The organism is Cyanobium sp. Cruz CV13-4-11 (assembly GCF_024346055.1).
Classification (GTDB): Bacteria; Cyanobacteriota; Cyanobacteriia; order PCC-6307; family Cyanobiaceae; genus Cyanobium.
In genome coordinates this window covers 273031-328475 of record NZ_JAGQCH010000001.1, presented here as the reverse complement: position 1 = coordinate 328475, position 55445 = coordinate 273031, and the positions used below count along the sequence as shown (strand labels likewise).

Here is a 55445-nt window from a genome sequence, read left to right as displayed (position 1 = left end):
TGATGGTCACCGCCGGTGTGCTGGAAGACCCGTTCAGCGGTCAGACCCTCACCCTGCGCATCCCAACGTTGATTCGCCGCTTCGTGCACCGCTTCCGCCGCCGTCGCCGCGGCACCTCCTTCCAGACCCTGGAGCACACCATGACCCTTCACGGCGCACTGCGGCTGCTGCAGCTGCCCACCGACCCCGGCCAGCGGCTCACCCTGGCCCAGATCCGGGAGGCCTATCGGGACATGGCCCAGAGCCACCATCCCGACGCCGGGGGATCCCTCGAAGCGATGCGACGGCTGAATGAGGCTTACCAGCTGCTGAAGGAGCTGTACCGCCAGGGAGCGTCAGCGGACCGCTGACCTCCCCAGCCGTGCGGGCCAGCCACAAGGTTGGCTGTTTCATCAGACTCAACCTAGTCTCGCAGAAGGTCTGATAGCGAGACCAGGGCTAGACTATCGAGATCACACGCTCGCGGCCTGGGCGACCAGGCAATCCCATCGGGCTGAGCTGGGTCTAGCCGTGGGTCTAGTGACGCGACGCAGTCGCTTTCACCGATACAGCGATTTTTCCTCGATTTGACTTGTCACAGGCGAAGTCCTCGCCTCCATCCCCTGGCGAACCGTTGGTCTTCGTGCGATGGGGACTGGCCATGCCGACCAGTCCTTGTCCACGAATTGGACAGCCTCTGTCAAGGCTGTGGCAGGCAGAGTCTTGAAGCTCTGCGTATCTGTTTTCGACACAGATACGCAACTGTGGACGCTGCTGCGATTCGTCCCACGCGCGGCGAAAAACGCTCGAAGGGCCCCCGGGGAGGACCATCCCCGGGATCAGTGGCCCAAGGGGCGGTACGGCGCCAGCGGCGAAAGCCTCTTCTGTCTCGCATGGGAGGTACTTCTAGACCCACTACTAGTCCAACTCAAGAATCATGCGGAGATGCTGGTGGTTCGCCACTGGACCGCCGCGAGCTGGCGACCGCCCTGCCGTACGGCAAAGCAGCAGCCCCATGGAGTCCCTGGGCAGATGGTCGCAGGGAGCATCGCAAGTGGCCAGGACTAGCCTCATTCCTAGACCCAGTACCAGTCCCATCTGCGACAACTGGCGCTGCTCCAGCCACCTCGCCGGGCAGGCTCCTCGGCCGCTCCCGTGCTGCGGGTCGCGATTTGAGATGTGGCCAAAAAAAATCCCCGTCAGGGTCATGACAGGGGGAGCCGGGCGTTTCGCCCAAAGTCTTGTGCTGTTGTCTCAGCCTGGACTTGATCCAAGTCTTGAAAGGAGACCAGCCTGAGACAGATGGTCTTCCTAGGTGGAGGTCTGCAGGCCCTGGATCAGGTAGTCGAAGTAGGGGCCGGCCAAGGTGGCCTCCTCGCCGCCCAGCAGCACCAGGGCCGCCTCCTTGAGGGTGCGCATGGCTTCCACCATGCCGGGCAGGGGGACGCCCAGGCTGTTGTACATCTCGCGGGCGCCCACCACGCCGATCTGCTGGATCAGTTCGGTGCTGCCGGCCAGGATCCCGTAGGTGACCAAGCGCAGGTACCAGCTGTAGTCCCGCAGGCACTGGGCCCGCTGCTTCTGACCGAAGGCGTTGCCGCCGGGGGCCACGTAGTCCGGCTTGCGCAGGAACAGCTGCTTGGAGGCCTCGGCGACGATCTTCTTCTCGTTGTCGGTCAGCACCCGGACGACGCTCAGCCTGCGGGCTCCCCCACTGAGGAACTCCACCATCGCGCGCAGCTCGCCGCCCGTTGGATAGCGGAGCTGATCATCGGCCTGGAGGATCAGATCGCGAACGACGCTCATAGCAGCGACCACAGTCTGGCGAATCCTATCGAGATCAGGGCCCCAGCCCGGGCTTCAGGCGCAAGGTGTAACGCCCCTTTGCACGACCCCCGATAGGGTCGCAGCAGTGGTGCGGATCGCACATGGCCTCGGTGGGCGAAAAGCTGCAGTTGGAGATCACCGATCTCGGCCATGACGGCCAGGGGGTGGGGCGCCATGACGGCCAGGTGGTGTTCGTCAGCGGCGCTCTACCCGGTGACATGGTGCAGGTGCGCCTCCAGGCCGTGGCCCGGCGCCATCTGGTGGGCCAGCTGCAACGGGTGGTCACAGCCTCTCCCCAGCGCCGGCGCGCCCCCTGCATCCTGGCCGACAACTGTGGCGGCTGCAGCCTGCAGCCCCTCGAGGACGCCGCCGAGGCCGAGTGGAAGCAGCGCAGCCTGGAGCAGACCCTGCAGCGCATCGGCGGTCTGAATGCGCCGGTACGGCCCCTGCTGGCGGCCAGCCCCACCCTCGGGTATCGCAACCGGGCCCTGGTTCCCCTGGAGCGCAGTGCCGACGGCACCCTGCGGGCCGGTTACTACCGGCGCGGGTCGCATCGGATCGTCAACATGGCCCGCTGCCCGGTGCTCGACCCCAGGATCGACGCCATGATCGCGCCGCTCAAGGCGGATCTGGAGGCCAGCGACTGGCCGATCGACCGCCACGGCGGCGACCCGGACGCGGATGAGACCCCGGGTCTGCGCCACCTCGGCCTGCGGGTGGGGGTGGCCACCGGCGAGCTGCTCCTCACCCTGATCAGCAGCCATGACGACCTGCCCGGCCTCGAGGACCTGGCCGACGCCTGGCGGCGGCGCTGGCCCGAGCTGGTGGGCGTCTGCCTCAACCTTCAGCCCCTGCCCACCAATCGGCTGATGGGCGACGAGACCCGGGCGATCCGAGGCCGGGACTGGCTGAACGAAACCTTTGCCGGCCTGCGCTTCCGCATCGCCGCTGACACCTTCTTCCAGGTCAATACCCGCCAGGCCGAACGGCTGGTACCGCACCTGATCGAGGCCCTCGGCCCCGGGCCGGGCGATGCCTCCCTGCTGGATGCCTACTGCGGCATCGGCACCTACAGCCTGCCCCTGGCCGCCGCCGGCTGGCATGTCACCGGCCTGGAGCTGCATCCCCGCGCCGTGGCCATGGCCCGGCTCAACGCCGCCGCCAATGACCTGGAGGGTCGGGCGCAGTTTGAGCAGGCCGATGTGCCCCTGGTGCTGGAGGAGCGGCTGCAGGGCATGCAGGCCCTGGTGCTGGATCCGCCCCGCAAGGGGCTGAGCCCTGCCGCCACGGCGGCCATCCTGGCGGCGCCACCCAGCCGCATCGCCTACGTGAGCTGCGATCCGGCGGCCCTGGCCCGCGACCTGGCCCAGCTGTGTGCCTCCGGTGTCTACCGGCTGAACTGGGTGCAGCCGATCGACTTCTTCCCCAACACCAGCCATGTGGAGGCCCTGGCGGCCCTGGAACGCCGCTAGCGGCGCTGCTCGGCCCCGAACTGGCGCTCCAGGGCTTCGCGCACCCGGCCATGGGCCGCCTCCACCTCCTCGTCGGTGAGGGTGCGGGCGCTGTCGCGGTAGCGCAACCGGAAGGCCTGGCTGCAGCGGCCCACTTCCAGCTGGGCGCCTTCGTAGCGGTCCACCAGTTCGGCCTGCTCCAGCAGCGGCTTGCCCGCCTTGCGGATCGCCGCCAGCAGGGAGGCGGCGCTGGTGTCGGTGGGAACGACAAGGGCCAGGTCGCGCTCGGAGGCCGGCACCGTGGCGAAGGAGCGGAAGGCCGGCTGCCAGCGGTTGCGGCGGGTGCCGGCGCTGAGCAACGGCTCCAGCTCCAGCTGGAAGACGTAGGTGGCGGCGGGCAGGTCGAGGGCGTCGGCTTCAGCCGGGTGGAGTTGGCCGAACCAACCCGCGGGCTTGCCTTCCACCACCAGCTTGGCGGCGCGCCCCGGGTGCAGCAGAGGCGCGTCGGTCAGGGGACGATCCTCCAGGGGCAGGCGCAGGGGCTCAAGACCGGCCTGGAGCACGCCGCGGGCCTGGAAGTAGTCCGGGGGGGCAGGCTTGCCGGAGCTGCGCCAGCGTTCGCCGCGCCGCTCCCCGGCGATCACCCCCACCAGCAGGGTGCGTTCCCCATGGCGCTCCTCACCGCTGGCTGCACCGCCGGGGAACACGCGGCCGATTTCGAAGCCCCAGAACCCCGGCAGGGAGGCCTGCAGGTTGCGGCGGGCGGCCTGGAGCAGCTCCTGGTGCAGGTTGTCGCGCAGGTGGCCGTAGTCGGCCAGGAGCGGATTGGCCAGCGGAACCCGCCCCGGTGCCGCCGCCACCAGCGACAACGACACGATTTCCTGCAGGCCGGCGGCGCAGAGGGCGCGGCGCAGGCGTCGCTCCAGCTGCTGGGCCGGCTCCAGGCCCCCGGGGATCAGGGGATCGGGCAGGTGGGCGGCGAAGTGGTCGTAACCCACCAGCCGGGCCACCTCCTCAATCAGGTCCACCTCGCGCTTGAGGTCCATGGCGCGCTCGGGCGGCACCCGCACCTGCCAGCCATCCCCGTCCTCCAGAAGGACGCAGCCGAGGGCCTCGAGGGTGGCGGTGATGCGAGCGTCCTCCAAATCCTGCGCCTCTCCATCCACCACGATGGGGCCCAGCAGGTTATGGAGGGCGTCGCGGCGCAGGGGCAGGGGCGGCTGGGGGGACGGGGGCCGCTGGTGCAGCCAGCGCCCCTCCACCCGGGCTCCGGCCAGCTCCTGCAGCAGGGCCACGGCCCGGTCGGCGGCGGCCAGGGTGATCTCCCGCGGCACCCCCTTCTCGAAACGGCTGCAGGCTTCGCTGCGCAGTCCGACGCTGCGGGCGGAGCGGCGCACGGCCTGGGGGGCGAACACGGCCGCCTCCAGCCAGATGGCGGTGGTGGATTCTGTGACGGCCACGGCGAGGCCCCCCATCACCCCGGCCAGGGCGATGGGGTGGTCACCGCAGGTGACCACCAGGGCCTCTTCGCTCAGGGTGCGCTCCTGGCCGTCGAGGGCCACGAAGACCTCACCGCTGCGGCCCTGGCGCAGGCCGATGCGGGCCGGCTCAGGCGTGCCGCCGGTGAGCGCCCCCAGGCGATCCCGGTCGAAGGCGTGCAGGGGCTGGCCGGTTTCCAGCATCACCAGGTTGGTGATGTCGACCACGTTGTTGATGGGGCGCACACCGGCCCGCTCCAGCCGCTGGCGCAGCCAGTCCGGGGAGGGGCCCACCCGCAGGCCGTCGAGGGCGGTCAGGCTGAACAGCCCCCCCGCCTCGATGGCCTCACGGTCGGCCGCCGCTGCGGCCAGGGGCTCGGCCGCCACCACGGGCGCCGCCGCGGGGAAGGTGGTGCGGCCGCCGCTGAGGGCCGCCACCTCCCGGGCGATGCCCCGCATCGACAGGCCATCGGGCCGGTTAGCGGTGATCGCCAGCTCCAGCACCTGGTCGTCGAGGCCCAGCAGCGGGCCCACCGCGGTGCCGAGGGGGGGCACGCTGGTCAGCAGTCGGTCGAGCTCGGCGATGCCGTCGCTGCCGTCGTCGAGGCCCAGCTCCCGCAGGGAGCAGATCATGCCGCTGCTGGCCACTCCGCGCAGTTCGGCCGGTTTGATCGTCAGCCCCACTGCCGGCAGGGTGCTGCCGACCAGGGCCACGGGCACGTGCAGGCCCTGGCGCACATTCGGGGCGCCGCAGACGATCTGAAGCGGTTCGCCGGCCCCCACATCCACTTTGCAGACGCTGAGCTTGTCGGCGTTGGGGTGGGGATCGCGCTGGAGCACGTGGCCCACCACCACACCGGCCGCCCGGGCCGCGAGATCCTCGATGGCCTCCACCTCGAAACCGGCGATCGAGAGGCGCTCCGCCAGGTGCTCTGGCTCAAGAGCGGCCGGTTCAACGCTGACCAGCTCCCGGAGCCATTGGAGCGAAACCAGCATCGGAGGATTGCACAGCAGCCGTGCAGCTTAGGAAGCGATCAGAGCCTGTCCCATCGGGAGGTAGGGTGCAGGATCGTCTCTCTGCAACGCATCCGCGGCGCAACGTCCTTCCATGGCCAAGAACAAGGGCGTCCGGCTGGTGATCACCCTCGAGTGCACCGAATGCCGGTCCAACCCCGCCAAGCGGTCCCCTGGCGTGTCCCGTTACACGACCCAGAAGAACCGCCGCAACACCACCGAACGGATTGAACTCAAGAAGTTCTGCCCCCACTGCAACGCCCCCACCGTCCACAAGGAGATCAAGTGAGCCTGGATTCCCTGCGGAATCCCATCACCTGATCGTCCCGCGGCCCCTGCAGCGGCAGTTCCCTCTTTTCGTTCCATCACTCCGTTCCCATGTCCAGTTCCTTCTTCAAGAAGCGCCTGTCGCCGATCAAGCCCGGTGATCCGATCGACTACAAGGACGTCGATCTGCTCAAGAAGTTCATCACCGAGCGCGGCAAGATCCTCCCCCGCCGCCTCACCGGCCTGACGGCCAAGCAGCAGCGCGATCTCACCAATGCCGTCAAGCGGGCGCGCATCGTGGCCCTGCTGCCCTTCGTGAATCCCGAAGGCTGAGTTGCCCTCCGTCTCCGCCTCGCGACGGTTCACGGCGGGTGATCTGGTCGGCCTCCACGACGACAGCCGCAGCTTGCTGGCGGTCGTCGTGGCAGAGAAGGGCACGCGCCTCGATCTCAAGGTGGGTTTCGAGGCCAAGGCCGCCCAGAGGGGGGTCCGGCAGCTTGATCTGCTGGCTGCTCTTCCTGGCGATCAATCGCCGCCATCACGCCTGTCCCAGCCCCCCTGGGGGCTGAATGCCCAGACGTTGCAGCAGGCCGCCCCCAGCCCCCGGGAGCTGGGGGCGGCCTGGCTGTTGCTGCTCGACGACCCGGCGTCCCTGGAGCTGGGGGACTTCGTCGACCTGATCGGCGACGGTGGCGACCCCATTCAGAGGGCCGCCTGCTGGCTCTGGCTGCAAGGTCCCCAGACCCTGTTCCGCTGGCGCCAGCAGCAGGTGGAGGCCCGGCCGCTGGTGGATGTGCGCCGGCTACGGCGGGAGGCCCGCCGCCAGCACCTGGCCGAGCAGCGTCGGCGTCAGTGGCAGGACGCCCTGCGCCAGCGCCGCCCGGTCGATCCTCAGCAGCTCGATCCCGAGCAGCGCCAGCACCTGGCCCTGCTGCGGGAATGGGCCAGCGGCGACACCAGCCGCCCCCTCCCCGACGACCTGCACCGCGCCCTGCAGGCGGCCCACTGCGCGATGGAGGCCTCGCCGATCCGGCACCTGCTGGTGGACCTGGGCCAGTGGGAACGGCACCATCTCCCCTCCCTGGAGAGCACCACCTGGCAGGCGGGCTTCTCTGCAGAGCTTGAGGCCGAGGCCCTTCGGCTGGTGGAGCTGGCCGCAACGGAGCTTCCCGGTGACGAGCGCCGCCGCGACCTCACCGGCCTGCACACCGTCACCATCGACGATGCGGACACCCGCGACATTGACGACGGCCTCTGCCTGGAGCACGGGCCCGATGGGGCGGCGCGGCTGTGGATCCACATCGCCGACCCCGGCCGGCTGGTGGCGGCGGACAGCCCCCTCGACACAGAAGCCCGGCGCCGGGCCAGCAGCCTCTACCTGGCCCGGGGGCCGCTGCCGATGTTCCCCGAGGTGCTCAGCACCGGCCCCATGAGCCTGCGCATGGGCCAGCGCAGCGCGGCCCTGAGCCTGTGGGTGGAGCTGGCCGAGGACGGCGCCGTGGCCGGCTACGGGCTCGAGCCCAGCTGGGTGCGGCCCGCCTATCGGCTCACTTATGCGGATGCCGATGAGCTGATCGAGCTGGCCCCGCCCCAGGAGCGCTACCTCAATGAGATCCACGCCCTGATGGAGCGCCGGCGCCGCTGGCGGCTGGCCCGGGGGGGCCTCGATCTGGATCAACCCGAAGGCCGGATCCGCTGCGACGAGCTGGGGGCCCAGCTGGAGATCACCGAGCCGTCGCCCTCGCGCACGCTGGTGGCCGAGGCCATGATCCTGGCCGGTGCCGTGATCGCCCGCCACGGCCAGGAGCAGGGCCTGGCCCTGCCCTACCGCAGCCAGCTGACGGCGGAGCTGCCGCCTGAGGTGGAGCTCGCCAGTCTGCCGGCCGGCCCGGTGCGCCATGCGGCCATCAAGCGCTGCCTCAGCCGGGGACTTCTCGGCACCACTCCCGCTCCCCACTTCTCCCTGGGCCTGCCCTGTTACGTGCAGGCCACCTCACCGATCCGCCGCTACAACGACCTGCTGGTGCAGCGCCAGCTGCTGGCCCACCAGCAGGGGCAGCCGATGCTGGAGGAGGCGGAGCTGGGTGCCCTGCTGGGCGACCTGGAGGGGGCCATCCGCCAGGGCCTGCAGATCGCCCGGGAGGACCAGCGCCACTGGCAGCAGGTGTGGTTTGAGGCCCAGGAACAGCACCAGTGGCCGGGGCTGTTCCTGCGCTGGCTGCGGCCCCAGGACCGGCTCGGCCTGGTGCATCTCCCTGATCTGGCCATGGACCTGGCCGCCGAGTGCCATGGTGATCCCTGCCCCGGCGATACCCTGCTGGTGCGGCTGCAGCAGGTGGATTCCCTGCGGGACCTGCTGCGCTTCACGGCCGCGGGCTAGCTGGTTTACTCCGCCAGTTGCCGGAGGTAGTCGCGATCCACCCCTCGACGCGGGGGGCTGCGGCGCCTGAGCCCCGCGGCAGCACGCCCGCCAGGAACGCGAAGCCGACGGCATAGGCCAGCACTGAGATGGCGATCCGGAGGGTTTCCTTCACCAGCTGATCGGGCTTGATCGCCGCCTGCGCCTCGACCTGCTGCATCAGTTGCCGGGAGGCCTGCTCGGCCCGGGCCAGCAGCATGTTGCGCAGTTCGCTCATGGGGGTTCCCAGTTCGGCGGGCGAAAGGCCGGCGTTAGGGCCGAAGAGCTTCTGCACGCCGGCCTGCAGCTCCTGGTGGCTGGTGGCGGAACGGATGGTCTGGCGCAGATCATCGAGCCTCTGGGTCGACTGGCTGATCTGCTGCTGCCGGCTGCCCGTGACGGTGCTGTAGGCCCTCCAGCCGGCAAGCCCCTGCAGGGGGATCAACAGCAGGAAGCCGATCGCGGCGGCCAGGGCCCAGCGACGGCAGGCGTTGCGGCGCGCCCGCAGGCGCTGGTTGTCGGGGTCGACCCACACCGCCAGCGGAAGCAGCAGGGCACCGATCAGAGCCAGGGAGGCGCTGTTGACCAGAACGGCGATGGCCTGAAGCTGCCACTGGGGATCCAGGAGCCTGGGCGGCATGGAGATGGTGAGCACGGCGGCCAGGAACACCACCAGCAGAACAATGGATAGGGGCGCCAGCAGCCGGGAGAGGGTGGGATTTGGAGCGATGGCTGGGGTGGGGCTGCTGGTTACGGAACTGCAGAGGGAGCAGGTGGGATGGCGCCAGTCTGAAGTCCATGCCCACGCGCCATACAATGTCCCTACATACAGGCAGTCGGATGGGAAGGGACCAGGTGCTGCAGCTGCGAGCGACGGCTGAACAGAGGCAATTGATCGATCAAGCCGCTGCCGCCGAAGGCACCAGCCGCACCGAGTTCATGCTGCGCAGCTGCCAGGAGCGCGCCCGCGAGGTGCTGCTCGATCGCACCCTCTTTTCGCTCACACCACAGCAGAGCGAGGCCCTGCTCAACGACCTGCAGGACCCTGCCCTGGCCGAGCGGGATCAGGCCAACCTCGATTGTCTCCTCGCGGCACCCCGGCCCTGGCATGCGGCCCCCTGAGCCACTGGGGGACCAGCACCAGCTGGATGGATTCGATTGCGGGGAAGAAAGCCTGAACCGGTGGCTGAGGCACCGAGCTCGGCACAACGAACGGCAGGGGGTCTCACGCCCGCTGGTGGTGTGCCCTGAGCCAAGCGATGAGGTGATCGCCTACGTCTGCCTCTCTGCTGGCGCGGTCGTGCTCGCCGAGGTGCCTGGCGGTTTGCGGCGCAACGCGCCGGACCCTTTGCCCGTGGTGGTTCTGGGGCGGCTGGCCGTCGACCGGCGCCATCAGGGTCGGGGTCTCGGCCATGCTTTGGTTGCCGAAGCCATTAGCCGCAGCCTCCAGGCCCGCCAACTGATCGGGGCCAGAGCCCTGCTGGTGCACGCGATTGATGAACAGGCGGCGGCGTTCTACCGCTCCATGGGGTTCCGCCCCTCACCGATCAGCGCCCTGACGCTGCTGCTGCAACTGGGCGAAAAGGTGGAGGCCTGAGTTGATTGTGGATGTTGGAAACCTTGGGCCGCACCACCAGGCAGCTCCCCGATGGCTGCTGCACCGCCAGCAGGGGGGGCCTGCCACGGATCTTGCAGTCGATCGGCTGGACCCTCGGCGATGGTGCTGAACCGGCTCACGGGGCGCTGCTGGCAACGCTGCCGACCATCCACGCCAACCCGAAGGCGGCCGGGGTGCGCAAGGGGTTCCATGACCCCTACAGCAACTACGGGCACGACGAGGGGCTGGCGGGGGATGGGTTGAGCGAATGGCACCCGGCCTTCCTGCAGCTGGCGCCGACGCTGGAGGGATGCGCCAGAAGGTATGCGCACTACTGCCGGCACTACCGGCCACGGGCCAAGCCGGCCCGCAAATCTGGCTGGGGTAGCAGGCTGCTGCAACGGGATGGCGGCAGGGGCGGGAAGGGTGGCAGCAGGAAGGGGATGGCAGCGGGCCAGCTGCTGCTGCCGTGGGGTGGCGGTGGGGTGGATCTGCCGCTGCCGGAGGAATGGCAACGGCTGGCGGAACTGTTCCAAAGGGCCAACGGGGCCAGGGCAAGCAGCTGGGATTAGATCAGCGGGGCCACAAGTGGCTGCAGAGGGAGGAGAAAGAAGGGGGGCTGCGATGGGGAAATCGGTGCTGGTGAGATCCGGAATCAGCAGGAACAAGTTGTTCGAGCAGCCGTGGCGTGGCGCCGGCGTGCCAACCAAACAATGGCCCCCTTGCAGCGCGGCAGAGGGGACCACAGGAGGGCTGAAGGTGCCAGGTATCGCTCAGCCCGCTGGACGAGTGGGCGCAGTGGTTCTGGTAACTTTGATGCGGTTCCTCAGCTTGCGGCTGAAGCCGAAGGCGGCGACAGCACCGAAGAGGGGCAGGGGGCCTTGGAAAGACGACGCTGGTGCTGGCGAAAACGTCACGGGACCGGAAACGCTCGAGGGACAGTCCCTCGGGTCAGAACACACCCCGAAAGCCAATGATGATGGGGCCCCAAGGTCTAGGCGCGACCCACCCGGTGCCGGCCACGCATCCGCCGTGCCGTTCCCCACCCAACTGACTACCACCCCACCGCCCACGAAAAATTGAAATCCGAGCTGCGAAAGGTAGGCGCCGGCGGCAGCGCCGGTCCCTCCGTTGTTAGTCACCTTCACAACGCAAGATGAAGTTGCATCGCAGGTGTTTGGACCCTAAACAAGGTTCTCTATAAGGCCCGACACACCTGCAAAAGAGAAGGTGAAGTCGAGAGCTGATGCTGCCTGTGGAGCCAACAAGGAGGCCGTGGAAACAGCAAGGGCGGCAGCAATACAAGCTCTGAGGGCAGCTTGTTTCACACAAAATTCATTCTTATTCGCCCAATTTACACCAGAAGCCAACTGGCCACTTCGGCGGTATCGATGGGCACATTGGTTGTCCCCCTTATTTGATCCTTGCCATGGCGGTGGAGGCCGTGACGGACGTTGGTGGGGCTGCAACCGATTCCTCCCCGCAGCCTTGACTCGAGGCAAAACACCAGACGGTGTTCAGGGTCAATCCGACTGGACTGGACCAACGCATTGGCGGGCGAGCGCAGCAGGTCAACCGTTTCCATTGGGTTATCTCGACGCGATCCAGCACGGCCTTGAAGCTCTCGCGGGCCTCGAAAACGCTGGCCCCCATCTCAGGGACTGAGGTTGTAATTGCCCAGCGCCTGCTGCTTGCAGATGGCTTCGGCCTGGGGGATCGTCGCCCGGGCATTCACCTGCTCGGCCACGCAGGTGCAGGTGTCCTTCGCCAGGCCGGCCGGCACCGTCTTGCCCGCCTTGGCGAAGTCGGCGTTCACCGCCAGGGTGCAGTAGTGGATGATCAGCTGGTCGCGCATGTTGTTGAGCCCCTGGGCCAGGGCGGGCAGCGACGCCAGCAGCAGCGCCGAACCGGCCAGGGAGAGCAGCAGGGGCCGGCTGGCGGTTCCGGGGGAGTTGACGGCCATGGGCATCGAGGCTGATCCAGCCCATCCTCGCCGAGCTCAGGCCAGCAGGTAGCTGCGACGCCAGATCAATAGCACCACCATCCCCACGCAACCCAGTCCCACCGCCGCAGGGAACAACGCTGTCGTGAGCGTCAGACGCTCCAGGGACAGGAGCACCAGCAGGTTGCGCAGCACGAACAGGCCGAAGAAGCCGATCCGTTCCTGCGCCGGGTGGTGATAGGCCCGCCGCAACGTGGGGCCGAAGCCCAGCAGATCCACCACGGTGAGCACCACTACCGCCCAGAGGGGATCGGCGGTGAGGAACCAGAAGGGCAGGGCCGAGGCTGCGCCGGCCAGGAACAGCCAGTCGGTCGTGGTGATCTCCTGGTCGGCGCCATGGGCGAAGGCCAGCCAGGCGATGTGGAAGGTGATCAGGGCCGACACGGCGGTGGGCCAGGCCCCGACGCCGGCCCCCCCGGCCCTCTGGGCCAGGAACACCAGCAGCGTGGTGACGCCCCAGATCAGCCAGGAGAACCCATGGGGTCGGGTGCGACCTGAGCGGATCGAGACGATGTAAGGGAGGAAGGCCGCAAAGGTGAGGACGATGGCCGCGCCGCTGAACAGCAGCTTCACGGCACGACCCGCGACACCCGCAGCCAGGGGCCCCAGGGGTTGGCACAGCCGATCAGGGCCACAGGGGTGGGGCGATCGAGGCCCAGCAGCCAGTGGTGCAGGGCCGGCTCCAGGGTGATCAGCGGCCAGGACCCCGCCTCGCCGTGGAGCATGTAGCCGCCCTTGCCATCGGGCACCAGCTCGCCCCGCCAGAGGCGCTCGCCGGGCTCGGGGGGAGGGGCCCAGCCCGCCGGCGCCGCCAGCTCCGCGCCCGCCACCAGCTGCCCGTGGCGGTCGATCCGCTCCGGCGCCTCCAGCGCCTGGCGCTGGCGCTCGTGCCACAGGGGGTGGTGCCAGGGGGTGTCCCACAGCGGCACCACAGCAGCCGGGGCCACGGGATCAGCGATCAGGGCCTTCTGCAGCCGGCGCACCGGCAGGGCGGCCGGCTCCACTCCATCGCGCACGCACAGGGCGGCCGCCAGTCCTGCGGCCTGGCCGATGTTGATCACCAGGGGCTGCAGACGGGTGGCCCCGTTGGCCATGTGGCTGACGCCGAAGCCCTTGTCGGCCGCCAGCAGGTTGGACACCGCCCCACTCACCAGGGCGCCGTAGGGGATGGCGAAGGGCGTGCCGCTCCAGCGCCCGCCCCAGCGGCAGCTTTTGGGGGCCAGGGGCCAGTCGCTGCCGGGGTAGTGGTGATCGTTGGCGTAGTTGCCCACCGCAATGCTGCTGAGGCTGCCGTCGGCGGCGCGGCTGGGTGGGGCGATGCAGGCGCCCTGCCCCTGGGGCAGCAGATGCTGCTCCAGCACCAGCTCCCGGGCCACCAGCCGGCGGCCCTCGCGCCAGTAGGGCATCAGGGCCAGCGATCCAGAACCGCTGAGCCTTCCGGCGCTGGCCTCCTCGGCTGTGGGAAACACCGCCGCCGGCCCCAGCCAGCCGCCGCTGGCCTGGCGCAGGGCGGCGGCGAAGGCCTCGCTGTGGGCCCGCATGGACTCAAGCAGATCACACTCGGCCGCTGCGGCATCGGCGGCGCCGCCGGCAACCTGCTCGGCGAAGGCCCGCTCCAGGCCGTCGTGCCAGTCGTTGCCGTGCAGGGGCCAGTTCAGCATCACCAGCCCGCCTGGCAGGCGGCCGTAGGTGAGGGTGCGCTCCAGGCCGAAGGATTCGGTGGCCGCCGCGAACGGCTCAGGCAGGCGGGGGGGGCTGCGGCGCCAGGCCTCGGCCTCGGGGGACTGGGGTCCCTCCCGTTCGTCCAGCTGGCCAAGGCACACCCAGGTGGGCGACTGGATGGGCTGCCGCTGGAAGAAGGGATCACTGCCGAGGCGCTCAGCCGTGGGGGCACTGGGTTCCTGCCACTGCTCCTTGGCTTCCCAGCCGAAGCGGAAGGGGGCCCCGGCCAGGGGATAGAGCTCACCCCGGTCGCTGCCGTCGATCACAACCGTCGGCTGAAGGCGCCGCTGAACGCCCCGGTGCTCCACGGTCACGGCGCCGATGCGGTCACCGTCGCGCTCCACCGCCTCCAGCCGCACGCCGGACCACCAGTCCAGCCGTTCCTCGGCGGCCACCCAGCGGCGCAGGATGCGCTCGGCACTGGCGGGGCGGTAGCCGAAGCAGCTCACCCAGTTCTGATCCAGCCCCTCCGGCTCGATCCATTGCAGGGCCCTCAGCAACGCACCCCACAGGCCGCTCTGCCAGGGGCTGAGCTCATTGCCGTCCGGGGCGCACACCCCCGCGGCGCTCACCATGCCGCCGAGCCAGGGGCCGGGGGTGAGCAGCAGGGTGTCGGCGCCGGAGCGGGCGGCCTGCAGCGCGGCGGCCACACCACCGCTGCCGCCGCCCCAGACGAGCACCTCCGCCCTGCGATCGAAGCCCGTGCGCATCGGGGTGAAGGGGCCGGGGTCAGGGGGCCAGCATCCCATCCCGGGGCCATGGGTAGGATCCGGGCCCCGGGCCTGGGCCCAAGGGCGTCATGGGGGCGTCACGGGACACCCTCCTGCCGCCGGCGGACCCGGCCGACGTCGCCTGCCGATGACCTATACCCTCACCACCCCCCTCTATTACGTCAACGACCGCGCCCACCTGGGCAGCACTTACACCACCCTCGCCTGCGACAGCATCGCCCGCTTCCGGAGGCTGCAGGGCGAGACGGTCACCTTCATCACCGGCTGCGACGAGCACGGACTGAAGATCCAGCGCTCGGCCGAGGCGGCCGGCCTCACCCCCCAGGCCCACTGCGACGCCATCAGCGGCGAGTACCGCGACCTGTGGCGCCGCTGGGGGATCAGCAACGACCGCTTCATCCGCACCACCGACCCTCGCCATCGGGCCATCGTGGAGCAGTTTTTCGCCCGGGTCGAGGCCAGCGGCGATGTGGTGGAGGGCCGTCAGCAGGGGTGGTACTGCGTCGCCTGCGAGGAATTCAAGGAGGAGTCGCCGGCGGCCACCGAGCCCCACTGCTCCATCCACTTGCGCCCCCTGGAGTGGCGTGATGAGCTGAATCTCTTCTTCCGCCTCTCCAGGTACCAGGAGCAAATCGAGCAACTGGTGGCCAGCGACGGCTTCATCGCGCCGCGCTCCCGCCGCCGGGAGGTGGAGAACTTCGTCGCCGGCGGTCTGCGGGACTTCTCGATCTCCCGCCTCGACCTGCCCTGGGGCATCCCCGTGCCCGGCTACGAGGGCCATACCTTTTATGTCTGGTTCGACGCCCTGCTGGGTTACCTCTCGGCCCTGCTGGAGCCCGGTGACCCCGCCGACCTCGGCCTTCTGGCCGAGCGCGGCTGGCCCGCCCAGCTGCACGTGATCGGCAAGGACATCCTGCGTTTCCATGCCGTCTACTGGCCGGCCATGCTGCTCTCGGCCGGCCTACCTCTGCCGGAGAAAGTCTTCGGCCACGGCTTCCTCACCCGGGAGGGCCAGAAGATGGGCAAGTCCCTGGGCAACGTGCTCGATCCCGACGTCCTGCTGGAGCGCTGCGGCGTCGATGCGGTGCGCTGGTACCTGCTGCGGGACATCCCCTTCGGCGATGACGGCGATTTCCAGCAGCAGCGCTTCAGCGATCTGGTCAACAACGATCTGGCCAACACGATCGGCAACCTGCTCAACCGCACCTCCTCAATGGCGCGGCGCTGGTTCGACGGGGCCGTGCCGCCGGCCGGGGCCGCCGCTGGCGGCGACCATCCCCTGGCCCTGCGCTGCCTGGCCTGCGCCGAGACCGTCGACAGGGCTCTCGAGTCGCTGGATTTCCGCACCGCGGCCGCTGCCATCCTGGAGCTGGCCGAGGCGGCCAACGGCTTCCTCAACGATCGCGCCCCCTGGAAAGCGATCAAGGCTGAGGAAAGCCGCGCCGGGGTGGCCGAGGACCTCTATGCCGTGCTGGAGACCAGCCGCTGGCTGGCGGTCCTGCTGGCCCCCCTGCTGCCGGATCTCTCCGGTCGCATGCTCGACCAGCTGGCCCAGCCGGCCCTTTCGCCCGACACCGGCTGGACGGCGGCCCGACACTGGGGGAAGCTGGCCTGCGGCCTTGAGCTGCCCGAGCCGACGCCGGTGCTGCACCGTCTGGAACTGGATTCCCCCCTTTGACCCCTTCCCTCCTGGCCCGTCCCTGGCACCTGGCGGCCCCGCTGCTGCTGCTGATCACGGCCTGTGGTGGCGGTGAAGTGGTCCGCGAGACGGCTCCCACTCCCTTTGTGTTCCGCTCCCTGGATCTGCGCCAGCAGGATGTCTTCGGGCGGCCGAACTGGGAGCTGAGCAGCCCGGAGGCCCGCTACGATCTGCGGCGGCGGGTGGCCCGGGCCCTTCAGCCCCGCGGCGTGATCTTCAGCAACGGCAAGCCCGCCTACCGGCTGGAGGCCTCCAGCGGAACGGTGATCAACGACGGGGCCGTGATCCTGCTGGAGGGGCGGATCCGGCTGCAGCGGCTGGGCAAAGAGCCGGTGATGATCCAGGGCTCCCGGGTGCGTTGGCTTCCCTCCCGCAACCTGATGGAGATCGACCGCCATCCGGAGGGTTTCGACCCCCACACCCGGCTCTCCGCCCAGAGGGCCACCTTCCGCCTCGACAAGGACACCCTGGAGCTGCAGGGCAAACCCCAGCTGCAGCGCTGGGCCCTGGCCTTTGACCCCTTCCGGGCCAACCCCGTCGGAGCTCCCCAGATCCTGTTGACGGTGTCCTCGGTGCAGTGGCAACCGGGCAGCGGTACCCTCACCGCCCGCGGCCCCGTGCTGGGGGAGCGGCGGCCGCCGGGCTCGGCCCCTGGCGCCCCCCTCCAGACCCTCACGGCCATGTCCCTGAACGGCAACACCCAGACCCAGCTGTTCAACCTCGGACCGCCGGTGCTGTTCAGCGACCCGGCCGTGGCCGGCGGCGCCAGCGCCCGGGGCAAGGCCCTGCAGGTGGACGCCGGCCGGCATCTGGTGCGGATCCCGTCGGGCTGCTTCCTGCAGCAGGACGGTGCCACCCTCGAGGCCCGCAGCTGCTCCTGGAACTGGCAGACCCAGGCGGTCACCGCCGATGGCTCGGTGCTGCTGCAGCGGCCCGCCAGCCGCCAGCTCACCCGCGGCAGCGTGCTGCGGGGCCAGCTCGGGGAGAAGGGCTCCGTTGTCGTCACGGCTCCGGGCGGGCAGGTGTTCAGCCAGTTCCAGGTGCCGCCGTCGACGACACCTCCACGGCCGGCTACGCCTCGCCCGAAACCTGAGCCAATTCGCCTGTGAGGCGCCGGCCCCAGCCCTCCACCCAGGTCAGATCGCTGCGGCTGAAGCAGCGCGGCGACCAGCCGCCCAGCACCAGCACCCCCTCCTGCCCCAGCGGCTGGACCAGCACGGCCGGTAGCCCAGCGGGCAGGGCGGCGAACTCCTCCCGACCCGGGTAGAGCTTCAGATCCACCAGGGAGATCGCCTTGCCGGTCGCCATGCTGCGCAGGCAGATCGCCCCCGGCCGAAAGCCACCGCTGCCCAGCAGACCCCTTTCCAGCAGGATCCGGCCGCGCCAGTGGAGCAACACCACCGCCGCCGGCGTGGCGGTCAGGAGCATCGTGCTGCCCCAGCCCAGCTCTTCGGCCAGGGCAGCGTCCAGATCAGAGGCCAGGTGCAGCCCCTCACGCCCCTCCAGGGGCACCCGCTCCGGCGCCACGGGCTCCACCCGCTGCCAGAGCAGGGCCACCAGCAGCAGCAGCACCGACAGGATGCTGCCCAGCACCGAGGCCCGCTCCAGGGAAGGGTCGAGGCTGGGGGCGGTCATCTGGTTGAGCACCACCAGGCCCAGTCCCGTCAGACCACAGGCCAGAACAACGCGGGCGGCGGCGGGCATCGCCATCGTGGAGTTCAGGTATCAAAGGACCCTTCAGGATGCCGGAACGCAGCCGCAACGGCAGACTGGTGGCGTCTCGCACGATGGTCTTGGCTTCAGTGACCTCTCTGCGCCGGTCCCTGCTCTCCTTGGTGCTGGCCCTTGTCCTGGTGCTGGTCGCTCCTGTCGCTGCCGCTTTGGCCGTGTCCGCCACCGACCTGCCCCCCCGCCCACCGGCCGAGCACGTGCTCGATGACGCCAAGGTGCTCAGCCGGGCCGGCAAGGCCGAGATCGAGCACCAGCTGGAGAGCTTCTCCGCTGAACGGGTCGATGCCCGGCTGATCACCCTCACGCGGCTCGACTACGGCCTGGGTCTCGACAGCCTGGCCAACCAGCTGCTGGAGCGCTGGACGGCCGATCCCCCGGCCGGCACCAGCCCGGATCCCCTGCTGCTGTTGCTGCTCGACACCCAGACCCGGGCCACGGCAATTGCCGTCCAGGCCCCCCTCGACCGGCAACTGCCCAGCGAGCTGCTGGACAGCACCGCCGCCACGACGATGGCCCAGCCCCTGCGCAGCGGTGATCGCTATCGCCAGGCCACCGTCGATGCCCTGCAGCGCCTTGCCACCGTTCTCCAGGGCGGTGAAGATCCGGGCGAACCCGTCGTCGAGGAGACCGCCGCCGTCGTCAGCAACATTCCCACCCGTGAGGAAACCTCCAGCAGCAACGCCTTCACCTGGGTGATCGTTCTTCTGGTGGTGGGGACCGTGGTGCCGATGCTCACCTGGTGGGTCTTCTCCCGTTGATTCCCCCGATAGCCGCCTCCCCATGGGACTGACGAACTGGATGGGCACCTTCGGGCGGGCCCAGTCTCTCGACCTGAGCTCTGATCTCGAGCGCGGCTACGAGGCCGCCCTGCTCATCCAGAGCATCGAGATGGAGCATTACAACGACCGCCCGGTGCGGCCGGAGCTGGAGCTGAGCATTCCGCGGGCGATGCAGGCCCAGTTGATCCGCCGCTTCCGGGCTGCCCTGCAGGTCTGCCGCCAGTGCAGGGAAATCCTGGCCCCCTACCGCAAGGAACTCTCCGGCCAGGAACTGCGCCAGTTCCAGCTGATCGAGACGGTCGCCGCCCGCTATGCGGTGGCACGGGAGGAGCTGCCGGCCCTCAGCCGCTCGCCGGAAATGCTGCCCCGCAGCCTGGTGAGCGTGTTCGACACGGTGCGTCGCCAGCTCGACCCGGACGCCGAGGCGAGTGTGGTGGCGGGCTTCCGCCGCCGCCGCGACTCCACCCTGGTCTCCCTGCGCATCCTGCTGCTGCTGATTCTGGTGCCGGTGCTGGTGCAGCAGGTGAGCCGCACCTACATCGTGTCGCCCCTGGTGGATCGCTTCGCCCCCGACAACGCTTTCCTCACCTACCCGAAACCCCACCTGGAGGAGCGGGCGGTCGAGAAGCTGCGCGTGTACCAGGCGGAGATCGAGTTCGATGCCTTGCTGGCGGGCAAGGCCCTGCCCAGCCGCGAGGAGCTCCAATCGGATCTGGCCAAGCGGGCCCAGGAGCTCAAGGAGGAGGCCGATCAGGAGAGCACCCATGCCATCAAGAACGTCCTGGCCGATCTCTGTGGCTTCATCGGCTTTGTGGTGATCGCCATCTTCGGGCGCCGCGATATCCAGGTGCTGCGGGGCTTCATCGATGAATTGGTGTATGGATTGAGCGACAGTGCCAAGGCATTCGCCATCATTCTATTCACGGACATCTTCGTTGGATTCCACAGTCCGGAAGGCTGGACCGTGCTACTCGATGGTGTTGCCCACCATCTCGGATTGCCGGCCAGGGAGAACTTTGTAATGCTCTTCATCGCCACCTTCCCGGTGGTGCTGGCCACGATCTTCAAGTACTGGATCTTCCGTTACCTCAACCGCGTCTCGCCCTCCTCTGTGGCCACCCTGCGCAACATGAACGGTGGCGGTTGAGTTTCCCTCCGGGGGCCATCGCCAGCCAAGCCTCACCCTCGTCAGCGGCCCCTCGCGGGGGGGAAAGAGCCGCTGGGCCGAACATCTGGCGGCCCGCAGCGGCCTGGCCGTGGTGTATCTGGCCACAGGGCCGTCCCTTCCCGACGACCCGTCCTGGCAGGAGCGGCTGCAGCGCCATCGCCAGCGGCGCCCGCCCCAGTGGGGCTGCCGTGAGGTGGGCGGTGAACTCGCTGCCGCCCTCGCCGACCTGGAACCTGCCCAGCTGGGCCTGGTGGATTCCCTCGGCACCTGGGTGGCCGCCCATCTGGACCTGGAGCCGGAGAGCTGGGCGCTCTGCTGCGCCGACCTGATCACCGCCATCCGCCGCTGCCGGGCGCCCCTGGTGGTCGTCTGCGAGGAAACGGGTTGGGGGGTGGTCCCGGCCACGGCGGCGGGATCCCGCTTCCGCGACCGGCTGGGGACGATGCAGCAGGAGCTCCAGGGCCAGAGCGAGGCCGCCTGGCTCGTCCTGCAGGGCCGCGCCATCGACCTGCTGGCCCTCAGTCAGCCCGTCCCTGCCGAGCACTGAGGGCCACGCCCCATGCCCCGCGTTGTTCTTTATCAGCCCCAGATTCCCCCGAACACGGGCAACGTGGCGCGCACCTGCGCCGCCACAGGCTCGGAGCTCCATCTGATTGAACCCCTCGGATTCACGATCAGCGACCGCCATCTGCGCCGGGCCGGCCTGGACTACTGGCCCTGGGTGTCGCTGCAGCTCCACGCCGACCTGGCCTGCTTCCTGGCGGAACGGCAGCGGCGCGGCGGCCGCCTGATCGCCCTCAGCAGCCAGGTGGAGGCGACCTACACGGAATTCCGCTTCCGAAATGACGACTGGCTGCTGTTCGGACGGGAGACGGACGGATTACCGAACGCCCTGCAGGCGACGGCCGAGGCGCGGCTCACGATCCCCATGGCCCGCCGGGCCCGCCAGGGCGAGGGGGGAGTCCGCAGCCTGAATCTCTCGGTGTCCGTTGGCATCGTGCTGTTCGAGGCCCTGCGCCAGCTGGGGCCAGACGGGGGCAGCGCGCCCTGAGATCGGATCGGAGGACTGCCGGTGTCCGGACCGAGTTGTGCCTGATGAACCTTGCTGCAGGAGGTTCATAGCGCTACTCTCTGGCCGACTCCCAGATGTTGGCTTCTCTGCCGGGTCTTGTCCGATGGATGTGAAATGCATGAAGCCTTTCCGCTTGATTCTTCCCTTTCTGCTCTCCACACCGGCCGTCGTGCCGCTCGTGGCTGTTCTGGCTGACGACACCCCCAACACGGTGTCCACCGAAACTCTCCTGGCGTCCCTGCCCACATCCGCTGATCGGGTCTGGGTCAAGGTGCGCCGCACCGTTTCCATCGAGGAGCTCTCCAGCGCCCTCGACCTTGACGAGAGCCGCCTGGCCCGTCTGAACGACGTGGATGAAGACCATCGCTTTGGCAACGGCGACTGGCTGGTGGTGCCCTCCCGGGGCAAGGAGCGCCTGGGGCGCATCGCCTCTCTCGACACCTCGGTTCAGCGCCAGTCCCCACCTGTCTCCATCCCACCGCCGGTGGAAAACGACGGTGTGGTGCGCTTTGGCGACACCGTGCTGAAGCTGGCCCAGCGCTACGGCCTCAGCGTGGCCGAGCTGGTTCGTCTGAATCCAGGTCTGGAAACCGCCCGGCTTGTGGTGGGCAGCCAGGTGCGCCTCGCCCAGTCGGCCCCCGGCCGGACCCGCATGCTGCTGGGCCTGAAACCCTCGACAAGCGGCGGCATCAGCTGGCCCGACATTCCCGACTTCGGTGAAGACCCCCAGCCCCCGTTCAACGGCGGCGGCACGGCCCCTTCGACCACCTGGATGTGGCCCACCAAAGGGGTGTTCACCTCCGGTTTCGGCTGGCGTTGGGGCCGGATGCACAAGGGCATTGATGTCGCCAACAATGTCGGCACACCGATCATGGCTGCCAAGGAGGGGCAGGTCTCCTTCGCCGGCTGGCATGAGGGCGGCTACGGCTATCTGGTCGAGATCGCCCACCCTGATGGCAGCCGCAGCCTATACGCCCACAACAGCCGTCTGCTCGTGGCCCCGGGCGACATGGTCTCCCAGGGACAGGTGATCAGCCAGATGGGCAGCACCGGCCGCAGCACCGGCCCCCACCTGCACTTCGAGATTCACCCCCCCGGCCGCGGCGCCATCAATCCGCTGCAGATGCTCCCTCCCCGGGCCTGATCCGGCTGGGGGGCTGTGAAGGTGATCGTCTAGGATCACATCGATTGGCTCGGTAGCTCAGCTGGTTAGAGCGTGGGATTCATAACCCCAAGGTCGGGAGTTCAAGTCTCCCCCGAGCCATTGTGGAGATCCCATTCCATGGGATCGACCTATTTTTGGCCGGCCATTTTCAGTCGGTTAAGTTGTCGCTACTCCAGGTCAATGGAGCCAACGGAGCGATTTGAGGGAAACCCCGGGGGGGGCTTCAGCGCATCTCGATGGCGTTGAGCCGTTCGCGGAAGCTGCGGGCATTGGCCGCCTCCTGACTTTCTGCACTTTCCTGCGATACCTGTACCGGAGCGCTCACAGGCAAGGGTGCGATCACAGGCAAGGGGGCAGGGGCAGCGGCCTGGGGAGTCTGGATGGGACGGCGGCTGCGGCCGTAACCCCCTGCCTGGGCATGGTTCTGAAGGGCCCGGGTGAGACTCTTGCTGCGGTTGGCCGCACCCACGGTTTCGCCGTCCTTGGGGCGGATCAAGGGGTTGCCCTTGAGCTCGGAGCGAAGCTGATTGATCAGGCGGAAATGACCGGTGGTGTTGTACTTACGCAGAACGGCTGGATCCCAACCCATCGCGGATTCATCGCTGACTTGACAACCATCGTACGGCCAGGCTCGGTGGGGGCAGCATGGGGGTTGATCCCGCTCCCGAGGACGGCGCCACCATGACCAGCACCGGCAGGCTCGTCGGCCTTCAGGCCCCCGACTTTCGCGCCACCGCCGTGGTGGATCAGGAGTTCCGCGATCTGTCACTGCGTGACTACCGCGGCAGGCATGTGGTGCTGTTCTTCTACCCGCTCAATTTCACCTTCGTCTGTCCCACGGAGATCACCGCCTTCAGCGACCGCCACGCTGAATTCGCCCGCCTCGCCACCGACATCCTGGCCGTCTCCGTTGACAGTCCCTACAGCCATCTGGCCTGGGTGCAGACCGAACGCAGGAGCGGTGGGCTCGGGGATGTGGCCTATCCGCTGATCTCCGACCTCAACAAGGAGATCGCCAGGGCCTACCAGGTGCTGGACGAAGGGGCCGGCACGGCCCTGAGGGGCCTGTTCCTGATCGATCCCGATGGCGTGATCCGCCACTGCACCATCAACGACCCGGCGGTGGGCCGCAGTGTGGATGAAACCCTCAGGCTGCTGCAGGCCTTCCAGTGGGTGCGAAACCATCCGGGTCAGGTCTGTCCCGCCGACTGGGGCCCGGGCGGTCGAACCCTGGCGAGCGACCCCCGGGGCAGCCGCGACTTCTTCGCCACCCTGGACTGAGGGATCAACCGAGCAGCGAGGCCAGCAGGCGGCGGCCATCGAGGCCACCGGTGATCGGGTCGCAGGCCCGCTCCGGATGGGGCATCAGGCCGAGCACGCGGCCCGTCGGATCCGTCAGGCCGGCCACATCACCCAGCGATCCGTTCGGATTGGCGACGTAGCGCAGCACGACACACCCCTGATCTTCGAGCCGCTGCAGGTCCTGCGGCTCCACCTGATAGCGCCCTTCGCCGTGGGCGATGGGCAGGCTGATCCGCTCGCCGGCGCCGTAGCCGCCCAGCCAGCGGCAGCGGCCGGGCTGCACCTCCAGTTCGCTGCTCTGGCAGAGGAAGTGCAGATCCCGGTTGCGGGTGAGGGCTCCGGGGAGCAGGCCCATCTCCGTGAGCACCTGGAAGCCGTTGCAGATGCCGAGCACCGGGCCGCCGCGTCCGGCGAAGCTGCGCACCTCCTCCAGCACCGGGGCGAAACGGGCGATGGCGCCGCAGCGCAGGTAGTCGCCGTAGCTGAAGCCCCCCGGCAGCACCACGGCCTGAAGGCCGGACAGGTCGCGCTCCTCATGCCAGAGGAAGCGCACCGGGATGTCGAGACAGCCCTCCAGGGCCCAGGCCACATCCCGGTCACAGTTGGAGCCGGGAAACACAACAATGCCGACGGTCATCGATCCGCTCCCCTCAACCCGCTTCGGCCAGATCCAGCGACCAGTCCTCGATCACCGGATTGGCCAGCAGTCGGTCGCTGAGAAGCTCAAGTCGGGCCTGGGCGGTGGCCCGGTCCGGCGCCTCCAGATCCAGTTCGATCGCCTTGCCGATCCGCAGCCGTTTGACCCCCTCCACCCCGAGCCGGGCGGCGGCGGCCCGGGTGGCCTCCCCGGCGGGATCCAGCACGGAGGGTCGCAGGGAGACCTGAACGCGGGCGTTGAAGAGCGGCACCGGGGGCACGGACGTTTGTTAAATCTTGGCAGCACGCCCCACCAGGCTTTCCCCGGCTGACCAGCCTGGAGATGGTCCCATGTTCCGCTGGCCGTGGCGCCTTCCCTGCGGAGGTTTCTGCTGGATCTGCTTGGCCCCCGCCTGCTGGCCTGGCTGATGGGTCTCACCGTGGCCTGTGCCGCCCTGCAGGCCAATCCCCTGCCGGGCCTGGTGTCGTTGCAGTGCCGCCTGGCGGATGGACCCTGGCAGGACTGCCACATGCAGGTGGAGACGATGGGACTGCACTGGTTCCTGCTGGTGGGCGGGCAGCGGATCGAGTTCCGCCACGACGGTCGGGGCAAGGTGACGATGCTCAAACCCAGCGGCGGCTGGCAGCCGGTCAACAGCCGCTGGGTGGAGAACACAGACCTCTGCTGGGATGGGGTCTGCGCCAGGGGGGACATCCCCCTCGACTGACCGGGGCAGACGGGGTTCAGAGGCGATCGAGGGCCTGGCGCAGGGGGCCCGCGGCTCCGGCGGTGGCCAGCACCACCAGCTCCAGGCCATCGGTGTCCTGATCGCCGGGGACTCCAGCGGGCTCTTCGGCGGCTGGGGTAGCGGCACTCGCCTCGTACCAGCACTCAAGCCGACGGCCCACCCCCTGGATCTGCAGCGGCAGCTTCTTGCCGGCCTGGAGCAGTCGGCCCTTGAGCCGCACCACCGGATGCTCGATCAGCAACCGTTGCAGTTCCGCCTCCAGGACGGCCCGCTGCCAGCGGCCCGAGCGGCGCAGCAGCAGGGATTCCATCGCCACGTGGGCATGGTCGTGGTGATCGTGGTCGTGATCGTGGTCGTGATGCGTGTGCGCATCGACCTCCTCCCTGCCGGGGCCATCCAGCACCAAGGTGGGATCAAGGCGGCCCCGGGCCATCGGCAGCACCACGGTGCCGGGGCGCAGCCCAGCCGCCAGGCTGGTCTTCACCCGCTCGAAGGCCTCCGGCTCCAAGCGGTCGGCCCGGCTGACCAGCACCAGATCGGCCGCACCGAGCTGGTCGGCGAACAGATCCTCGATGGCGCTGATGTGGTCGAGGCTGGGATCGGCCTGGCGCTGGGCCTCCACCGCGGCGGCATCGCCCACCACATGGCCGGCGGCCAGAGCCTCCCCGTCCACCACCGTGACCACCCCATGCACGCGCGTGCGGCTGCGGATCTCCGGCCAGCCGAAGGCGGCCACCAGGGGTTCGGGCAGGGCCAGGCCACTGGTCTCCACCACGATGCCGTCGAGGCGGTCGGCGCGCTCGAGCAGGCGGGTCATGGTGGGCAGGAACTCATCCTGCACCGTGCAGCAGAGGCAGCCGTTGGCGAGTTCCACCAGACGGTCGTCGAGCTCCTCCTCCGGGCAGAAGCCGCAGGAGGCGATCAGGTCGCCGTCGATGCCCACCTCGCCGAACTCATTGACCAGCACGGCCAGGCGCAGACCGCTCTCCAGCAGCAGGTGGCGCAGCAGGGTGGTCTTGCCGGCCCCCAGGAAACCGGTCACCACCGTGACCGGCAGGCGTCTGGAGCGGGTGGCCGTCATCAGAACAGAGGCAGAGACAGCATCGAAACCTAGGGGAGGCGCCGCTGCCGGGATCAGCGGCAGCCGAGGCTCTCGCTGGTGGCCACACCGGTGACGGGGTGGCGGCCGGACGCGCGGGCGCAGAGGGCCTTCTGCTCGGGCAGGTCGAGAACCGCATCACTGAAGTCGGCCCCATCGATCTGGGCATCCCGGAAGCGGCTCTGCATGAGCATGGCGTTGCGGAACTGGGCCCCGCGCAGGTCGGCACCATCGAAACGGGTGGCGAAGGCCACGACGTCCTCGAGATCGGCGCCGCGCAGATCCGCCTGGCGCAGGTTGGTGGAGTTGAACACCGCTCCGCGCAGATCGGCCTCACGCAGGTCGAAGCCCTCCATGGAGGCCTTGAGGAATTCCTGTTGCTGCAGGTTGCGTCCGCGCAGATCGGGATCGAGATCCTGGAAGGAGCGCTGGGCCCGCAACTCCGGGGCGGTGATCGCCAGCACCGGAGCTACGGGCAGCACGGTCCAGCACAGCAGCAGAGCGATCAGGGTCCCCAACAGGGGGGCGATCCGGCGGCCGATGGCGACAAAGGACTGGAAGCTGGGGGCCATGCCACACCGGTACGCTGCCGGTTCAAGCTATGGCAGACGCAGCCCGTCATGAGCATGTCCCTGCGGGTGGTGGTGCCCCCCCATCCCCTCATCGGCCACTGGCTCACCCTGCTGCGGGATGGCGCCACCCCGTCGCCCCTGTTCGCCACCGCGATGGCGGAACTGGGCCGCTGGCTCACCTACGAATGCCTGCGTGACTGGCTGCCCCATCGCTCCGTGACGGTCGAGACGCCCCTGGGCCGCAGCGATGGCCAGGTGGTGGATCCGGAGATCCCCCTGCTGGTGATTCCGGTGCTGCGGGGGGGGCTGGGCCTGTGGCAAGGGGCCCAGACGGTGCTGCCTTCCGCCCAGCTGGCCCACGTGGGGATCGAGCCCTGCGGGCCGGAGCACAAGCCCCACTGGTTCCTGGATGATCTGCCGGCCACCATCGATCCCCGCAGTGGTGTGCTGGTGTTCCTGCCCTGCCTCGCCAGCGGCTCGATCCTGCTGGCCCTGCTCGACCGGCTCCAGGGTCTTGGTGTGGAGGGCCAACGCCTGCGGGTGATCACGGCCCTGGCGGCCAGCCCCGGACTGCAGGTCGTCGGGGAGCGCCACGGGCAGCTCACCATCTATTGCGCCGGCATCGACCCCGAAGTGAACGACAGGCACCTTGTCGTGCCCGGCTTCGGAGAGGTGAGTGAACGGCTGTATGGAATCGCCTCCGCCTCTGCCTAGGCTGGGTTTTCCCTTCCGGGCTCACCAACGCTTGCAGGTTCATGGCTGATACGAGGGAGCAATCGTCCGCCGGCGGAATCGTGTTGCTGGCGGCGGCCGCCGGCGCGGTGGCCGGAGCCGCGGGCCTCGCGGCCTGGCTGCTCCGCCGTGCCGAACGGCGGCACCTGGTTCAGCGTCAGCTGCGGATGCTGCGCGTTTCAAGGTTGGCGGAGGCCAGCGGCGAGCCGGTGGGCCGTGACCAGCTTCACGACCGCGTCCAGAAGCTCAATCAGGCGATCGACGAGGTGCGCCGCCAGCTGGAGCAGCTGCAGCCCCAGCCCTGAGGGCGCAGGCCCCTCGGTAGGTTGCTGCAGATCCGATCCACCCCGGCCATGCTGCGCTCCGACGCCATCACCAAGGGCCTTCAACGCTCCCCCAACCGGGCCATGCTCCGGGCCGTGGGCTTCGGGGATGGGGATTTCGGCAAGCCGATCGTGGCCATCGCCAACGGCTACAGCACGATCACGCCCTGCAACATCGGCCTCAACGACCTGGCCCGGCGGGCCGAGCAGGCCGCCCGCATCGCCGGAGCGATGCCCCAGATGTTCGGCACCATCACCGTCAGCGACGGCATCTCGATGGGGACCGAGGGCATGAAGTATTCGCTGGTGTCGCGCGAGGTGATCGCCGACTCGATCGAAACCGCTTGCAACGCCCAGAGCATGGATGGCCTGCTGGCCATCGGCGGCTGCGACAAGAACATGCCTGGCGCCATGCTCGCCATGGCCCGCATGAACATTCCGGCGATCTTCGTGTACGGCGGAACGATCAAGCCGGGGAAACTGGGGCCCTGCGATCTCACCGTGGTGAGTGCTTTCGAGGCGGTGGGGCAGTTGTCGGGCGGCCGCATCGATGAGGCGGAACTGCTGGCGATCGAGAAGAACGCCTGCCCCGGCGCCGGCAGCTGCGGCGGCATGTTCACCGCCAACACGATGAGCTCGGCCTTCGAGGCCTTCGGGCTGAGCCTGCCCTACAGCTCCACCATGGCGGCGGAGGATCCGGAGAAGGCCGACAGCGCCGCCCGCTCCGCCGAGGTGCTGGTGGAGGCGATCGCCGCCGACATCCGGCCCCGTGATCTGCTCACCCGGGAGGCCTTTGAGAATGCCATCGCCGTAATCATGGCGGTGGGCGGCTCCACCAACTCGGTGCTGCACCTGCTGGCGATCGCCCGCACCGCCGGCGTGCCGCTCACGATCGACGACTTCGAGACGATCCGCCAACGGGTGCCGGTGATCTGCGATCTCAAGCCCAGCGGCCGCTTCGTGACCGTGGATCTGCACCGGGCCGGTGGTATCCCCCAGGTGATGAAGCTGCTGCTGGAGGCCGGCCTGCTGCACGGCGACTGCCGCACGATCGAGGGGCGCAGCCTGCACGAGGTGCTCGCCGACGTGCCCTCCGAGCCTCCTGCCGACCAGGAGGTGATCCGGCCCCTCTCCAACCCCCTCTACGCCCAGGGCCACCTGGCGATCCTGCGGGGCAACCTGGCCGAAGAAGGCAGCGTGGCCAAGATCAGCGGTGTCAAGAATCCGGTGATCACCGGCCCGGCGCGGGTGTTCGAGAGCGAGGAGACCGCCCTGGCCGCCATCCTCGAGAAGCGCATCAGCGCCGGCGATGTGGTCGTGATCCGCTACGAAGGGCCGGTGGGCGGCCCCGGCATGCGCGAAATGCTGGCCCCCACCGCCGCGATCATCGGCGAGGGGCTAGGTGATTCGGTGGCCCTGATCACCGATGGCCGCTTCTCGGGCGGCACCTACGGCATGGTGGTGGGCCACGTGGCCCCGGAAGCCGCCGTGGGCGGCACCATCGCCCTGGTGCAGGAGGGCGACAGCATCACGGTGGATGCCAGGCAGCGCCTGATCCAGCTCAACGTGGCCGACGACGAGCTGGCCCGGCGCCGCAGCACCTGGACCAAGCCCGCACCCCGCTACCGCACCGGCGTGCTCGGCAAGTACGCCCGCCAGGTGAGCAGCAGCAGCCTGGGCGCCGTGACCGACCAGCCCCCGGACTGATCAGCGGCCATCAAGCCAGTCTTAAGAAAAACGCAAGACGCGCATCCTGATGCAGACCTGCACTGCCGTCGCCGTCGCCACGCTGCTGACCACAGCAGCCTGAATCGCTGTGCAGTCCTCGCCTTTCGCCCTCACGAGGTACCCGTTGCGGCTGAAAATGTGGCACCCAAACATGGGTAAATCAGCCTAGATCTGTGGTGTAGCAGCAATGAACCCATGCGAAGCCAATCAACGCCAGGCCCCTTCCTGCGACCTGTGCGTGTCACCATCACGATTCCTTACAACGCTTACCAATCCCTGATTGAGCGCAGCAATCAACAGGGACGTTCCCTGTCCAATCTCGCCGCCTACCTGCTGGAAACATCGCTGCAGGCCTTCCCTCCCCACGACCACTATCAGAACCGTTCTGAAGCCATGGATGGCTTCCAGCGTCATTCCTGAGGGCAGCGCTCCCGGCCCTTACTCCGGCCGGGATTCCCGCAACAGCTGGGACGGCTTGACGTGAAAGCGCTGCTGGAAATCCACACTGAACAGGCCAAGGGAACGGTATCCGCACTCCTTGGCGATGCTCCCCACGCTGTCAGTGGCCGTGGGATTCTCCAGCCGCCGCCTGGCCAGGTCGAGACGCTGATTCTTGATCCACTGGGTGGCACCGCAGCCCATGCGTTCAGCGAAGGCATACTGCAGGGCCCGGCGTGAATAATGGCTCCTGGACTCCAGGATGGTCAGCGTCAACGAACTGCCGAGATTCTGCTTGATGTAATCAATCAGTTCATCGAAGGCATCCCTACCCTGCCGCTGGCGGTACCGCAGCCGATCGAGGGATTTCTCTTCACGCAGATCCGGCAGCAGCATCGCCGCCATCAGCCGGTGGATCTGGTCATCAAGCTGCAGGGACTCAAGCAGACCCCGCCCGTACCCGGCGAGCTGCCCGGCCATGTCCAACGTTTGTCGCAGGGCCGCCAGAAGGGACGGGGCGGACGGATTCTCCGGCGGGCTCCAGCCATGGGCCTGGTCCAGGATCTCCTGCCAGCCCTCCGGTTGCTGGTGATACCCCCCCATGCTGAGCGCGGCCTGGAGGAGTTGCTCGTCGGACAGGGCGAAGGCCACGGCGGACGAGAGGGACGTCTCCATCGTGCAGGGGGCCTTCGCCATCAACAGACAGCAGCCATTGCCGCAACGCCAGGTGCGGGAGGCCTGGCGCAGGCGCTGCTCCCCACCGAAGCCGAACAAGGCGATGCGGTCGCGGTGATCGCTGAAGGCGGCGCGCATCGGCCTGGCCGTCCAGGCGGAAACCAGCATGGTGCCGAGATGAAAGTTGGTGCCGTAGAACCACCAGGTTGCGGCAGATTCGAGTGGCTGCAACTCCATCAGGGGCAACGCTTCCTGCAACAACGATGCACAGGCCCGTGGATCCTCGATGAGCTCCGGATGCTGCAGCAGGGGATTCGAGAAGCGAGCAGACTCGTGATGCCGCTGATTGGGGAAATCGTCATCGCTGGACATCGGGTGATCCACCTCTTTTCCGGCGCAAGATCTATTGTAGCACGATTCAGGTTGACTCCACGCCGTCGACATCGATCCTCACAGCAAGGTTAATCCTGCTGCTTTGGTCTTTCTTTGTTGTGTTCAGTGGACCAGGCTGACTTTCACTTCGACACCGAATGCAACGAGACGCCTGATGTTCTCCACTTCCCTATCCCGTCTGCCATGAAGTCATCTGAACAGAATCAAGAGGAGCCAATTAAATGCTATGGGCGCCAGCGTCAGAACCAACGCTGGAACGATCTTGTCTCAAAGAGTCCAAGTGTTCTGCGGGTAAACTCCTTTCCACCCCTTCTTCGCCTGCCTGCGGATGGAAGAATCCAGTGATCCAGAGTCTTCACCTACGCCATCCCCGCCATTGCCTGCCGATGCCGTTCCATCCTCGGGGACAGCTGGCGAGCCTGAAGCAACATCTACAGAGTCACTGATGCATCTTGTGGGCATCGGCGCATCGGCAGGCGGGCTGGAGGCGCTGCAACAGCTTCTGGGCAGCCTCGCCTCCGGCGGCAATGTGGCCTATGTCGTGGCCCAGCACCTATCACCCGACCACGGCAGCCTGATGGTCGATCTGCTCTCTCGGGTCACGGCCTTGCAGGTGCTCAAGGCGGTGGATGGGGCCCTGTTGCTGCCCGGCACGATCACGGTCTGTCCACCCAATCACGACATCCGCGTTCAGGGCGACCGGGTGACCCTGGCGGCGCCCGAACCGCGCTTCGGCCCCAGCCCCAGCATCGATCGTCTGTTCGAGTCGATCGCCGACCACTTGGCGGAGCGGAGCGCGGCCGTGGTCCTCTCGGGCACCGGATCCGATGGGGCCCGTGGACTCAGGGCCGTCCGTGCCGCCGGCGGCCTCACCATCGCCCAGACCCCCGAGAGCGCCCGCTTCGATGGCATGCCCAGGGCCGCCATCGCCATGGGTGGCGCCGACCTCATCCTCGATCCGGTCGCCATCGGTCAGCACCTCTGCGACCTGATGCATTCCGGTGACGACTGGGTGGAGCGAGGCAGACCTCTGCCGGAGGCCGTGAACATCAGCAGCGCCATGGAGCTGCTTCAGCACAACTGCGGCATCGACTTCAGCCAGTACAAGGACTCCACCCTGCAGCGTCAGCTGTCGCGGCGGATGGCACTGCGCCAGGTGGACACCATGGAGCAGTACCTGCAGCTCCTGGCGACCGACAAGCAGGAGTCGTTGGCCCTGGTCCACAACCTGCTCGTCACCGTGACGTCCTTCTTCCGGGACCCCGAGTCGTTCGCGACCCTCGGGGAGCTGCTGCAGGCCTATGTGGCCCAGCGCACGCGCAGGGATCGCCTCAGGGTGTGGGTGCCGGGCTGTGCCACCGGAGAAGAGGTCTATTCCATCGGCATGCTGATCAGTGAGGTGCTCGGCCATCCCCAGGATCTGACCCGTCACCTCAAGATCTTCGGCACCGATCTCGATGAGGAAAGCCTCGCCTTGGCGCGCCGGGCCACCTACCCGTCGACCACCCTCATGGCGCTCCCCGACCCCCTGCGGGAGCGGTTCGTTGTCCCCCACAACGGCGAGATGCAGATCTGCGAAGGCCTGCGTAACTGCGTCGTGTTCGCCCGTCACAACGTGGCGGTGGATCCCCCCTTTCCGCGCCTGGATCTGATCTGCAGCCGCAACACCCTCATCTACTTCACCCCACCCCTGCAGGAGCGGGTTCTGAGCCTGTTTCGCTTCGGTCTGCTGCCCTCAGGCCTGCTCTTCCTGGGGCGCACCGAGTCCCTCGGCACCAGGAACCAGGGGTTCGCGGTGGCCAATGCCGAGCACCGCATCTTCTATCGCACCGGGGAGCAGCAGCCCAGCCGCCATTCCACGTTCACCCAGCCCGCCCAGCGGACCACCCAGCTGTTCAGCCCGGTCGGCCGCATCTCGATCCTGCGGGAAACCGTGGTCGAGGAGCACGTCGCCACCCTGGAAGCCCTGGTGCGCAGCAGCTGTCCCCCTTGCGTGGTCCTCGATGAAGCCCATGAACTGGTGGAGGTGATCGGCGACGTCAGCCCCTACTGCCGACTCCCGGAGGGCCGGATCTCCAGTGCCGCGACCACCTTCCTGCTGCCTGAGCTGCAGGCCGAGGCCCGCGCCATCCTGCTGCTCGTCCGGGCCGATGGCCAACCGGTCCGCAGCCGGGTGCTGAGTCTTCCCAACTTCAGTCTCAGCCTGCGGCTGGAGGCACAACCCCTGGAAGTGAACGAGCGTCGGCTGACGCTGCTGAGCTTTCTGCCTGGACAGGCGGAGGGTCCGGAGTCCGCCGCCGATGGCGAGCCGGTCAGCCGGGCGCCGGACTTCGATCAGCAGATCGCCCGGCTGGAAAAGGAGCTCCTCACCAGCCATGACACCCTGCGGCGCTCGATGGCCGACCTCGAGGGGGCCAACGAAGAACTAGAAGCTTCCACCGAAGAGCTGCAGGCCTCTTCCGAGGAGCTGCAGTCGTCGAATGAGGAGCTGGAATCCTCCAACGAGGAACTGCAGGCCACCAACGAGGAACTGGCCACCCTCAACCAGCAGCTGCGGGCCAGGAGCGAAGAGCTGCAGCTGCTCAGCTCCGACCTGGAGAACATCCAGATCTCCCTGAACCAGGGCATGGTGATCGTTGACCGGGACCTGCGGATCACCCGCTACACGCCGCTGGCGGTGCGCGTCTTCGCCCTGGTGGAAGGAGACATCGGCCAGCCCCTGCTCGGCATCCCGACCACGGTGGACCTGCCCGGTCTGCGCGGGGCCCTGGGGGAGGTGCTGGCCGGTGCGTCCCGGCGCAGCATCGAGGCGGTGAACGAGGACATCGCCTACCTGGCCCAGGTGTTGCCCTACCAGGAACAGGATGGCCAGCGCCGCGGGGCCATCGTCACCCTCACGGACGTGTCTGAACTGCTGGCCCTGCGCCAGGCCGCCGAGGCCTCACTGGATTCGTTTTCCAGCCTCACCGATGCCCTCGACGAGGCGGTCTGGAAGCGGGATGACTCCCTGCATCGTCTGCTCTATGTCAGCAAGCGCATCCTGCCCCTGACAGGCTGGACTCCGGCCGAGCTGTTCTCCCGATCGGAACTGCTCGATGACGCCATCGATCCGGCCGATCGCGAGCGGGTCTGGGCCAGCCGCAACCTGAAGCAGGGGAGCTGGTCGGTGGAGTACCGGATCCTCCGCCGCGATGGCCAGCGCCGTTGGGTGAAGGAGAACGCCAGGGTGCTCAGCGAGGGCATGGATCGCTACGTGGTCGGCACCCTGGCGGACGTGACGGAGCAGCGCCAGGTCGAGAAGCATGACAAGGACCTCAGTGTTCTGCTCGAGACCCTGGTCCGCAGCCCCAGCTTCGCCCTGGCGGTGTTCGACGCCAACCAACGGGTGGTGATGGTCAATGGCACCCTCTGCGAACGCATCGGCTTCGATCGCGACAGCCTGGTGGGCTCACCGGCGTCGCTCTTCTGCACCCTGCCGGAGGAGGTATGGGCGATCAAGGGCAACGAGGTTCCGGCTGGTGAGGCGCTGTTGCGCAGCGAGAGCCTCCCCCTGCGGCACCGGGATGGCCGCACGATCCAGGCTCTGGCCGAGCTCTGGAGCCTGCCATCGTCGATGGGGATCGGGACCTTGCTGGTGGTGCTGCCGACGGCTCAGCCCTGATCGGGCCGCAACAGGGCCCTGAGGCGGCGGGCCAGGGCCTCCAGCGGCCCGCCCTGGGGCGGACAGCTGCTGCGCAGGCCCGTGGCCCCATCCATCCAGACCGGATGGCTCCCCTGCCACAGCAGCGGTTGGTCGTCCCTGTGGCACCAGGCGAGAGTGAGGTTGAGCGCGTCGCCGCTGCGGTAGATCTCGAGCTCCAGATCCTCCGCCGGGACCCGCTCCCCCTCGGCTGTGCGGGCCTCCAGGCGCAGGCAGAGGTCGAGGCTGTCCCCCGCCTCGGCAGCCTTCTCCCCAGCGTCGGCCAGGTCGGGAAGCACCACCGCATGGCGCAGGGGCTTGCGGCAGAGGTCGGCCGCCGCCGCCACCAGCCGGCTCAGGTCGGTGTTGGCGCTGCCGATCGGGGCCTCAGGCGACGGCATCGATCGCCATCAGCTCCAGGAGAAGAGGGCCAGCGCGGAAGCCGGGATTATCGGTGCCGTCGTCGCCGAACTTCGAGTGCAGGATCTGCAGCCGGGTGATGCGAGCGGGGTCGAAGCACAGCGGCAGGCCCATGGGCAGGGCCTCAATCGGCTTGGCCCGGATGGAGGGACGCAGCTGAGCAAAGGGAATGCGCAGCCGGCAGGGTCCGTCGGCGGCGGTGGCGAAGTTGGCCACCCAGCGCACCCCACCGGGAATCAGTTCGGTGAGGCCCGCCACCCCATCGGCGCAGGCGACGGCCAGCTTGTAGTGGCGCCCATCCCCCTGCAGCTCCAGTTCAAAGGCGGCCTGATCGGAGAGATCCAGCGGCGGGGAGAACACCGGCGAGCGGCAGCTCACGAAGCCACCGCCCTGCTCCACCACCACCGCCTCCAGCCGCAGACCACTGCTGCTGACCGTGCAGCTGCCGCTGCTGCGGCCGCCCATCACGGTGTCATTGAGGGCATGCCAGCCACTGAAGCCATCCCCACGGATCACCTGCATGGGCACCTCAGCGGGGGGGGAGGCCCGCGGCGGCGGCGGCATCGGCAAGGATCACCACCTCGGAGGCCGGCCGCACCAGCCGGGCGGGGGTGCGCTCGGCGGGCTCATTCGGATCGAGCAGCCGGGCGAGCGCCTGGCGTTTGCCGGCGCCGCTGACCAGAAAGATCACCCGGCGGGCGGCCGAAAGCACCGGCGCGGTGAGGGTGATGCGGGGCAGCCCCTTGCCTTCGCCGATGGTGACGGCACGGTCGCTCACTCCGGGGGCTGCCGTGCCGGGAAACAGGGAGGCCGTATGGCCGTCGTCGCCGAGGCCCAGCAGGATCACATCGAAGCGTGGCAGCAGGCCGGGGCAGATCAGCGCCAGCTCCGCGGCATAGGCCACGGCACTGTCCTCCGGATTGGGGCGGTCGGTAGGCACCGGATGGAACCGGGCCCGGCTGGCGGGCGGCTGGGCCAGCAGCGTCTCCCGCAGCATGCGGGCATTGCTGGAGGGGTCGTCGGCGCTCACCCAGCGCTCATCCCCCAGGAGCACATCGACCCGCTCCCATGGCAGATGCTCGCCCCCCAGACGCCCGTAGGCCGCCCGGGGGGTTTCGCCGCCTGCCAGGGCGATCTGGGCCCGGTCCCGCTCGGCCAGGGCCAGGTCGATGCCGGCGGCGATCTGTTCGGCCGCCTGGCGGGCCAGCGCCTCGGGGCTGGCGGCGACGATCAGGTGATAGCGGGTGCTGGGTTCGGTCAATCGAGCCATTCGGTATGGAACGCGCCGGGGCGGTCCGTGCGTTCATAAGTATGGGAGCCGAAGCAGTCCCGCATCGCCTGCACCAGGTTCTGGGGCAGACGGCCGCTGCGGTAGCTGTCGATGTAGTCGAGGGTGCTGCTGAGGCAAGGCACGGGAATGCCGGCCAGGGCCGCCCCGGCCACCACCTGGCGCAGGCCGCCCAGGCGCTGGTTGACCTGGGCGGCGAACCAGGGATCCAACATCAGGTTGGGCAGGGACGGATTGGCGCCATAGGCGTCCTGGATGCGTTGCAGGAGCCGGGCCCGGATGATGCAACCCCCCTTCCAGATCTGGCCGATGGCCGAGAAGTCGAGGCTGTAGTCGTGCAGTTTCGAGGCCTCCTGCAGCAGGGCCATGCCCTGGCCGTAGCTGGCGATGCAGGCCAAGATGCAGGCATCCCGCAGCGGTGCCATGCCGGTGGCCGGCTCGCCCAGGGGGAAGCTGTGGGGGGCAGGCCCATGCAGCACCGGTTCGGCCGCCAGGCGCTCGCTGCGCAGGGAGCTCAGCACCCGGGCGTTGAGGGCGGCGTAGATGGTGGGCACGGGCACGCCCATCTCCAGGGCGCTGACCACGGTCCACAGGCCGGTGCCCTTCTGGCCGGCGGCATCGACGATCAGCTCCACCAGATCACCACCGCTTTCGGGATCCTTGGTGCGCAGGCACACCTCAGTGATCTCGACCAGGAAGGAGGCGAGCTCTTCGGTCTGGTTCCAGCCCCCCAGCACGTCGGCCATGGCATCGCCATCGAGGCCGCCGATGCGCTTCATCAGGTCGTAGGCCTCGGCCAGGATCTGCTCGATGCCGTATTCGATGCCGTTGTGGACGGTCTTGACGAAGTGGCCGGCGCCGCCTGGGCCGATGTAGGTGACGCAGGGGCCGTCCTCCACCTGGGCGGCCATCTTCGTCACCAGGCTTTCGATGGCGTCGTAGGCCGCCTTGGTGCCGCCGGGCATCATGCTCGGCCCCTCCAGGGCCCCCTTGGCGCCCCCCGAGACGCCCATGCCGATGTAGCCGAAGCTCTTGCTCTCCAGCTCAGCCGCCCGCCGCTCGGTGTCGGTGTAGAGGGAGTTGCCGCCGTCGATCAGCAGATCACCTTCCTCGAGCAGGGGCGAGATGCTGGCGATGGTGGCGTCGACCGGAGCGCCCGCCTTCACCATCATCAGGATGCGGCGGGGGCGCTCCAGCGCCGCCACGAACTCCTCCAGGGTGGCGGCGCCGACGATGTCCTTGCCGGCACCGCGACCGGCCAGGAAGTCCTCGGTCTTGGCGTAGGTCCGGTTGTAGACGACGCTCGAAAACCCGTTTCGCTCTGCGTTGAGGACCAGATTCTCACCCATCACGCCAAGGCCGATGAGTCCGAAATGCGCCTTGCCCATAGGACCGAGGTTCCTTGATTCGTTGGCAGTGTGGCCAGCGTTCGGCGGCTCGTCGGTCTCCTGGGGAGGGATGTCAGCAACTGCTGGCCCAGCCCTCCCCCCGAAGCGAGCGTCAGATGACCGTGCCGTCGGCGATCGTGCCGTTTTTCACCACCACGACGATGCCGTTGCGGATGTAGAAGTTGAGCTCCGGCCGATCGGCCTCCTCCACCCGGTCCTTGTTGACGATGGTGACGTCACGGCCGATGCGCACGTTCTTGTCGAGGATGGCGCCTTTCACCGTCGTCCCCCGGCCCACCCCGATCGGTGTGCCGCCCCGCTCGTGCAGCACCAGCCGCTCCTCCGAGGACTCGAAGAAGTCGGCCCCCATCACCAGGGTGTCCTGGAGCACCACCTCGTCTTCGACGCGGGAGCGAACCCCCAGGACACAGTGGTGGATGCTGCAGGCCTTGAGCAGGGAACCTTCACCGATGATCGACTGGGTGACCTGGGCGTCCTGCAGCTTGCTGGGGGGCAGGTAGCGGGGCCGGGTGTAGATGGGGAACTTCTCGTCATAGAAGGAGAAGGCCGGGTTGGGTTGATCCGTGAGGGCCAGGTTGGCCTCGTAGAACGCCCCGATCGTGCCGATGTCCTCCCAGTAGTCATCGAACAGGTACGTCTGCAGATGGTCCCCTTCCCGCAGGGAGGTGGGGATGATCTCCTTGCCGAAATCCGTCGACTCCGGATGGCTGGCCAGCAGGTTGAACAGGGTGCTGCGGTTGAAGACGTAAATCCCCATCGACGCTAGGAAGGGCCGCTTGACGGCCTCCTCGGCGGAGAGGCCCAGGCTCTCGGTGTTGACCCGCATCGCCTCAAGGGCGTCCCCCTTGGGCTTCTCGCTGAACTCGAGGATGCGGCCGTCGGAGGAGGTCCGCATCAGGCCGAAGCCTTCGGCCTGGGCCCCATCCACCGGCAGAGCACCGACGGTCAGATCGGCGCCGCAATCGATGTGGTGCTGCACGAACTTGCTGTAGTCCATCCGGTAGAGCTGGTCACCGGAAAGGATCAGGTAGTGGTCGACGTCCCACTCCTGGAACAGCCACTGGTACTTGCGCACCGCATCGGCAGTGCCTTCGAACCAGCTGGGGCTGTCGGGGGTCTGCTGGGCGGCCAGCACCTCCACGAACCCCTGGCCGAAACCGGCGGAGAGGTTGTAGCTCATCGTCAGGTGACGGTTGAGCGACGCGCTGTTGAACTGGGTCAGCACGTAGATCTTGTTGATCTCCGAGTTGATGCAGTTGCTGATGGGAATATCGATCAGGCGGTACTTGCCCGCGAGGGGCACGGCGGGCTTGGCCCGCATCTTGGTGAGGGGGTAGAGGCGCGTTCCCGCCCCGCCTCCCAGAATGATGGCCAGAACGCGTTTCATGAGCCCGCTCCTCGTTCCTTGGCTGGGCAGACCGTACTGGAGCGTGGTGACGGGGAGCGAGGCGCGGCGGCAACTCGGTTCATGTTCCGTTGCAGTGGTGAATGGGGCTGGGGCCGGGTGATCCCGGGGACGGGGGGCTCAGGCCTCCGGTGGGTCGTCATGAAGCTCAAAGAGATCCCGCAGCACCCCCATCGACGCCAGGCGCTGCTGGCGGGGCTGGGGCGCCCGCAGCTTGGTGACAGGGGTGTGCAGGATCTTGTTGATGATCCCCTTGCTGAGGGCTTCAACCACCTTCCTCTCCCTGGCGGAAAGGTCGGGGCCCATCCGACTCAGGGCCTTCTGAAGCTCCTGTTCACGGATGTCCTCCAGCTGGAGGCGCAGGCGGTTGACCAGGGGAACCGCCTCAAGGCCGTCCCACCACTCCAGGAACAGGCGTGATTCCTCGGCCAGCAGCCCCTCGGCCTCAGCGGCCATCTCCCTGCGGGCCTCCTGGTTGCGGGCCACCACCTCCTGGAGATCGTCGACATCGAAACTGTCGACACCCGGCAGCTCGTCCGCATCCGCGCTGATGTTGCGGGGCACACCGATATCGATGAGCATCAGACTGGAGCGGCGATTCAGCCCCTCCAGCCGGCGGGCCGTGATGATCGGCTCCTCGGCGCCCGTGCTGGTGAACACCAGGGAGCAGGTGCTCAGGCAGTGGTCGAGGTCGTCCAGGGGACGGCACTGCACCGGCAGGGTGGGGAAATCGGCCGCCAGGGCTTCAGCCCGGGAGACGGTGCGGTTGAGTACCACCACACCCCGGCAACCCTTGGCCTGGAGGTGCTGCAGCAGCAGCCGGGCCATGCGGCCGGCCCCCACCACCGCCACCTGTTCCTGGTCCAGGGGGACCAGTTCGTCCAGGCCGCGGGCCTGGCCCACCTTGAGCTGGGCCAACTCGACGCCGGCGGAGCTGATCGAGACCGCACCGGTGCCCAGGTTGGTTTCGGTACGGACCCGCTTGCCGGTGCTCACGGCCTGGTTGAGCAGGCGGTTGAGGATCGGCCCCACGGAACGGTGCTCCTGGCCCAGCCGCACCATCTTCTTCACCTGGGAGAGGATCTGACCCTCCCCCAGCACCAGGCTGTCGAGGCCGGCGGCCACCCGCAGCAGGTGGCCCACCGCCTCCTCGTGGTGGTAAGTGAACAGATGGGGGCGCAGCTCCTCCACCGCCAACCCGGACTGCTGGCTGAGGAAGTCGCCGACGGCGCTGATGCCCCGTTCGGGATGGCGCAGGAGGGTGTAGATCTCCAGCCGGTTGCAGGTGCTCAGGATTGAGGCCTCAATCACCTGCTCATCCGCCCGCAGACGCTGGAGGGAGTCCTCCATGGTCTGCTCGGGGATGCTCAGGCGCTCGCGGATTTCCACCGGAGCCGTGCGATGGCTCAGACCGACGACGGCGATGTGCATGGAGGCGGGCTCCGGGGTCCGGGCTCTGGTGGATTCAGCGCAGGGCGATGCTCTTGGCGCCTTCCTTGATATGAACCGTATCGGTGAAGCGGGCGCTGCGGTCGAGGGAGCTGATGATCAGGCTGCTGGTGCGGGTGCAGTCGGCCTCGAACACGACGCCCTTGAACAGCAGGCCGGGGGTGATGCCGCTGCCGGCGAAGACCACGTTCTCACCGGAGGCCAGCTCCTCGGCCTCGTACACCTTGTCGACGTCGGTGATGCCCATCTCGTTGAGGCGGGCGATGTTGCCCTCCTTGGTGTAATCGGCCCACTCGCTGGTCTGGGCGACGGCGGGGTCGTACACCAGCTGGCCCTGGAAGTGGCCGCCGAGGCAGCGCAGGGCGGCGGCGGAGATCACACCCTCGGGGGCGGCGCCGATGCCCATCAGGCAATGGGTGCCGGTGCCGGCGAAGCCGCAGGCGATGGCGGCCTGCACGTCGCCGTCACTGATCGGCTTGACCCGGGCGCCGGTGGCGCGGATCTCGGCGATCAGGCCCTTGTGGCGGGCGCGGTCCATCACCACGATCACCAGGTCGCTGGCGGGGATGCCGAGGCACTCGCTCAGGATGGCGATGTTCTCGGTGGCGCTCTTGCGGATGTCCACCTTGCCCTTGGCGGCCGGCGGCGCCGCCAGTTTCTTCATGTAGAAGTCGGGGGCGTAGAAGAGGCCACCGCGGTCGCTGGCGGCCAGCACAGCCATCGAGCCGTCCTGGGCATTGGCGCAGAGGTTGGTGCCTTCGCAGGGATCGACGGCGAAATCGACGCCGGGGCCGGTGCCGCTTCCCACTTCCTCACCGATGTAAAGCATGGGGGCCTCGTCCCGCTCGCCCTCGCCGATGACGATCCGGCCCTGCATGGCGATGCTGCCCATGCGGGTGCGCATCGCCTCCACGGCAGCGGCATCAGCTTCGTCCTTCTTGCCGAGCCCTGTCAGGCGGGCAGAGGCGATGGCGGCCTGCTCGACGACTTCGAGCAGTTCCTGGATGAGAGTGCGATCCACAACGGTCCGGCGGGGGGAGGGGCCTCAACGAGGGGCCGGCACGCCGGAGGCGGACCGCAGGCAAAGCGGGGAAAGAACCAGCCGCTGCAAGGCCTCTCGGAATCGAAGCGGGGCCATCGTATCAGCGCGCCCGGGACCCCCCGGGAGCCCCACGCTGGGCCGCTCCTTACAATCCCTTCATTCTTCCGCTGCGGTGGCCGTCCATGAGCACCAAGCCTCTGGTGATCTCCCCGTCGATCCTCTCGGCCGACTTCTCCCGCCTCGGTGACGACGTGCGGGCCGTGGACGCCGCCGGTGCCGACTGGATCCATGTGGACGTGATGGATGGCCGCTTCGTGCCCAACATCACCATCGGGCCGTTGATCGTCGAGGCCCTGCGGCCGGTGACGACCAAGCCCCTGGACGTGCACCTGATGATCGTCGAGCCCGAACGGTATGTGGCTGATTTCGCCAAGGCCGGCGCCGACATCATCAGCGTCCAGGTTGAGGCCTGCCCCCACCTGCACCGCAACCTGAGCCAGATCAAGGACCTGGGCAAGATGGCTGGCGCCGTGCTCAACCCCAGCACCCCTCTCGACACCCTCGAGTACTGCCTGGAGCTCTGTGATCTGGTGCTGATCATGAGCGTCAACCCCGGCTTCGGCGGCCAGAGCTTCATCCCCTCCCAGGTGGAGAAGATCCGCCAGCTGCGTCGCCTCTGTGACGAGCGCGGCCTGGATCCCTGGATCGAAGTGGACGGCGGCGTCAAAGGAAGCAACGCCTGGCAGGTGATCGAGGCGGGTGCCAACGCGATCGTCAGCGGCTCGGGGGTCTTCGGCCACGCCGACTACGCCGAGGCCATCACCGGCATCCGCAACAGCCGCCGCCCCGAACCTGCCCTGGTCTGAACCACCCCCGTTGGCGGGCCCAGACCCTCAGGGCAACGGGCCTGCCAGGGCTCTGGGTCCGTAGAAGCGAGGCAACGGGTAAGGAAGGGGTCCGAAGCGGGCAAAGGCCAGCCGCAGCGCCGGCCTCCCAGCGCGAAGGATCTCCACGCTGCCCAGGGACTCCACGGTCCCCATCCAGGGCACCCAGGAGTCCGGAACCAGAGGCTTGCCAGGCTCTTCAAGCCCGAAAACCACGCCGCTCCGGCCCCGGAAGCCGTCGGCCGGCTGCCACCAGGCAAAGCCCCTGGCATCGGGGTTGAAGGTTGTGAAAGCCACCCCATGGCTGCGACCCAGGGCAAGGGACAGGAAACCCGGCAGGTCGTAGCGATTGGCGGCAATGAGCTCGGCCTCCTGGAGGGCCTTCCACAGGTCAGGGTGGCGTTGCAGATCCCGGCGCAGGCTGTCCGGCGGCATCAGCTGCGTCGACGTGTCCAGACCGGCCGGCAACCAATGATCGAACACCCCCCAGCGCACCTGGGTCGCCAGGGTCAGCAGCAACGGCGGCAGCACCACGGCCGTGCCCCAGCCGCCCGCAACGATCCAGGGGCGCAGCCTGGGCCGTTGCACGCCGGCCAGCCAGTCAGCGGCCAGGGGCAGCAGCAGCCACCAGGCCGGCACCAGCCAGCTGGCGAGCACATGCATCCGTCCGGTAAGGGCCACGAACACCACCAGCTGCGGAAGCACCAGCCAGCGCAGCAGCTGCCTGGCCGCGACGGCCCGGTCCCGGCCTGATCGGGGCAACAGAGCCAGCAGCAGAACGATGCCGAGCGTCGGGAACAGCAGCACCAGCTGGGAGAGCAGAAACAAGGGAGGGGCGGCCAGCGCATAACCGAGCCCGGCATCGGTCCGGCCTCCCTGGAACAGAAAGGAGACCCAGCCATGGTTCATGTTCCAGAGCCACAGAGGCGCCGACACGATCAGCCAGACCAGCCACCCCAAGGCGGGCCAGGGGCTGCGGTACAGGGCCTGCCGATGGGCAGATCCAAGGCACCATCCCAGCAGCGAGAGCAGCACCAGAAAGGCGTGGTACTTCCCCAGGGTGACAAGGCCCAGAATCAAGCCAAGGCCGATGGCCTCCCCCGGCGTGCCGGGAATCACCTTCGGGTGCCGGGATAACCACCAGAGCAGGACGGCCAGGGCCAGCAGCAGGGGACTGTCCGGCAGCAGCAGCACGCCTCCGCAAAGCAGCAGGAGTGGACAGAAGCTGCCCAGCAGGGCAGCCAGCAGAGCAGCCCGCTGGCCGAACCACCGCTTCGTCGCCTCGGCCAGCAGGGCGAGGGCGAGGGTGTAGCTCAGCAGGGAGGGGATCCTCAGGGCGAGGACCGATCCCCCCAAGCGCTGGCCTGCCCAGGCCCAGAGCCCCACCGCGGCGGGATGGTCGAAGTAGCTCAGGGCCGGATGCTGGCCGTAGAACGTGTAGTAGGCCTCGTCGTAGCCCGGCGGCAGGATGGCGGAGATTGCCAACCTCAAGGCCAGCCCTGCCAGGAGGACCAGGGGGATCCGGAACCGCGGTTCCGGAAACGCCCAACGCCAGGCAGGCCCCGTTTCAGTCACCCAGGAACCAGCCGTAACTGTGCAGGCCGATGCCCAGCAGATTCACGCCGATATAGCAGACGGCGATCACCACCAGGCCAGCGGAGGCCACGATCGCCGGACGGCGTCCCTGCCAGCCGCGGATCAGGCGGGTGTGCAGGTAGGCGGCATAGACCAGCCAGCAGATCAGGGCCCAGGTTTCCTTGGGATCCCAGCTCCACCAGCTGCCCCAGGCTTCATTTGCCCAGACCGCTCCGCTCACCAGGCCCACGGAGAGCAGCAGAAAACCCACCGTGATCGTGCGGTAGCTGAGGCTGTCGAGCTGTTCGCTGATGCGGAAGCTGCTGCTGCTCAGGGCCATGGCACCAGGTCCGTCGCTGGCCAGCTGGGCCTGGCGGTAGCCACCGCTGCCGATTGAGCTGCCGCGCAGCTCCAGATCCTGGTTGCGGTCGACGAACAGCACGGCCACCGACAGCAGGGAGCCCACCAGCAGGGCGGCATAGCTGACCATGATCACGCTGACGTGCATCACCAGCCAGCTGGAGCGCAACGCCGGCACCAGGGGCGAGGCCTCCTGAAGGCGATCGGGCAGAGCGAAGCTGGCGAAGGCGACGCAGCCCAGGCCCATCGGCGTGGCCGCCGCCGCCACCAGGGGGTTGGGCCAGCTGCGCTCCACCAGCAGCTGGGTGAGGGTGCAGGCCCAGGCCAGGAAACAGAGCGATTCGTAGAGGTTGCTGATCGGGAAGTGGCCCGATTCCCACCAACGCAACACCAGCTGGGCCGTGAGGCAGAGGTTGGCGGAGGCCACCAGGATTCTCACCACCGGGTTGCTGTGGCCGCCGCTGACGGACCAGAAGGCGATGGGCAGGACCAGCAGCAGCAGGGCGAAGGCCGCCAGACCAAGACCGATGACCGGATCGTTCACCAAGGAGCGCAGCGAAACCGATCCACTCTGCCGTGTCGTCCGGCGGCCGGGGGCCTCAGCGGCTGGCCTGTCGCAGCAACCAGAGACCGCCGGCCAGACCGATGAACACGGGCAACCAGGCTGCTATGAAGGGCATCAGGGTGCCGGTGATGCCCAGGGAGCTGAAGATGAAGGACATCAGGTAGTAGCCGAAAATCAGCAGCACACTGATGCCGAAACCCTGGCTACGGCTGGTGCGCGAGTTGGGGCGGACCCCCAGGCTGCTGCCGATCAGCCCGAACACCAGACAGATGGCCGGGAAGGCGATTTTCTCCTGGATGCGCACGCGAAGCCGCCGCGCCTCCTTGGTGTTGTTGGCTTCCAGCAGCAGCCTTTCAGCCGTGAGCGCCTGGCCCACGGTCATGGTGCTGGCATCGGTGGGCAGCTGGGCCACTTCGATCGGATCACGGGTGAAGGGGTAGAGATAGCGATCGAAGCTGGCGGAAGTGGTGGTGCCGCTGGCCACATCAATGTTGGTGATGCGGCCATTGGTGAATTCCCACATCCCCTTGTCTTCATTCCACTTGCCGATCAGTGCCGTCAGCATCTGGCGGTACCCTTCACGACTGAAGTCGAGCAATGTCACATCAAACATCACACCCTTAATGAACTTACGGGCAAAAAAGATGTGGCTCAGCACTTTGACCGAATCGCCATTCGGCAACTTGGCGTCGCTGAAGCGGGAGTAGAGGGCGTTGTCGCTCTGCTCGGTGGCGATGGCCTTGCCCAGGGCCCGCTCCAGGCTGTTGGTGGCCTCAAGGTTCGCCCGGGGCACGATCGCGTCGTTGAACACGAAGGTGAGCAGGGTCATCACCAGGGCCAGGGCCATGGCCGGCAGCACCATGCGCCGTGTGCTCACGCCCACGCTGCGCAGGGCGGTCAGCTCGCTGCTCCCCGACAGGCGGCTGTAGGCCAGCAGGGTGGCCATCAGGGTGGCCATCGGAAACGAGAGCACCAGGAAGGAGGGCAGCCGCAGCAACAGCACCTTCACCGCCGCCAGCACCGGCAGGCCGGATTCCGCGACCCGTCGCACCAGCTCGAACACGGCCCCCACCGACAGGGAGACGGCGGTGAAGGCGGCGATGCCGAACAGCAGGGGGCCGAGAAGCTCCTGCAGCAACCAGCGATCCAGCAGGGGCAAATCCCGCCAGCGCGGGGTTCGCTGCCAGTCCCGCAGCCGCTCGCGGCTGGGCAACTGCAGCCAGGTGGGGCGCTTTTCCAGCAGAGCTCCCTTCAAAGCTGAAAGCCCTCGCCGAGGTAGTGACGCCGCACCAAAGGATCGTTGGCCACCGACAGGGAAGGACCGGACGCCAGAATCCTGCCATCGGCAAGGATGTAGGCCCGGTCCGTGATCGCCAGGGTCTCCCTCACGTTGTGGTCGGTGATCAGCACCCCCATCCGACGATGGCGCAGGGTGTCGATCAGGGCCTGGAGGTCGGCCACGGCCATGGGATCCACCCCGGCGAAGGGTTCATCGAGCAGCAGGTAGCGGGGACCCTTGTTCCCCACCGCCAGGGCCCTGGCCACCTCGCACCGGCGCCGTTCGCCACCGGAGAGCTGGTAGCCGGGGCGGTGCTGAAAGCTGCCCAGATGGAAGTCGGCGATCAGCTCATCGAGCCGCTGGCGACGCCCGGCCGGATCCGAGCCGCTCTCCTGGAGGGCCAGCATCAGGTTGTCGCGAACGCTGAGCTGGCGGAACACACTCGCCTCCTGGGGGAGGTAGCCGATGCCCAGCCTGGCGCGGCGGGGCATCGGCAGATGGGTGACGGACTCCCCATCGAGCAGCACCTCGCCGCAGTCGGGCCTGAGCAGCCCGGTGATCAGGTTGAAGGTGGTCGTCTTGCCGGCCCCGTTCGGGCCCAGGAGCCCCACCACCTCACCGGGATGGAGATCCAGGCTCACATCGCTCACCAGGGAACGTCCTGCGAGGGTGATGGCCACCCTCTCCAGTACCAGGCTCACGGCTTGGAGATGGCAGGCTTGGCCTGGGCAGGCTTGGCGCTGCCCTGCTGCTGCAGACGGAACTTGCTGAAGACCTGTTTGCCGGCCGGCGGTTCCGCCACCATGCGTTCGCTGTCCAGCAGATACACCAGCCGCTCGGCCCGCAGGCGCTGGCCGTCCGTGTCGATCACGTCGACGTCGCCGGTGAGCACCAGGCGCCCTTCATTGCTGAAGTACTGGGCCTGGCGCGAGGTGGCCGTCATGCCGCGGTCGGCGTAGACGATGCGCACATTGCCCGTGGCGGTGACGATGCCGTTCTGGTTGTCAGCCTGCTGCTGGTCGGATTCGATCGTGACCATGCCCGTGGCGGCTGCTTTCGTCCTGGGGGCCTGGGCCGTGTCTGCTGGTGCCTGGGCCGCGACAGGACGCGTCGGAATCACCTGCAGGGCCGCGGCGGCGAGCCCCGCGGCGAGCACGAACAACAGGGGGCGAGGGGGCAGGGTCAAGGTGAAAACGTTAAGGCCTTGAGTGTGCTCAATGTACCGGCGACGTGCCCACGGCTCGCGCCAGTTCCAGGCGCGGCAGGGGCAGGGACCGCACATCGCCTTGCTGCTGCAGGGCGCTGAGGCGTTCGGCAGCCAGCTGGCGCAGGGGGGCCAGGGCCAGGCCGAGGGCGTCGTCGTCGCAGCGGCGCAGCCGTCCGAGACCCTCCCCCATCAGCACCGTGGCGCCCCGCCGGTTGTCCCTCTCCAGGTGGAGTTCAGCCACGGCGATCTGCAGCAGGCCCTGCAGGACCGGTCGCATGGGCCCCTGGGTCTCGTGCCACAAAGCCTCGAAGCCATCGTGGCAGGCGTACCAATCGGCGGCATTGAAGTCCGCCACCGCCTGCCGCAGGCGTGGGTCGGTCTGCAGCAGGGTTTCCTCATCAACGGGGCCAGGGCCGCCGCTCAACGCTTGGCGGGCTTCTTCACCGCCAGCTTGCGCAGCCGGATCGACTCGGGCGTGACCTCCAGCATCTCGTCGGGACCGATGTATTCCAGGGCCCGCTCCAGGGTCATCTGGATGGGGGACTGCAGGGTGTCGAGGACTTCGGCACCGGCTGAGCGGATGTTGGTGACCTGTTTGGCCTTGCAGACGTTCAGTTCCAGATCGGGCGGACGGTTGTGCTCGCCGACGATCATCCCCTTGTACACCTTGGTGCCGGGGGTGATGAAGAACTGGCCCCGGTCTTCGGCGCCCTTGAGGGCATAGAAGGTGGCGGTGCCCTCCTCGAAAGCGATCAGAACGCCATTGCGGCGAGCGTCGAAGTCCCCCTGCATGGGGCGGTAATCGAGGAAGGAGTGGCTCATGATGCCTTCGCCGCGGCTGGCGCGGATGAACTCACCCCGGAAGCCGATCAGGCCCCGGGACGGCACCACGAACTCCAGCTGGGTGCGCCCATCACTGGTGGCCTCCATGTTCTGCATTTCGCCCTTGCGGGTGCCCAGCTTCTCGATGCAGCTGCCCACCGCCTCCTCGGGCACATCCATCACCAGGGTTTCGAACGGTTCGTGGGGCGTGCCGTCGATGGTGCGGAAAATCACCTGGGGCTGGGACACCTGGAACTCGAAGCCCTCACGACGCATCGTCTCGATGAGGATGCCCAGGTGCAGCTCACCCCGTCCGCAGACGGAGAAGCGGTCGGGGGAGTCGGTGTCCTCGACCCGCAGGGCCACGTTGGTGAGCAGTTCCCGCTGCAGGCGATCGCGCAGCTGACGGCTGGTGACGAACTTGCCCTCCTTGCCGGCGAACGGCGAATCGTTGACGACGAAGGTCATCTGCAGGGTGGGTTCGTCCACCTTGATCAGCGGCAGGGCCTCGGGGTGATCGGGACAGGCGATCGTCTCGCCGATGTTGACCTCGTCGAAACCGGCCACGGCCACCAGATCTCCGGCCCGGGCCTCGGGGATCTCCACCCGCTGCAGACCCTGGAAGCCGAGCAGCTTGCTGATACGGCCGCGCTTGATGCTGCCGTCATCGCGGATCAGGGCGACGCTCTGACCACCGACGATGGTGCCGTTGTGCACCCGGCCGATCATGATCCGGCCGAGGAAATCGGAATAATCGAGGGTGGTTACCTGCAACTGCAGGGGTTTGGTGGGATCCCCCACCGGCGGCGGAACGTGCCGCAGGATGGCATCGAACAGCGGCTTCATGTTGTCGCTTTCGGTGGCCATGTCGGGCTTGGCATACCCAGCCATGCCGCTACCGAACAGGTAGGTGAAATCGCACTGGTCGTCGTCGGCACCGAGCTCAAGGAACAGGTCCAGAACCTTGTCCACAGCCTGCTCGGGGTCGACCCTGGCCCGGTCAATCTTGTTGACGAAGACGATCGGCCGCAGCCCCTTTTCCAGGGCCTTCTTGAGCACGAAACGGGTCTGGGGCATGGGGCCTTCGTTGGCGTCTACGATCAGCAGACAGCCGTCGACCATGCCGAGCACCCGCTCCACTTCACCGCCGAAATCGGAGTGACCGGGGGTGTCGACGATGTTGATGCGAATGCCGTTGTAATCAACAGCGGTGTTCTTGGAGAGAATCGTGATCCCCCTCTCCCGCTCCAGATCGTTGGAATCCATCACGCACGTGGGCACCGCTTCGCCTTCGCGGAAGATGCCGGACTGCTCGAGGAGGGCATCCACCAGAGTGGTCTTGCCGTGGTCGACGTGGGCAATGATCGCGATATTGCGTATCGGGGCGCCTTTGATCTCGCCGCTCATGGGGATGTCGTCCTGTGAAGGTAAGGGAAAGGATTCAACGGAATCGAATCGACGCTGGTCGTTTCCAGGGAAACGAGACGTTGATGGCGAGACGAAGAAGGCATGTCGCTGCCAACGAGCCTGAAAGAGGGACCGCTGAAAACGGGCCACTGATGATGGGGCCAACCGGCGCTCTGACGCTTCGTCAGGGTTTTCGGTGAAACCCTGCCGCGCCGGCCCGATTGGACATGTGGCGAACGTTGAAGCGAATCTTTATCCTACTCCCACCCCCTCCAGGCACACAGGCGACGGGTCTCCGAACCCTGCGCCTCAGCGGGCCAGCCGCTGGGCCGGCTCAAACATCTCCAGGGCTTCGGTGGATCCTTCGAAGCGCCAGTGCCAGGGTTCATAGATCACCCCCTGGCGGTTGCCCTTGGGAAAGGAGCGCACGAAGTGAAAGCGGGCGGCATGACGATCCAGCCAGCGGTAGGCGTCGGTGCTCTCGAAGCTCTCCATCAGATTGGAAGCCGGCAGACGGCTGTCGCCCAGGTCGACCGCATAGCCCGTGCTGTGCTCTGAGAAGCCCGGTGGGGCGCTCACCCGGGCCCGATCAGCGGAGGTCTGGTTGCGCTCGGCCTTGACATCAAAGAACAGCTGCTTCTGCAGCTCAACGCCGCGATAGGCGCTGAGGACGGTGAGGCTGATGCCGTCCGCCTCAGCCGCAGTCCGCATGGCCTCCAGGGCACGGGCCGCCTCCGGTTGCAACAGCAGACCCGGGGCGATCGCCACCAGTTCCTCGGGCCTGGCTTCGGGGTAGGGGAAATGGCCAAGCAAGCGCCCATCTGGCCCGAGCCGGGCGGCCAGACCCGCCACGGGGACGGGGGTGATCAGGGGGCGCAGCGGCCCGATCAGCAGCAGCACGGCGCCACCGGCCAGCAGGGCGCCGCTAAGCAGGACCTGGGCCAGACGCTTGGGGAGGGAGGGCTGCCGGCGGGGACGGGGCGTGGTGCGCCTGGCCAGCGGGACGTCATCGTCGAGGGGCATCACCGAGTGGCATCACCGAGGTGTTGGGCGGACACTCCCACAGCTGCAAGCCTCAACAAATCTTAGGCGGGGGGCATTTCTGTGGTTTTTCTACCGGGCGGTTACCCGCATGGCGGTGTTAGCTTCCACCCGACATCCCAATGGCAGAGCAGGTTTCAAGATGTTGCGAGTGGCAGTCGTGGGCGGCGGCCCCAGCGGTTCCTGTGCTGCGGAAGTTCTCGCCAAGGCAGGCATCCAGACCTGGCTGTTCGAGCGCAAGCTCGACAATGCCAAACCCTGTGGCGGCGCGATCCCCCTCTGCATGGTGGAGGAGTTCGATCTGCCCGAATCCATCATCGACCGCAAGGTGCGGAACATGCGGATGATCTCCCCCTCCAACAGGGAGGTGGACATCCACCTGGAGAACAGCAACGAGTACATCGGCATGTGCCGTCGGGAAGTGCTCGACGGTTACCTGCGTAACAGGGCCGCCGAACTGGGTGCCCACCTGGTCAACGGCCTGGTGCAAAGCATCGACACCGGTAGCCATCGCCAGGGCCCGTACACCCTCCACTACGCCGATTATTCCTCCGGCGGCCCCACTGGCGAGCTGAAGACCCTCGAGGTGGACCTGATCGTCGGGGCCGACGGCGCCAACAGCCGGGTGGCCAAGGCCATGGATGCGGGCGATTACAACGTGGCCATCGCCTTCCAGGAGCGCATCCGCCTGCCCGCCGAGGAGATGGCCTACTACGAGGATCTGGCCGAGATGTACGTCGGCACCGATGTCTCGCCTGATTTCTACGCCTGGGTCTTCCCCAAGTACGACCACGTGGCCGTGGGCACCGGCACGATGCAGGCCAACCAGTCGCTGATCAAGGGCCTCCAGAAGGGCATTCGCGCCCGGGCCAGCCGCCGGCTGCTGCGCGGCGAGGTGATCAAGGTGGAAGCGCACCCGATTCCCGAACATCCCCGCCCCCGGCGGGTGGTGGGTCGCATGGCCCTGGTGGGCGATGCGGCCGGTTACGTCACCAAGAGCTCCGGCGAAGGCATCTATTTCGCTGCCAAGAGTGGCCGCATGTGCGCCGAGGAGATCGTGGCCGCCAGCGCCGGTGGAACAAAGATCCCCACCGAGAAGGACCTGAAGGTGTACATCCGCAAGTGGGACCGCAAGTACGGCGCCACCTACAAGGTGCTGGAACTGCTGCAGAACATCTTCTACAGCAACGATGCCGCCCGCGAAGCGTTCGTCGAGATGTGCGATGACAAGGACGTCCAGCGCCTCACCTTCGACAGCTACCTCTACAAGCGGGTGGTGGCGATGAACCCCTGGCAGCAGATCAAGCTGACCGTTCTCACCCTTGGTGCGGTGCTGCGCGGCCAGGCCCTCGCCCCGGCCGGCTACAAGCCGGTGCCCAGTGCCGTGCGTTCAGCCGAGGAGGCGGAAGCGATTTTCCTGGCCGCAGAGCCGCGTTCCTCGATGAAGCCTGCGGGCGTTCATGCCGCCACGGCACCCGCCGATCCCCAGGCCGGCAGCGATTCCGCCAAGGAACCGGAACTGGTGGCCAAGTGATGGCGTCCTCAGGCCGACCCTTCGGGTCGGTCTGAGGACGCCTCAAGCCGACTCACCAGGAGCTTGTCGACCCGGTTGCCATCCATGTCGACCACCTCGATGCGGAGGTCTTCCCATTCGAAGACCTCACCGGAACTGGGAATGTGCTCGAGATGGTGCATCACGAAGCCACCCAGGGTCTGGTAGCCCCCGCGGACTTCCTCCGGCAGGTGTCCTTTGCGAACCAGATCCTTGAAGTCGGCGATATCGAGGGCACCGTCGAGGAGCCAGGATCCATCCTGGCGAACGACGACCATCGGGTCCTCCTGATCCCTGGCGGCGGAAAGATCGCCGACGATCGCCGCCATCATGTCGTTGAGGGTCACCAGTCCCTCAATGCCGCCGAACTCATCGGTCACCAGGGCGATGTGAACCCCGCTGGTTCTGAATTGCTCAATCAGCTTCAGGGCCCTGGTGCTCTCGCCCACGTAGAGCGGTGGCTGCAGCAAGGCTTCGATGTCGCGCGGGCCCTCGCCCAGCTGGGCGGCCAGAAAGGTACGGCCACGCACCACGCCCACACAGGCATCGAGGCTGTCGCGCGCCACCGGAAACAGGGAGTGACTCTCCGCCATCACCTGCTCCAGATGGGACTGGGGAGACTCAGAGAGATCCAGCCAGCAGATGTCGGTGCGGGGGGTCATGATCGCCTTGACGGGCCGATCCGCCAGGCGAAACACCCGCTCGACCATGGCGTGCTCAGCCACGTCGAACAGGCCTGATTCCGTACCCCTGCGCAGCAGGGTTCTGATCTCGTCTTCAGTGATCTCCGGCTCGCCACGCTCGCCGATGCCCATCAGGCTGAGCAGCCGATCGGTGGAGGAGCCCAGCAGGTGGGCCAGGGGGGCCATCCAGCGCGACAGCCGCCGCATGGCTGGCGCCACGAGGCAGGCGATGCGCTCCGGGTCATTCAGGGCGATGCGCTTGGGCACCAGCTCCCCCAGCACCAGAGAAAGAAATGTGATCACGGTGACCACGAGTCCCAGGGACAGGGGATCGGCCCAGGCCCGCAGCGGCGGAATGGCCTGCAGGAACGGCCGCAGCGCCTCGGCCACCCGTGAGCCGCCCAGGGCGCCACTGAGGATGCCGATCAATGTGATGCCGATCTGCACCGTCGAGAGAAAATCGTTGGGGGATCGGATTAGTTTCAGAGCCACTTCCGCTTTCGGGTCACCAGCTTCAGCCTGGTGCTCAAGGCGCAATCTCCGCGCCGACATCATGGCCAACTCCGAACCAGAAAAGATCCCGTTGATCAGAATCAGAAGGACAATCAGAAAACCATCGAACAGCATCGGCAAGTCCAGTGATGGCCCCTCGGCCAGCGAACGGATGGAAAGGACAAGTTAGGGGACGACGGTTAAAGCCGTCCTGCCAGCCCAACCAGCCAAACCCCCAGCGACCTTCCCCGATGCATTGGCAGCCCCTGGGCCAGCGGAACCGACAGCCTGAGTGGATGGATCAGAGCGGCATCGACGCCGCTGCCCATGGGCAAGCCCTTCAAGGTCTGCGCCGCATCAATGCCGTCAGCGGAGCTGTGGGGTCCCTGTTCACCCCGATCCAGGCACTTTCCTCCGCCCTGAACCACTCCCGTCCTCTGCGGATTCTGGATGTGGCCTGCGGTGGTGGTGACAACACCATCGCCCTGGCGGAACGCTGCCGGAAGCACGGACTGGCCGTTGTGATCGACGGTTGCGACCTGAGCTCCCAGGCTGTGGCCATGGCCAGCCGCCATGCCGCCGGCAGCTCCTCGGGCGGAACCTTCTTCCAGGCCGACGTGCTGGTGGATCCCCTGCCGGTGGATTACGACGTCATGGTCTGCAGTCTGTTTCTGCACCATCTGGATGACGCTGACGCCGTCGAACTGCTCCGCCGCCTGGGCCTGCGCTGCCGCCATCTGCTGCTGGTGAACGACCTGATCCGCAGTCCCCTGGGCTATGGACTGGCCTGGGTGGGTTGTCGCCTGCTGAGCCGCTCACCCATCGTGCATTTCGATGGCCCCGTTTCGGTGCAGGGGGCCTTCCGGATGGACGAAGCCTTGGATCTGGCGGCCCGGGCCGGCCTCGACGGCGCCACCATCCGGCGCAGCTGGCCCGAGCGCTTCCTGCTCAGCTGGCACCGTCCTGTCGGGGCGCTGGAGGCCCCATGACGTCTCCGGAGTGGGATGTGATCGTGATCGGGGCCGGGCCCGCCGGTGCCCTGGCGGCCCACCAGCTGGCGACGCACCAGCTGCGGGTTCTGCTGGTGGACAAACGGACCCTTCCCCGCTGGAAGGTCTGCGGCACCTGTCTGAACGGGGTGGCCCTCGGGGCACTGGCGCAGGCCGGCCTCTCTGACCTGGTGGACCGCCTCGGCGGTGTGCCCCTGGTGCGGTTGCGTCTGGGCCTGCAGCACCATCAGTCGGAACTGGCACTTCCCCTGGGCCGCTCCCTCTCCCGGAGCTGTCTCGATCTGGCCCTGGGCGAGGCCGCGGTCGTGGCAGGGGCGGTGGTCCGGATGGACACCGAGGCCACGGTGGCTGGCCCCTGCCCTGGCGGCCGGCAGGTGCAGCTGCGCAGCATCGACGCGCCTGCCACCACCAGCGCCCGGGTGGTGCTGGTGGCCACCGGGCTGGGCAGCCCGGGGCTGACCCCTGCCATCCCGATCCGAAAGCAGGTCCAGGCCCATTCCAGGGTCGGTGCCGGCTGCCGCGTGCAGGCCGGGCCCAGCGGCTATGGCCCGGGCACCATCCACATGGCGATCGGCCGGCACGGCTATGTCGGGCTGGTGCGCACCGAAGCCGGCGACCTCAACTTGGCGGCGGCCTTCGACCGGGCCCATCTGATCGAGGCGGGAGGAGCGGCGCTCGCCGCCGCGGGCGTGCTGGCGGAGGCCGGGTTCGAGCCTGTCCCCGAGGCCGCCGCTGCCGCCTGGCTGGCCACCCCAGCCCTCACCGGCCGCCAGTGGCCGCCGGCATCCGAGCGACTGCTGCTGCTCGGGGACGCCGCCGGTTACGTCGAACCGTTCACGGGTGAGGGCATGGGTTGGGCCCTGCTGGGGGCCCTGGCGGTGGTGCCGTTGGTGCTGCAGGGCCAAGGCCAGTGGAGCCGGGAGCTGGAGCGGCAATGGGTGCACCGCCACGGGCAGCTGATCGGATCCCGCCAGCGCCTCTGCCATGGCCTGGCCTTCGCCCTGCGCCGTCCTGGCCTCAGCCGCTGGCTACTGGCGGCGGTGGAGCGCTGGCCGGTCCTGGCCGCCCCCTTCCTGCATCCCTCTGCTGCCACCAGCCTGTTTCCGCCGCTCCCCGAACCATGTCCCTGACCATCCAGGGCCTGGGAAC

The 55445-nt window shown here is 68.0% G+C and carries 56 protein-coding genes and 1 tRNA gene (2 of these 57 only partly in view); 28 read left to right on the top strand and 29 right to left on the bottom strand.

Annotated elements, in window-relative coordinates:
- Nucleotides 1-350 carry the end of a J domain-containing protein gene (locus KBZ12_RS01750; RefSeq protein WP_254955954.1) on the top strand. The gene continues 688 nt to the left of window position 1, outside the view, so 350 of the gene's 1038 nt are visible here — the last part of the coding sequence; its start codon lies off the left edge, out of view; its stop codon occupies nt 348-350.
- Between the two features lie 940 nt (nt 351-1290).
- On the opposite strand, the gene KBZ12_RS01745 is transcribed toward KBZ12_RS01750, so the two are convergent.
- Complete coding sequence (locus KBZ12_RS01745; RefSeq protein ID WP_254950729.1) at nt 1291-1785, bottom strand: allophycocyanin subunit alpha-B; 495 nt, start codon at nt 1783-1785, stop codon at nt 1291-1293.
- 122 nt (nt 1786-1907) lie between these two features.
- Between KBZ12_RS01745 and rlmD the strand changes: the two genes are divergently transcribed.
- The gene (gene rlmD, locus KBZ12_RS01740; RefSeq protein ID WP_254955953.1) at nt 1908-3278 is read left to right on the top strand and encodes a 23S rRNA (uracil(1939)-C(5))-methyltransferase RlmD; all 1371 of its coding nucleotides are present in this window, start codon (nt 1908-1910) and stop codon (nt 3276-3278) included.
- On the opposite strand, the gene pheT is transcribed toward rlmD, so the two are convergent.
- The gene (pheT, locus tag KBZ12_RS01735; protein ID WP_254955952.1) at nt 3275-5731 is read right to left on the bottom strand and encodes a phenylalanine--tRNA ligase subunit beta; all 2457 of its coding nucleotides are present in this window, start codon (nt 5729-5731) and stop codon (nt 3275-3277) included. The two genes, rlmD and pheT, sit on opposite strands and share 4 nt — an antisense overlap.
- Before the next feature lie 112 nt (nt 5732-5843).
- Here pheT and rpmG point away from each other — a divergent pair, with 112 nt between their 5' ends.
- From rpmG to KBZ12_RS01720, 3 genes are all read left to right on the top strand, one after another.
- Entirely contained in the window at nt 5844-6038 is a 195-nt protein-coding gene (gene rpmG, locus KBZ12_RS01730; RefSeq protein WP_254955951.1) for a 50S ribosomal protein L33, read from the top strand.
- Nucleotides 6039-6127: 89 nt separating this feature from the next.
- On the top strand, nt 6128-6349 hold the full coding sequence (rpsR, locus tag KBZ12_RS01725) for a 30S ribosomal protein S18 (protein ID WP_006041316.1): 222 nt from the start codon (nt 6128-6130) through the stop codon (nt 6347-6349).
- Between the two features lies 1 nt (nt 6350).
- Complete coding sequence (locus tag KBZ12_RS01720; protein WP_254955950.1) at nt 6351-8396, top strand: ribonuclease catalytic domain-containing protein; 2046 nt, start codon at nt 6351-6353, stop codon at nt 8394-8396.
- On the opposite strand, the gene KBZ12_RS01715 is transcribed toward KBZ12_RS01720, so the two are convergent.
- On the bottom strand, nt 8380-9231 hold the full coding sequence (locus KBZ12_RS01715; protein WP_254955949.1) for an HpsJ family protein: 852 nt from the start codon (nt 9229-9231) through the stop codon (nt 8380-8382). The two genes, KBZ12_RS01720 and KBZ12_RS01715, sit on opposite strands and share 17 nt — an antisense overlap.
- Before the next feature lie 23 nt (nt 9232-9254).
- Between KBZ12_RS01715 and KBZ12_RS01710 the strand changes: the two genes are divergently transcribed.
- The 3 genes from KBZ12_RS01710 (at nt 9255) to KBZ12_RS01700 (ending at nt 10583) form a co-directional block, all read left to right on the top strand.
- Complete coding sequence (locus tag KBZ12_RS01710) at nt 9255-9536, top strand: DUF1778 domain-containing protein (protein WP_254955948.1); 282 nt, start codon at nt 9255-9257, stop codon at nt 9534-9536.
- Between the two features lie 118 nt (nt 9537-9654).
- Nucleotides 9655-10011 (top strand): GNAT family N-acetyltransferase, encoded by a 357-nt coding sequence (locus KBZ12_RS01705; RefSeq protein ID WP_254955947.1) that lies wholly within the window; start codon nt 9655-9657, stop codon nt 10009-10011.
- 11 nt (nt 10012-10022) lie between these two features.
- On the top strand, nt 10023-10583 hold the full coding sequence (locus KBZ12_RS01700; RefSeq protein ID WP_254955946.1) for a hypothetical protein: 561 nt from the start codon (nt 10023-10025) through the stop codon (nt 10581-10583).
- 1082 nt (nt 10584-11665) lie between these two features.
- Here the strand turns inward: KBZ12_RS01700 and KBZ12_RS01695 are convergent.
- The 3 genes from KBZ12_RS01695 to KBZ12_RS01685 are packed head-to-tail and all read right to left on the bottom strand — an operon-like array spanning nt 11666 to nt 14445.
- A complete protein-coding gene (locus tag KBZ12_RS01695; RefSeq protein ID WP_254955945.1) occupies nt 11666-11974 on the bottom strand; it encodes a hypothetical protein in 309 nt (102 codons plus the stop codon).
- 36 nt (nt 11975-12010) lie between these two features.
- Complete coding sequence (locus KBZ12_RS01690) at nt 12011-12586, bottom strand: hypothetical protein (RefSeq protein ID WP_254955944.1); 576 nt, start codon at nt 12584-12586, stop codon at nt 12011-12013.
- Complete coding sequence (locus KBZ12_RS01685; RefSeq protein ID WP_254955943.1) at nt 12583-14445, bottom strand: FAD-dependent oxidoreductase; 1863 nt, start codon at nt 14443-14445, stop codon at nt 12583-12585. The genes KBZ12_RS01690 and KBZ12_RS01685 overlap by 4 nt, the downstream gene beginning before the upstream one ends.
- Before the next feature lie 148 nt (nt 14446-14593).
- On the opposite strand from KBZ12_RS01685, the gene metG reads away from it, so the two are divergent.
- Together metG and lptC are read left to right on the top strand one after the other, a co-directional pair.
- Entirely contained in the window at nt 14594-16144 is a 1551-nt protein-coding gene (gene metG / locus KBZ12_RS01680) for a methionine--tRNA ligase (RefSeq protein ID WP_254955942.1), read from the top strand.
- A complete protein-coding gene (gene lptC / locus KBZ12_RS01675) occupies nt 16141-17274 on the top strand; it encodes an LPS export ABC transporter periplasmic protein LptC (RefSeq protein ID WP_254955941.1) in 1134 nt (377 codons plus the stop codon). Before metG ends, lptC begins: the two co-directional genes overlap by 4 nt.
- Here lptC and KBZ12_RS01670 read toward each other — a convergent pair.
- Nucleotides 17237-17875 carry a cofactor assembly of complex C subunit B gene (locus KBZ12_RS01670; RefSeq protein ID WP_254955940.1) on the bottom strand — a complete coding sequence of 213 codons (639 nt, stop codon included), beginning with the start codon at nt 17873-17875 and terminating at the stop codon, nt 17237-17239. The two genes, lptC and KBZ12_RS01670, sit on opposite strands and share 38 nt — an antisense overlap.
- Nucleotides 17876-17967: 92 nt before the next feature.
- Between KBZ12_RS01670 and psb32 the strand changes: the two genes are divergently transcribed.
- The 6 genes from psb32 to KBZ12_RS01640 all read left to right on the top strand — a co-directional run bounded on the left by psb32 (nt 17968) and on the right by KBZ12_RS01640 (nt 22179).
- Nucleotides 17968-18654, top strand: a complete 687-nt coding sequence (psb32, locus tag KBZ12_RS01665) for a photosystem II repair protein Psb32 (RefSeq protein ID WP_254955939.1) — start codon at nt 17968-17970, stop codon at nt 18652-18654.
- Between the two features lie 22 nt (nt 18655-18676).
- A complete protein-coding gene (gene pxcA, locus KBZ12_RS01660; protein ID WP_254955936.1) occupies nt 18677-19822 on the top strand; it encodes a proton extrusion protein PcxA in 1146 nt (381 codons plus the stop codon).
- Nucleotides 19812-20390, top strand: coding sequence for a bifunctional adenosylcobinamide kinase/adenosylcobinamide-phosphate guanylyltransferase (locus KBZ12_RS01655; RefSeq protein ID WP_254955935.1), 579 nt, complete (start codon nt 19812-19814; stop codon nt 20388-20390). Before pxcA ends, KBZ12_RS01655 begins: the two co-directional genes overlap by 11 nt.
- Before the next feature lie 12 nt (nt 20391-20402).
- Nucleotides 20403-20894 carry a tRNA (cytidine(34)-2'-O)-methyltransferase gene (locus tag KBZ12_RS01650; RefSeq protein ID WP_254955934.1) on the top strand — a complete coding sequence of 164 codons (492 nt, stop codon included), beginning with the start codon at nt 20403-20405 and terminating at the stop codon, nt 20892-20894.
- Nucleotides 20895-21033: 139 nt separating this feature from the next.
- Nucleotides 21034-22059 carry a M23 family metallopeptidase gene (locus tag KBZ12_RS01645; protein ID WP_254955933.1) on the top strand — a complete coding sequence of 342 codons (1026 nt, stop codon included), beginning with the start codon at nt 21034-21036 and terminating at the stop codon, nt 22057-22059.
- Nucleotides 22060-22105: 46 nt separating this feature from the next.
- Nucleotides 22106-22179 (top strand) — tRNA-Met (locus KBZ12_RS01640).
- 124 nt (nt 22180-22303) lie between these two features.
- On the opposite strand, the gene KBZ12_RS01635 is transcribed toward KBZ12_RS01640, so the two are convergent.
- Nucleotides 22304-22669, bottom strand: coding sequence for a hypothetical protein (locus KBZ12_RS01635; protein WP_254955932.1), 366 nt, complete (start codon nt 22667-22669; stop codon nt 22304-22306).
- 92 nt (nt 22670-22761) lie between these two features.
- Here KBZ12_RS01635 and KBZ12_RS01630 point away from each other — a divergent pair, with 92 nt between their 5' ends.
- Nucleotides 22762-23361 carry a peroxiredoxin gene (locus tag KBZ12_RS01630; RefSeq protein ID WP_254956028.1) on the top strand — a complete coding sequence of 200 codons (600 nt, stop codon included), beginning with the start codon at nt 22762-22764 and terminating at the stop codon, nt 23359-23361.
- A gap of 4 nt (nt 23362-23365) precedes the next feature.
- Here KBZ12_RS01630 and purQ read toward each other — a convergent pair whose 3' ends face one another.
- Both purQ and purS read right to left on the bottom strand, forming a co-directional pair.
- Nucleotides 23366-24019: a phosphoribosylformylglycinamidine synthase subunit PurQ gene (gene purQ, locus KBZ12_RS01625; protein WP_254955931.1), complete on the bottom strand. Its 654-nt coding sequence runs from the start codon at nt 24017-24019 to the stop codon at nt 23366-23368.
- Nucleotides 24020-24032: 13 nt separating this feature from the next.
- Complete coding sequence (gene purS, locus KBZ12_RS01620; protein ID WP_094584545.1) at nt 24033-24290, bottom strand: phosphoribosylformylglycinamidine synthase subunit PurS; 258 nt, start codon at nt 24288-24290, stop codon at nt 24033-24035.
- A 93-nt stretch (nt 24291-24383) separates the two neighbouring features.
- On the opposite strand from purS, the gene KBZ12_RS01615 reads away from it, so the two are divergent.
- The gene (locus KBZ12_RS01615) at nt 24384-24746 is read left to right on the top strand and encodes a hypothetical protein (protein ID WP_254955930.1); all 363 of its coding nucleotides are present in this window, start codon (nt 24384-24386) and stop codon (nt 24744-24746) included.
- 16 nt (nt 24747-24762) lie between these two features.
- On the opposite strand, the gene cobW is transcribed toward KBZ12_RS01615, so the two are convergent.
- Both cobW and KBZ12_RS01605 read right to left on the bottom strand, forming a co-directional pair.
- Nucleotides 24763-25848: a cobalamin biosynthesis protein CobW gene (gene cobW / locus KBZ12_RS01610; protein WP_254955928.1), complete on the bottom strand. Its 1086-nt coding sequence runs from the start codon at nt 25846-25848 to the stop codon at nt 24763-24765.
- A gap of 53 nt (nt 25849-25901) precedes the next feature.
- On the bottom strand, nt 25902-26438 hold the full coding sequence (locus tag KBZ12_RS01605; protein WP_254955927.1) for a pentapeptide repeat-containing protein: 537 nt from the start codon (nt 26436-26438) through the stop codon (nt 25902-25904).
- 48 nt (nt 26439-26486) lie between these two features.
- On the opposite strand from KBZ12_RS01605, the gene upp reads away from it, so the two are divergent.
- From upp to KBZ12_RS01585, 4 genes are all read left to right on the top strand, one after another.
- Nucleotides 26487-27152, top strand: a complete 666-nt coding sequence (gene upp, locus KBZ12_RS01600; protein WP_254955926.1) for a uracil phosphoribosyltransferase — start codon at nt 26487-26489, stop codon at nt 27150-27152.
- 41 nt (nt 27153-27193) lie between these two features.
- Complete coding sequence (locus KBZ12_RS01595; protein WP_254955925.1) at nt 27194-27475, top strand: hypothetical protein; 282 nt, start codon at nt 27194-27196, stop codon at nt 27473-27475.
- A 48-nt stretch (nt 27476-27523) separates the two neighbouring features.
- Nucleotides 27524-29200: a dihydroxy-acid dehydratase gene (ilvD, locus tag KBZ12_RS01590; RefSeq protein WP_254955924.1), complete on the top strand. Its 1677-nt coding sequence runs from the start codon at nt 27524-27526 to the stop codon at nt 29198-29200.
- A 255-nt stretch (nt 29201-29455) separates the two neighbouring features.
- Complete coding sequence (locus tag KBZ12_RS01585) at nt 29456-29641, top strand: ribbon-helix-helix domain-containing protein (protein WP_254955923.1); 186 nt, start codon at nt 29456-29458, stop codon at nt 29639-29641.
- Between the two features lie 18 nt (nt 29642-29659).
- Here the strand turns inward: KBZ12_RS01585 and KBZ12_RS01580 are convergent, their stop codons facing one another.
- Nucleotides 29660-30706 (bottom strand): AraC family transcriptional regulator, encoded by a 1047-nt coding sequence (locus KBZ12_RS01580; RefSeq protein ID WP_254955922.1) that lies wholly within the window; start codon nt 30704-30706, stop codon nt 29660-29662.
- Between the two features lie 466 nt (nt 30707-31172).
- On the opposite strand from KBZ12_RS01580, the gene KBZ12_RS01575 reads away from it, so the two are divergent.
- On the top strand, nt 31173-34388 hold the full coding sequence (locus tag KBZ12_RS01575) for a chemotaxis protein CheB (protein WP_254955921.1): 3216 nt from the start codon (nt 31173-31175) through the stop codon (nt 34386-34388).
- On the opposite strand, the gene KBZ12_RS01570 is transcribed toward KBZ12_RS01575, so the two are convergent.
- The 7 genes from KBZ12_RS01570 to glpX all read right to left on the bottom strand — a co-directional run bounded on the left by KBZ12_RS01570 (nt 34379) and on the right by glpX (nt 41398).
- Nucleotides 34379-34807 (bottom strand): hypothetical protein, encoded by a 429-nt coding sequence (locus KBZ12_RS01570; protein WP_254955920.1) that lies wholly within the window; start codon nt 34805-34807, stop codon nt 34379-34381. The genes KBZ12_RS01575 and KBZ12_RS01570 overlap by 10 nt on opposite strands.
- Complete coding sequence (locus KBZ12_RS01565) at nt 34794-35348, bottom strand: CIA30 family protein (RefSeq protein ID WP_254955919.1); 555 nt, start codon at nt 35346-35348, stop codon at nt 34794-34796. Before KBZ12_RS01565 ends, KBZ12_RS01570 begins: the two co-directional genes overlap by 14 nt.
- Nucleotides 35349-35355: 7 nt before the next feature.
- Nucleotides 35356-36096 carry a 6-phosphogluconolactonase gene (pgl, locus tag KBZ12_RS01560; protein WP_254955918.1) on the bottom strand — a complete coding sequence of 247 codons (741 nt, stop codon included), beginning with the start codon at nt 36094-36096 and terminating at the stop codon, nt 35356-35358.
- Entirely contained in the window at nt 36084-37502 is a 1419-nt protein-coding gene (gene gndA, locus KBZ12_RS01555) for an NADP-dependent phosphogluconate dehydrogenase (protein WP_254955917.1), read from the bottom strand. The genes pgl and gndA overlap by 13 nt, the downstream gene beginning before the upstream one ends.
- A 112-nt stretch (nt 37503-37614) precedes the next feature.
- The gene (locus KBZ12_RS01550) at nt 37615-38910 is read right to left on the bottom strand and encodes a glucose-1-phosphate adenylyltransferase (RefSeq protein WP_254955916.1); all 1296 of its coding nucleotides are present in this window, start codon (nt 38908-38910) and stop codon (nt 37615-37617) included.
- A 138-nt stretch (nt 38911-39048) separates the two neighbouring features.
- Nucleotides 39049-40359 carry a glutamyl-tRNA reductase gene (locus KBZ12_RS01545; RefSeq protein WP_254955915.1) on the bottom strand — a complete coding sequence of 437 codons (1311 nt, stop codon included), beginning with the start codon at nt 40357-40359 and terminating at the stop codon, nt 39049-39051.
- 34 nt (nt 40360-40393) lie between these two features.
- A complete protein-coding gene (gene glpX / locus KBZ12_RS01540) occupies nt 40394-41398 on the bottom strand; it encodes a class II fructose-bisphosphatase (protein ID WP_254955914.1) in 1005 nt (334 codons plus the stop codon).
- A 203-nt stretch (nt 41399-41601) separates the two neighbouring features.
- On the opposite strand from glpX, the gene rpe reads away from it, so the two are divergent.
- Entirely contained in the window at nt 41602-42285 is a 684-nt protein-coding gene (gene rpe / locus KBZ12_RS01535) for a ribulose-phosphate 3-epimerase (RefSeq protein ID WP_216908574.1), read from the top strand.
- 27 nt (nt 42286-42312) lie between these two features.
- Here rpe and KBZ12_RS01530 read toward each other — a convergent pair whose 3' ends face one another.
- The 8 genes from KBZ12_RS01530 to KBZ12_RS01495 form a co-directional block, all read right to left on the bottom strand.
- On the bottom strand, nt 42313-43788 hold the full coding sequence (locus KBZ12_RS01530) for a glycosyltransferase family 39 protein (protein ID WP_254955913.1): 1476 nt from the start codon (nt 43786-43788) through the stop codon (nt 42313-42315).
- Between the two features lie 82 nt (nt 43789-43870).
- On the bottom strand, nt 43871-44782 hold the full coding sequence (gene ccsB, locus KBZ12_RS01525; RefSeq protein ID WP_254955912.1) for a c-type cytochrome biogenesis protein CcsB: 912 nt from the start codon (nt 44780-44782) through the stop codon (nt 43871-43873).
- Between the two features lie 55 nt (nt 44783-44837).
- Nucleotides 44838-46058: an LptF/LptG family permease gene (locus KBZ12_RS01520; protein ID WP_254955911.1), complete on the bottom strand. Its 1221-nt coding sequence runs from the start codon at nt 46056-46058 to the stop codon at nt 44838-44840.
- A complete protein-coding gene (gene lptB / locus KBZ12_RS01515; RefSeq protein WP_254955910.1) occupies nt 46055-46783 on the bottom strand; it encodes an LPS export ABC transporter ATP-binding protein in 729 nt (242 codons plus the stop codon). Before lptB ends, KBZ12_RS01520 begins: the two co-directional genes overlap by 4 nt.
- On the bottom strand, nt 46780-47268 hold the full coding sequence (locus tag KBZ12_RS01510) for an LptA/OstA family protein (protein ID WP_254955909.1): 489 nt from the start codon (nt 47266-47268) through the stop codon (nt 46780-46782). The genes lptB and KBZ12_RS01510 overlap by 4 nt, the downstream gene beginning before the upstream one ends.
- 28 nt (nt 47269-47296) lie before the next feature.
- A complete protein-coding gene (locus tag KBZ12_RS01505; RefSeq protein ID WP_254955908.1) occupies nt 47297-47713 on the bottom strand; it encodes a DUF309 domain-containing protein in 417 nt (138 codons plus the stop codon).
- Complete coding sequence (typA, locus tag KBZ12_RS01500) at nt 47710-49518, bottom strand: translational GTPase TypA (RefSeq protein ID WP_254955906.1); 1809 nt, start codon at nt 49516-49518, stop codon at nt 47710-47712. The genes KBZ12_RS01505 and typA overlap by 4 nt, the downstream gene beginning before the upstream one ends.
- Before the next feature lie 309 nt (nt 49519-49827).
- Nucleotides 49828-50541, bottom strand: a complete 714-nt coding sequence (locus KBZ12_RS01495; RefSeq protein ID WP_254955905.1) for a D-alanyl-D-alanine carboxypeptidase family protein — start codon at nt 50539-50541, stop codon at nt 49828-49830.
- 160 nt (nt 50542-50701) lie between these two features.
- On the opposite strand from KBZ12_RS01495, the gene chlP reads away from it, so the two are divergent.
- A complete protein-coding gene (chlP, locus tag KBZ12_RS01490; RefSeq protein WP_254955904.1) occupies nt 50702-52093 on the top strand; it encodes a geranylgeranyl reductase in 1392 nt (463 codons plus the stop codon).
- A gap of 8 nt (nt 52094-52101) precedes the next feature.
- Here chlP and KBZ12_RS01485 read toward each other — a convergent pair whose 3' ends face one another.
- Nucleotides 52102-53421 carry a hemolysin family protein gene (locus KBZ12_RS01485; protein WP_254955903.1) on the bottom strand — a complete coding sequence of 440 codons (1320 nt, stop codon included), beginning with the start codon at nt 53419-53421 and terminating at the stop codon, nt 52102-52104.
- A gap of 161 nt (nt 53422-53582) precedes the next feature.
- Here KBZ12_RS01485 and KBZ12_RS01480 point away from each other — a divergent pair, with 161 nt between their 5' ends.
- The 3 genes in view from KBZ12_RS01480 to KBZ12_RS01470 are tightly spaced (each overlapping or abutting the next) and all read left to right on the top strand, a layout consistent with a single transcriptional unit that may run on beyond the window.
- On the top strand, nt 53583-54275 hold the full coding sequence (locus KBZ12_RS01480) for a methyltransferase domain-containing protein (RefSeq protein ID WP_254955902.1): 693 nt from the start codon (nt 53583-53585) through the stop codon (nt 54273-54275).
- On the top strand, nt 54272-55426 hold the full coding sequence (locus tag KBZ12_RS01475; RefSeq protein ID WP_254955901.1) for an NAD(P)/FAD-dependent oxidoreductase: 1155 nt from the start codon (nt 54272-54274) through the stop codon (nt 55424-55426). Before KBZ12_RS01480 ends, KBZ12_RS01475 begins: the two co-directional genes overlap by 4 nt.
- Nucleotides 55417-55445, top strand: the beginning of a protein-coding gene (locus tag KBZ12_RS01470) for a type III polyketide synthase (protein ID WP_254955900.1). 1069 nt of this gene lie beyond the right edge of the window; only the first 29 of its 1098 coding nucleotides appear in the window; the start codon lies at nt 55417-55419; its stop codon lies off the right edge, out of view. Before KBZ12_RS01475 ends, KBZ12_RS01470 begins: the two co-directional genes overlap by 10 nt.

Excerpts from the sequence above, each read along its gene's own strand:
- KBZ12_RS01745 (WP_254950729.1), bottom strand. The coding sequence starts at position 1,785 with ATGAGCGTCGTTCGCGATCTGATCCTCCAGGCCGATGATCAGCTCCGC.
- rlmD (WP_254955953.1), top strand. The coding sequence starts at position 1,908 with ATGGCCTCGGTGGGCGAAAAGCTGCAGTTGGAGATCACCGATCTCGGC.
- pheT (WP_254955952.1), bottom strand. The coding sequence starts at position 5,731 with ATGCTGGTTTCGCTCCAATGGCTCCGGGAGCTGGTCAGCGTTGAACCG.
- rpmG (WP_254955951.1), top strand. The coding sequence starts at position 5,844 with ATGGCCAAGAACAAGGGCGTCCGGCTGGTGATCACCCTCGAGTGCACC.
- rpsR (WP_006041316.1), top strand. The coding sequence starts at position 6,128 with ATGTCCAGTTCCTTCTTCAAGAAGCGCCTGTCGCCGATCAAGCCCGGT.
- KBZ12_RS01710 (WP_254955948.1), top strand. The coding sequence starts at position 9,255 with ATGGGAAGGGACCAGGTGCTGCAGCTGCGAGCGACGGCTGAACAGAGG.
- KBZ12_RS01700 (WP_254955946.1), top strand. The coding sequence starts at position 10,023 with ATGTTGGAAACCTTGGGCCGCACCACCAGGCAGCTCCCCGATGGCTGC.
- KBZ12_RS01695 (WP_254955945.1), bottom strand. The coding sequence starts at position 11,974 with ATGGCCGTCAACTCCCCCGGAACCGCCAGCCGGCCCCTGCTGCTCTCC.
- KBZ12_RS01685 (WP_254955943.1), bottom strand. The coding sequence starts at position 14,445 with ATGCGCACGGGCTTCGATCGCAGGGCGGAGGTGCTCGTCTGGGGCGGC.
- metG (WP_254955942.1), top strand. The coding sequence starts at position 14,594 with ATGACCTATACCCTCACCACCCCCCTCTATTACGTCAACGACCGCGCC.
- KBZ12_RS01670 (WP_254955940.1), bottom strand. The coding sequence starts at position 17,875 with ATGGCGATGCCCGCCGCCGCCCGCGTTGTTCTGGCCTGTGGTCTGACG.
- pxcA (WP_254955936.1), top strand. The coding sequence starts at position 18,677 with ATGGGACTGACGAACTGGATGGGCACCTTCGGGCGGGCCCAGTCTCTC.
- KBZ12_RS01650 (WP_254955934.1), top strand. The coding sequence starts at position 20,403 with ATGCCCCGCGTTGTTCTTTATCAGCCCCAGATTCCCCCGAACACGGGC.
- KBZ12_RS01645 (WP_254955933.1), top strand. The coding sequence starts at position 21,034 with ATGAAGCCTTTCCGCTTGATTCTTCCCTTTCTGCTCTCCACACCGGCC.
- KBZ12_RS01635 (WP_254955932.1), bottom strand. The coding sequence starts at position 22,669 with ATGGGTTGGGATCCAGCCGTTCTGCGTAAGTACAACACCACCGGTCAT.
- KBZ12_RS01630 (WP_254956028.1), top strand. The coding sequence starts at position 22,762 with ATGACCAGCACCGGCAGGCTCGTCGGCCTTCAGGCCCCCGACTTTCGC.
- purQ (WP_254955931.1), bottom strand. The coding sequence starts at position 24,019 with ATGACCGTCGGCATTGTTGTGTTTCCCGGCTCCAACTGTGACCGGGAT.
- cobW (WP_254955928.1), bottom strand. The coding sequence starts at position 25,848 with ATGACGGCCACCCGCTCCAGACGCCTGCCGGTCACGGTGGTGACCGGT.
- KBZ12_RS01605 (WP_254955927.1), bottom strand. The coding sequence starts at position 26,438 with ATGGCCCCCAGCTTCCAGTCCTTTGTCGCCATCGGCCGCCGGATCGCC.
- upp (WP_254955926.1), top strand. The coding sequence starts at position 26,487 with ATGAGCATGTCCCTGCGGGTGGTGGTGCCCCCCCATCCCCTCATCGGC.
- KBZ12_RS01595 (WP_254955925.1), top strand. The coding sequence starts at position 27,194 with ATGGCTGATACGAGGGAGCAATCGTCCGCCGGCGGAATCGTGTTGCTG.
- ilvD (WP_254955924.1), top strand. The coding sequence starts at position 27,524 with ATGCTGCGCTCCGACGCCATCACCAAGGGCCTTCAACGCTCCCCCAAC.
- KBZ12_RS01580 (WP_254955922.1), bottom strand. The coding sequence starts at position 30,706 with ATGTCCAGCGATGACGATTTCCCCAATCAGCGGCATCACGAGTCTGCT.
- KBZ12_RS01575 (WP_254955921.1), top strand. The coding sequence starts at position 31,173 with ATGCATCTTGTGGGCATCGGCGCATCGGCAGGCGGGCTGGAGGCGCTG.
- KBZ12_RS01570 (WP_254955920.1), bottom strand. The coding sequence starts at position 34,807 with ATGCCGTCGCCTGAGGCCCCGATCGGCAGCGCCAACACCGACCTGAGC.
- KBZ12_RS01565 (WP_254955919.1), bottom strand. The coding sequence starts at position 35,348 with ATGCAGGTGATCCGTGGGGATGGCTTCAGTGGCTGGCATGCCCTCAAT.
- pgl (WP_254955918.1), bottom strand. The coding sequence starts at position 36,096 with ATGGCTCGATTGACCGAACCCAGCACCCGCTATCACCTGATCGTCGCC.
- gndA (WP_254955917.1), bottom strand. The coding sequence starts at position 37,502 with ATGGGCAAGGCGCATTTCGGACTCATCGGCCTTGGCGTGATGGGTGAG.
- KBZ12_RS01550 (WP_254955916.1), bottom strand. The coding sequence starts at position 38,910 with ATGAAACGCGTTCTGGCCATCATTCTGGGAGGCGGGGCGGGAACGCGC.
- KBZ12_RS01545 (WP_254955915.1), bottom strand. The coding sequence starts at position 40,359 with ATGCACATCGCCGTCGTCGGTCTGAGCCATCGCACGGCTCCGGTGGAA.
- rpe (WP_216908574.1), top strand. The coding sequence starts at position 41,602 with ATGAGCACCAAGCCTCTGGTGATCTCCCCGTCGATCCTCTCGGCCGAC.
- typA (WP_254955906.1), bottom strand. The coding sequence starts at position 49,518 with ATGAGCGGCGAGATCAAAGGCGCCCCGATACGCAATATCGCGATCATT.
- KBZ12_RS01495 (WP_254955905.1), bottom strand. The coding sequence starts at position 50,541 with ATGCCCCTCGACGATGACGTCCCGCTGGCCAGGCGCACCACGCCCCGT.
- chlP (WP_254955904.1), top strand. The coding sequence starts at position 50,702 with ATGTTGCGAGTGGCAGTCGTGGGCGGCGGCCCCAGCGGTTCCTGTGCT.
- KBZ12_RS01485 (WP_254955903.1), bottom strand. The coding sequence starts at position 53,421 with ATGCTGTTCGATGGTTTTCTGATTGTCCTTCTGATTCTGATCAACGGG.
- KBZ12_RS01480 (WP_254955902.1), top strand. The coding sequence starts at position 53,583 with ATGGATCAGAGCGGCATCGACGCCGCTGCCCATGGGCAAGCCCTTCAA.
- KBZ12_RS01475 (WP_254955901.1), top strand. The coding sequence starts at position 54,272 with ATGACGTCTCCGGAGTGGGATGTGATCGTGATCGGGGCCGGGCCCGCC.